Raw genomic sequence first — 56,437 nt, forward strand, 5'->3', positions numbered from 1 at the left:
AGCATGTGCAGGCCCCTACATCCCCGCTATATCAACGATCCCCGGCCGCGCTGTACACACATTTTGGCCTATAACCCAGGACCTCGTCCAGGACCTCATCCCCGCTGCTGGAGATCTGCCGCAGTCCGGCGGGCCAAGGAGTGCTCACTGGAGTGAGCGGACTCGTGCCCGTCCGTCGCTATCCACGCTGGCTGCGTGGCACGCTCGTCTGGGCCCCGACCCTGCTCGTCGCCGCCGCCGGATTCGCCCCCGATCGGGTCCAGCAGGCCGCCCGCGCCGCCGGCGTGGACCTGGATCAGGAGACCGGGGACTCCGCTGATGAACCCGCTGGTGACCCCATTGAAGACGGGGGTGACGAGGGTTCGGGCGAAGGCGCCGCGCCCCTGCCGGCTCGTCTGGGCCTCGGCCTCCTCTGTGGGGCCGCCACCTACGGTGTCATGCGGATCAGCCTGTGGTCCGACACGGCCCTCGAGTCGGCTCTGCGAAAGGCTCACGTCCCCGCTCCTCGCCTGGTCATGGCCGCAGCCGGCGGCGTGGCCGCCTGGGGTCTGGCGGAGCGGGAACGGCGTCAGGCAGGCGCCGCCTGAGGCGACCGGCGGTCCACTGCGGAGGGGCACACCGCCTCACGTCGGGCCCCTCGCCCTGGTGCTGAGCGGGCCGATTCCCTGAGACACGGGTCTGTCGCCTAACGTTTCCGTACAGGGAAGGAACGCGCCCCGTGATCCGGGGCGCCCTCACCACCACCGATCTGCGGCCGCCCACAAGGCGCGCCGCCCCTCACGGAAGGCGAACCCCATGCCCGACACCCGGTCCACCCCGAACGTCCCCACACCGCCCGGCTACACGATCGGGGACTACCTGCTCGACCGTCTCGCCGAACTGGGCCTCACCGAGCTCTTCGGCGTCCCCGGCGACTTCAACCTCAGGTTCCTCGACCACGTGGTCGCCCACGAGACCATCCGCTGGGTGGGCTCCGCCAATGAGCTCAACGCCGGCTACACCGCCGACGGCTACGCCCGCATCCGCGGCATCGGCGCCTTCCTGACCACCTACGGGGTCGGCGAGCTCTCCGCCATCAACGCCCTGGCCGGGTCCTACGCGGAGTCCGTGCCGGTGGTCCAGATCGTCGGCGCCCCGCCCAAGGAGACCCAGGCCTCGGGCCGGAAGATCCACCACTCGCTGGGTGACGGCGACTTCAAGCACTTCCTCCGCATGGCCGAGGAGGTGACCTGCGCGCACGCGGACCTCGACGCCGCCACCGCCACCTGGGAGATCGACCGGGTGCTGCGCGACGTCGTCTTCCGCCGCCGCCCCGGCTACCTCATGCTGGCCGCCGACGTCGCCGAGGTCCCTGCCTTTCCGCCCACCGAACCGCTGACCACCGACCTGCCGGTGACCACGCCCGGGGCGGAGGCTGCCTTCGAGGAGGCCCTGCGTCGGTTCCTGCCCGGTCGCCGCACCGCCGTGCTCGCTGACCTGCTGGTCCACCGCCTCGGCGCCACCGAGGAGCTCGCCAGCTTCCTGGGGGACACCGACCTGCCCTTCGCCACGCTGGCCTGGGGCAAGACCCTGGTGGACGAGTCGGATGAGAACTTCGTGGGCATCTACGCCGGCGCTGCCTCCCAGGACCGTGTCCGCGACGTCATCGAAGGTGCCGAAGCGCTGATCACCCTCGGCGTGGAGTACACCGACAACACCACTGCCGGGTTCTCCATGGACCTGGACCCCGCCCGGATGGTCGACGTCACCCGCTTCGGCGCCCGCGTCGGTGACGAGCTGTTCACCCCCATCTCCCTGGAGCGGGCGCTCGCCGTGGTGCACCGGGTGGTGGTCGACCTCGACGACGTCGTCCCCATGCCCGCCGCGCAGGCGCCCGAGCCGGAGGCCCCGCGCCACCCGGCCGAGGGCCCGCTCACCCAGAACGGAATGTGGGAGATCCTGGCCTCCCAGCTGGAGTCGGAGAACATCGTGGCCGCCGACCAGGGCACCAGCTACTTCGGCATGGCCACCCACCGGTTCCCGGCGAAGTCCACCTTCATCGGCCAGCCCATGTGGGGCTCCATCGGGTACACCCTGCCTGCCATCCTCGGGGCAGGCCTGGCCGACCGCAGCCGCCGGCCCATGCTCCTGATCGGCGACGGCTCCGCCCAGCTGACCATCCAGGAGATGGGCGTGATCATCCGGGAGAAGCTGCCGGCTGTGATCGTGCTGGTCAACAACGACGGCTACACCGTGGAGCGCGCCATCCACGGCCCCGATGAGGTCTACAACGACATCGCCCCCTGGCGGTGGGAGCTGGTGCCGCAGCTCTTCGGCGCCGCGGAGGAGGACCACCTCTTCCGCAGGGCCACCACCGAGGCCGAGCTGCTGCAGGCCTGCCAGGACGCCATGGAGAACCGCGACAAGCTGGTGTTCATCGAGGCCGTGACGCACCGTGACGACATCCCGCAGCTGCTGGAGGACGTGGCCAACGCCCTGAAGCGCTGACTCTGGCCCGCCATGATGCCCGGTCCGGGTGCAGTTTTCTGCACCAGGACCGGGCAGCTGCCCGGCTCGCCGTCCCCGCCCAGGCCGCTTAGGCTCGAAGATGATGACGACGACACCGCAGCCCCAGGCCAGCGCGGCGCCCGACGACGGCGTCCGGCTCAGCCTGCGGGCTCGGCTGGAGCGGATGGTCACGGAGCTGATCTCCCTGACCACCGGGTGGCTGGTCTGGATGCTGCCGATGACGGTGTTCCTGCTGCTGTGGCGGTCCCTGGCCTCCAGCCCCGGAGCGGCCGACCCCGGCCTCCTGGGCGGCATCGACTGGCGGCCCCTGGCGGCTCGCGTAGTGGCCACCGTCACGGTCATGGTCGTGGCCCTCCCGGCGGCGGCGCGCATCGCGGATCAGCTCCAGGTCTCTCGAGCCACCCACCTGCTGGGGGAGACGCTGAATCCGCCGCCGACCCCAGACGGTCTGCCCTGGTGGCGCTGCCTGATCATCCGGAAGAACGACCGGACCAAGCCGGGCATGCTCGGCCGGTCCCTGGGCGGTGCCGTCGTCTCCAGCCTGCTGGCCGTCGTCGCGGTGCTCTCCACGGTGACGGCGACGGTGCTCCTGCTTCTGGCCCTCACCGGGGACCGGCTGCTCTCGCGCTCCACCCTCTTCGGCGATATGGCCGGCCTGCTGCTCGGACTGCTGGCCGCGGCCACGCTGATCGCCTCCCCGTGGATCATCCATGGCCTGAGCGAGCTGGATCGGCGCCTGCTGCGCACCTTCTACGGCACCGACGAGGCCGCCCAGCTGCAGGCCCGCATCCGACGTGCCGATCAGGCACGCTCCGACGCAGTGGACGCCGCCGATGCCGAACGACGCCGGATCGAACGCAACCTCCACGACGGCGCCCAGCAGCGGCTGACCGCGCTCGCCGTGGACCTGGGCCTCTCTCGCCGCATCCATGCCGAAGACCCCGAGGAGCTGCGCGAGACGCTCGTCCGCGCCCAGGGCGAGGTGACCTCGGCCCTGCAGGAGATCCGGGATCTGGTGCGCGGGCTGCACCCGGCGGTGCTGGAGGACCGCGGGCTCGACGCCGCCGTCTCCGGGCTGGCCGATCGCGCGCCCTTCCCCGTCGCGGTGGAGGTCGACGTCGCTCCGCGCCCGGCCGTGAGCGTCGAGGCCGTGGCGTACTTCGTCGTGGCCGAGGCCCTGAACAACGCGATGCGCCACGCCGCAGCGGGCCGGGGGCAGATCACCATCCTCCGTGAGGTGGACGAGCTGCGGGTCGCAGTCGAAGACGACGGCGCCGGGGGTGCGGATCCGGAGTCCGGCACAGGGCTGACCGGGCTGCGCCGCCGCGTCAATGCGGTCAACGGACGACTGGAGATCCGCAGTCCTCAGGGCGGCGGAACCACGGTGACGGCGGTGCTGCCATGCGGGTGATCATCGCGGAGGACTCGGTGCTGCTGCGGGAAGGGCTGGTGCGCCTGCTGACCCACGACGGCATCGACGTCGCGGCCGCCGTCGGGGACGCCCACGCCCTGCTGGAAGCCGTGGCCGCGCACCGGCCCGATCTGGTGATCGTGGATGTGCGCATGCCGCCCACCCACACCGATGAAGGCATCCGGGCCGCTCTGCAGCTGCGCCGGGAGGACCCCGCTCTGGCGGTGGTGGTGCTGTCCCAGTACGTGGAGGAGCGCTATGCGGTGGATCTGCTCACCGGGGAGACCCGCGGCGTCGCCTACCTGCTGAAGGACCGGGTGGCCGACGTCGACGAGTTCCTGCGGACGGTGCACACCGTGGCCGACGGCGGCACGATCCTGGACCCGGAGGTGGTCTCCCAGCTGCTGACCCGCCGGGCCGGGCGCGACGGCATCGACCTGCTGACCCGCCGTGAACGGGAGGTGCTCGGACTCATGGCCGAGGGGCGCTCCAACGCCGGGATCGCCGCCACGCTGCACCTGAGCGACTCGGCGGTGTCCAAGCACATCAACGCCATCTTCTCCACGCTGGACATCCCGCCGGCGAGCACTGACAACCGACGGGTCCTGGCCGTGCTGACGTACCTGTCCTCCGGCGCGGAGAGCGGACCCTCATGAGCTCGACGACCGACCGGCCATGGCCGCGCAGGCTGTGGGGCGGGATCGGCGCGGTCCTCACCGCGGTGGTGCTGGCCGCCTGTGTGAACCCGTCTCTGGCGGCGATCCTCCAGATGACCTGGCTGGCCGGCGGCCGCGAGCCGGAGCAGATCCAACGCACTCTCGGTGATCCGCAGGATGCGATCTGGTACACCGGCGAGGCGCTGCAGATGACGTTCTCCGGGCAGGACCGTGACGGCATGGAGCTGACAGAGAACCTCCACCGGGTGCCCGGAGACCCTTTCACCGAGGTCACCCAGCTCGACGGCGCCACCGCCGTGACCACCCGGTGCGCCCCGGACTGCGGGACCCTGGTCGATCAGGAGCTGCTGATCCCGCGCGAACCGGACCTGAGTGTGGTCTCCGCCGAGGGCAGGTACTACACCGTCCAGCACCTGGAAGGCGACCTCGACCTGTGGCTGACCGGAGGAGACCTCGCCGAGGTCACCGTGGTGGGGGAGCCCGACTACGTGGCCGGCCAGGTCATGCTGTTCGGGATCCAGGGTGACGTCGATGTCCGGACTCTCCAGTCCGAGGTGTACGCCGAAGAGCTGAGCGGCCAGGTCGTCGCTGTGCAGACGGGGGTCGGATCATTGGACCTGACCCACACCGCGCTGCCGGCGTCCCTGGAGGTCAGCACCGGCCGGGGGGACATCAGCATCACCCTGCCGGCCCAGGAGGATCCGTGGCGGTGCACGGTGGAGACCGAGGCGTCGGGGGAGGTCGACGTCGACCTCGGAGAGGAGACTGCCGACAGGGAGGATGACGACGAGGTGCCCTGCCGGATCGCCCTGCGTACCGGAGACGGCGACGTCACCCTCACCAGCGCGCCGCCGAAGCCGTGGGAGCGGGACTGACCGCGGCTCGGAGCCCCGGAGCCTGCGCACGACGACGACGGCGGGCCGGTGTCCGCAGAGCCGAGCTCCGCGGACACCGGCCCGCCGCCGTCGTGATCCTGACCTCACCGCCGGGGCGTCATACCCCCGCCGGGACCCGGGCCAGCTCGGCGCGCACCACCGCGGTGGCGTTGACCAGGTGGCGCAGCGAGGCCTCCGTCTCCTCCCAGCCGCGGGTCTTCAGGCCGCAGTCCGGGTTGGACCACACGATCTGCGGGTCCAGCACCTCAGCGGCCAGCCGCAGCCGTTCGATGAGCTCGTCCACGCTGGGCACCCGCGGGGAGTGGATGTCCCACACGCCCGGGCCGATGCCGCGGGAGAAGCCGTGCTCCGCCAGGGCGGTGACCACCTCGAAGCCGGACCGGGAGGCCTCCAGGGTGGTGACGTCGGCGTCGAGGGCGTCGATCGCGTCGATGACGGTCTCGAACTCCGAGTAGCACAGGTGGGTGTGCAACTGGGTGTCCGGCTTCGCCGCGGAGGTCGCCAGTCGGAAGGACTCCACCGACCAGCGCAGATATTCGGGTCGCTGGGCGATCTGCAGCGGCAGCAGCTCCCGCAGTGCCGGCTCATCCACCTGGATGATCCGGGTCCCGGCGGCCTGCAGGTCCTCCACCTCGTCCCGCAGGGCCAGGGCGATCTGGTCGGCGGTGGCGGCCAGCGGCTGGTCATCCCGCACGAAGGACCAGGCCAGGATCGTGACCGGGCCGGTCAGCATGCCCTTGACGGGCCGACGGGTCAGCGAGGCGGCGTAGCGGGTCCACTCCACGGTGATCGGGGCGGGACGGTGCACGTCGCCGAAGAGGATCGGCGGTCGCAGGCAGCGGGAGCCGTAGGACTGCACCCAGCCGTGGGCGGTGGTGATGAACCCCTCCAGGTTCTCCGCGAAGTACTGGACCATGTCGTTGCGCTCCGCCTCGCCATGCACCAGCACGTCCAGACCCAGGTCCTCCTGGCGGCGGATGCAGTCGGCGATCTGCCCGCGGATGGCCTGCTCGTATCCCTGCTGGTCGAGGGCGCCGCGTCGGTGGGCGGCCCGCACTCGGCGGATCTCGGCGGTCTGCGGGAACGAGCCGATCGTGGTGGTCGGCAGCGGTGGCAGATCCAGAGCCGCCTGTTGGGCGGCCCGCCGGTGTTCGGCGGCGGCCCGCCGACGATCCTGGGGCAGCACCTCGTCCAGACGACGGCGCACCGCCTCCACCCGGACCTGCGGGTGCTGCTCTCGGAGCCTGCGACGCGAGGCGTCGTCGGCACGCAGGCCCTCCAGAGCGTCTGGGCCTTCGGAGAGGTGACCGGTCAGCGCCAGCACCTCACCGACCTTCTGGTCCGCGAAGGCGAGCCACCCGGCCACCTGCGGGTCCAGCTGCGCCTCTCGGGCGGCGTCGTGGGGGACATGCAGCAACGACGTGGAGCTGCTCACCGTCAGCGGACCCTCGTGCCGCGTCCGCAGCTGGTCCAGCAGCCCGGCGGCTCGGGCCACATCGGTGCGCCACACGTTCAGTCCGCCGACGACGCCGGCGGCCACAGTCCGTCCGGTCAGCGGCTCCAGGGCCTGCTCCGGGGGGAGCACGCCACGTTCGAGGTCGAGGCCCACCGCCTCGACGCCGGCTGCGCCGAGGGCTGCCAGGGCGTCGTCGCCGGCGGTGCCGTAGCTCACCGGCACGAACAGGGCCGGGCGTTCCGTGAGCCCCGCGAACGCGGTGTAGGCGGTGCGCAGGCCGGTGACGATCTGCTCCCGCGGGAGGTCCCAGCCGTCGGAGGCCAGCGCGGGCTCCTCCAGCTGCACCCAGGCCGCGCCGGCGTCATGGAGGGCGCGGAGCAGGGTGGAGTAGGCGGTCACCAGCTCGTCGAGCCGGTCGAACCGCGATGCCTGCGGGACGGTTCCGCCGTCGCCCGCTGTGCCGTCCGGGGCCTGGCTCTCCGCGCCGACGGCCTTGGCCAGCAGCAGGAAGCTCACCGGGCCCAGCAGGGTGGGCCGGGGGAGGGATCCGCCGGCGGTCTCTGCGGCCAGATCGCGGAAGGTGCGGTAGCGCTCGGCGACGGCGTCCGGCTGAGGGGAGAAGGCGACGTCTGGCTCGATCTCCGGCACGTAGTAGTGATAGTTGGTGTCGAACCACTTGGTCAGCTCCAGCGGCTCCACCGTGGAGGTGCCGCGGGCCAGCGCGGAGACCAGGGCCAGGCCCTCGCCGGAATCCGGGGAGGCGGCGGAGAACCCGGCCTCGCGGAAGCGCCGCGGCACCAGGCCGAGCAGCATCGAGGCGTCCAGGACCTGATCGATCACGGCGCCGTCGGCCGGGATCGCCGAGTCCGCCTCCAGGCCCAGGCCTGCCAGATGGCCCAGGGTACGGGAGCGGTGAGCCCGGATCGCCTCCTGCAGGGCGTCGACGTCTCCGCCGCGCCAATGGGCCTCCAGCGCCTTCTTGATCTCCCGGTTCGGTCCGATGCGCGGGTAGCCGAGCACGGTCGCCGGAAGGGCGGGAACCTGAGCGGGCGGCTGGTCCTCGGGGCGGGCAGGGGTGGTGGTCATGATGTCTCCTCTGTCATGTGTGTCAGATGTGTCTGGGGTCAGATGCAGGTGATGGACGGATCGCAGGGGCCCGGGCGGTTCGTTCCGGGCGAGGCCGCAGGGCGCACCAGGACAGCCGACCGCGACGCGGTCCGCAGGAATGACGGGTCCCTGTCAGGCAGGGAGCAGTGTGCTCCGGCGTCAGGGCAGCTCGGGTAGGACCCGCTGCTGACGTGCGGCGTCTCGGATCCTCAGGTGATCGAGGATCGCCAGGGCGGCCGGGTGCTGGTTGAAGGTGAACAGGTGCAGGCCGGGACATCCGAGCTCGAGGACCGCGTCGATCAGGTTCAGCGTGGCGGCCACCCCGCGGCGCCGTCGCTCGGCGGGGTCGGCGACGTCGAGGTAGTCGAGCAGGTGCTGCGGCACCGGAACTCCCGAGATCTCCTCCAGGCGTCGCAGCCGCTTGGGGCTGGTCAGCGGGGCCAGCCCGGCGACCACCGGCAGGTGGATGCCCTGGGATCGGGCGTCGTCCACCAGGCGGGCGTAGTCCTCGGGGTCATAGAACACCTGGGTGATGGCGTAGTCGGCGCCGGCCTCCTGCTTCTCCCACAGTGCGCACAGGTCCGCCTCGTGGTCCCGGTCCGTGCCGGAGGGCGGATAGGCGGCCACTGAGATGGACACCGGGCGGGCGCCGGGCCCCTCGGGTGGGTCGAGGCGCTCCTGCTCCACCTCCCTGACCAGACGCACCACCTCGGCGGCGCGGTTCAGGCCTGCGGGCTGGTGGATCCACTCCCGGCCACCGCCCGGTGGGTCCCCACGCAGGGCCAGGACGTCCCGGACGCCGAGGTCCAGCAGCTGCTCCACTGCCCGGCGCACCTGGGCAGGAGATCTTCCGGCGCTGATGAGGTGCGCCATCACGGGGGAGGGAGTGCTCCGGAGCAGGTGCCGGATGACCTCCAGATTGGCCCCCTCGGGCTGGTTGTGGCCATGGGTGACGGAGAAGTAGTCCGGACCGGCCTCGGCCAGCAGCTCGATGCTGCGCCAGGGGTCGCGGCCGGCGGTGGCGGGACGCGGCGGGAAGACCTCGAAAGAGATCAGCGACCGGCGTCGGGTGCGCTGCACCAGGTAGGAGGTGTGCGGCGTGTGGTCGTCAGAATCCAGGGCGTGCTGAGGCAGAGTGCCGGCGGACGGCACAGATGGTGTCATGGAGGGTCCTCCGTGTGGGGCGTTCATCATCGTTCATGAGGCGCCACAGGGAGGCTTCCCCTGCGCCGTGCTTGCCGCTGAAGATAAATCCATCTCAGTGAATACGAGCTTCGCGGCCGGATCGTCATCTGGGGCACCCCGTCACGCGGGAAAGGGTTGCCGACCGGCCAAGCCAGAGCCTGTGTGACCGGTTCTCGTGATCCTTCGGTGTTCTTCTCTGCCACGACGCTAACACGGCCGGGCATGCGAGAGAAGGGCCGACGTCATGGATGACGCTATATGAACATAATGAACACGCGGCGCCGACGTGGGGTGTGCCGCAGGGTGTGAGGCGTGTCCACGCGCCTCGTGGGGCGGTGCATCGACCGTGTCATGCAGGAGGGTCGCCGAGCGTGGCGAGGAGCTCTCCGATGCTGTGGTGGCGCTCGAGGGGGTGTCGAAGGGGCCGGTCGCGATGGATTCGATATCGATTGCGGCGACCTTCGCGCTCCTTGTCGACGTATCCGTCGGCGATCAGATCCGCCAGGATCCGCTGGGCGGCGCGCTCGGTGATCCCGACCTTCCGGGCGATCTCCCGGACGAGCATGCCGGGCTCTCTGGCGACGCAGAGGATGACATGGGCGTGGTTGGTGAGGAAGGTCCACTCTGAATCCGGCACGGGGTCAGTATAGATCCAGGGTGACAGAACAAGCACGAAACAAAAGTCGTGTATTGTGTGTCAGCAATGCGGTCGCCGCCTGGTGGCCCCGTCGTGCAGGACCCTCCCGGAAGGACCCGCCGCATGCTCGACCCGGTCATCCTCTTCTTCGTCCTCGGCATCGCGGCCGGACTGCTGCGTTCCGAGCTGCGGCTGCCTGCCGCCGTCTATGAGCTGGTGACCATCGTGCTGCTGCTGGCCATCGGGCTCAAAGGGGGCGTGGAGCTGGCGAAGCAGCCCCTGGGTGAGCTGCTGCCGCAGATGGTCGGAGTGGTGGCCATGGGGTTCCTCCTCGCCCTCGCCGCGTTCCCTGTGCTCCGCCTCCTGGGACGGCTGGCTCGCGTGGATGCTGCGTCGATCGCCGCGCACTATGGCTCAGTGAGCGTCGGCACCTACGCTGTGGCCGTTGCCTATCTCGGCAGTCGCGGTGTGCCTTTCGAAGAACATATGCCGTTGCTGCTGGTCCTTCTGGAGGTGCCGGCGATCCTCGTCGGGATCGTGCTCGCCAGGGGTGTCAGCCGGTCCACACGCTGGGGCTCGGTGATGCACGAGGTGTTCCTGGGCAAGGGCATCGTGCTCCTGCTAGGGGGTCTGCTCATCGGCTGGGCCGCCGGGCCTGAGGGCGTCGTTCCGCTCGAGCCTCTGTTCATGGACCTCTTCAAGGGGGTTCTGGCATTGTTCCTCCTGGAGATGGGGCTCATCACAGCAGGCCAGGTAGGAGGGCTCCGGAGACATGGGGTGTTTCTGGGCGCATTCGCCATCGGTATGCCGCTGTTCTCCGCAGTGGTGGGCACGGGAACAGCCATGCTGCTGGGCCTCTCCCTCGGGGGCACGGTGGTGCTGGCGACGCTGGCTGCCAGCGCGTCCTACATCGCGGTCCCGGCCGCCATGCGCATCTCCGTGCCGGAGGCGAATCCGACGCTGTCCTTGGCCGCCGCCCTGGGCATCACTTTTCCGTTCAACGTCCTGATCGGCATACCCATCTACCACGCCATGGCCACCTGGGTGCATGGCTAGGAGCAGGCTCATGGAACCGCACGCGCGCAAACTGCTGACCATCGTCACCGAGGCGGCCCTGGAGGGAAAGATCCTGCGTGATCTGGAGCAGCTCGGCACTCGTGGGCATACGATCACCGACGCCCGGGGAAAGGGCCGCCGAGGAGTGCGCGATGCAGGCTGGGAGGCCAGCGCGAACATCCGCGTGGAGGTCGTCTGTGACGCGGGCACCGCTCAGGCGGTCTCTGCGTATCTGCGGGAGCACTACTACCGGGATTACGCGATGACCGTGTGGGTCATCGATGTCGAGGTGCTGCGTCCCGAGAAGTTCTGACCTCGGTTCCGCCTAGGCTGATATGCATGCCTGACCAGTACCTGAAGAACGAGATGCGCCGGAATGTGCGGAAATCGATGCGCCGGTCGCTGCACACTGCTTCCAGGAGCGCCGGAGGCGGCAGGTCGCTCAGACGCCGTCGCAGCGGCAGTCAGGGACTGCTGTGGTGGTTGCTCGGGCTCGTGCTGGTGGTCCTCCTCGGCGCGCTGATCAGCTGGATCCAGAGCCCGGGAGAAGGTGCCGCCCCGTCGCCGTCGGAGGACGGTGAAGACGCCACCCTCGTGCGCGTGGTCGACGGCGATACGCTCGTCGTGGAGCTGGACGGAGAGGAGGAGCGGGTTCGGCTCCTGAACATCGACACCCCGGAGTCGGTGCACCCTCACCAGCCGGTCGAATGTCTGGGTCCGGAGTCCTCGGCGCATATGGAGTCACTGGTCGCCCCGGGGGATCCCGTCATCCTGGAGTTCGACCAGGAGCGCACCGACCGGTATGACCGCCTGCTCGCCGGAGTATGGGCCGACGACGTGCTGCTGAACGTCCAGATGGCCCGGGACGGCTTCGGGGTTCCGGTCCACTATCCTCCCAACGACCGCTTCCTCGGCCCCGTGGAAGAGGCCTGGGCTCAGGCGGAGGAGGACGGCGTCGGGCTCTTCGCCGAGGATCTGGACTGCGAGCCAGCGCTGCCCTGAGGCCTTCGGCCGCTCGGCGGAAATAGGATGGAGGCATGAGCAGCTCCCCGACGTCGGCGACCCGGCGGCAGAAGATCGTCGTGGCGACCGGCACCATCGGCGTCCTGGGTGCCGTCACCGCTGGCAGCTGGCTCATGATCGACGGCACCATCGACGTCGCGATCGTCGGTGGGGGCGCCATTCCGGCCGGGGAGGACTGCCCCAGCCGCACCTTGTCGCCCGTGGTTCCCGAACGGGTGCCGGTGGAGGTGCTCAACTCCACCAACGAGCCAGGGCTCGCCGGTGACGTCGCCGACGAGCTGGCAGACCGGGACTTCCGAGTGGAATCCGTGGACAACGACTATTTCGCCGACACCGGCTTCGATGTGATCATCCGCGCCGGTGAGCGAGGGCTGCGCCAGGCCTATACCGTGCAGCGTCACATCCCCGGGGCTCTGGTGGACGTCGATGGCCGTGACGACTTCACGGTGGATGTGGTCCTCGGTTCGGAGTTCGCCGGCCTCCTGGACGTCGAGGAGATCGAGATGGAGCCCGGTCAGTTGGACTGCACCGGCTCCGGAGGGTGACCTGGGATCGACCGGATCAGACGGTGATCGACGGCATGAGACGACGATGGGCCGCCCCGAGGCGTTCGGGGCGGCCCATCGGCTGTCCGCACGGCGACGGTGCGGGGAGGCTCAGGCCTCGGCGTCCTTCCAGCGGCGTGCGCGGATGAACGAACGCACACCGGCGATGATGTAGACGATCAGCAGCACGAAGGTGATGGTGCTGACGATGACGGCGGCGGGGCGCTCGGCCTCGCCGGCGAACAGCTCGCCCAGCTGCATCACGTTCATCGAGGTGCCGATGACGCCGAGCAGCGCCACCACCAGGGCGATGTGGATGCCGATCTTCGCGTTCTTGAAGCCGATGAGACCGCTGATCAGCAGCACGACGCCGAGGATCGCGGGGATCAAGGCGGTCCAGCTGGCGAATGAGGTGGCGATGTAGGCGATGATGCCGAGCAGGATCAGGATCCCGCCCAGGCCGACGGTGATGCGGGGCATGGCGCTCCTTGGGGTCGGTGGAGATGGATTCTTCTACGCAGTGTAGTAGAACTGAGGGCTCAGTGAGGAGGGCAGAGGCCCTGAGGCCCAGCTCGCCGCGTGTCAGCTCACCTTCGTCCAGGTGCCGCAGGCCTCCGAGTTGACCACGAGCTGTTCGTGGTCGACGAGGGTGATCCGCAGCGGCTCGCCGAACTCGGGATCATCGCGGGGGACGAAACCTGAGTCCAGGGTGTGACCGTCCCCGCGCAGGTCCCGGAAGACGTCCCACCAGCACAGCATCGTGTCCTCATCCCACTCCAGCTCATAGGTTCCGGGCTCCACATGCTCGCCGACGACGTGCATGCCGGTGCCGAACTCGTCGGCAGGCCGCTCCGGGAAGGTGTCCTCCAGCGGGAGCCAGTCGCCGCAGTCCACCGAGTCGAGGATCTCCCCCTCCTCCAGGACCGCGATCCCGCGGTCGTCGGCCCCGGTGCGCCGCACGGTGGATTCGCCGACGTCGGCGTAGATGACATAGAAGCAGACCGCGTCCTCCGGGCCCGATCCGGGGTCCTGGCGGTAGGTGCCGGGCAGGATGTCCTCTCCGACGACGAGGCCCTCACCATCGGAGAAGGCCTCGCCGCCGGCGGGAAGGAGATCCTCATGGCCGCTCTTCTCCGGGCGTGCCTCGCCGCCGAGCGGGCCGGTCGCCCGGTCCTCACCGGCGGTGCCGCGGCCATCGCCCTCGTCGGTCGGGGTTCCCCCGTGGGGGTTCGCGGTCAGGATCAGCCCGAGGACGAGCAGGAGCAGCAGCAGGCCCAGCCCGCCGATGACGCCGAGGCCCCAGCGGTACTCCGCGAGGAATCCGCGCGCCGAGGATGCTCGGGCGGCCTCGACCTCGGCGCCGGGCATGGGTGAGGCGGCGGATCCCGGGGAAGCGGGGGAGGCAGCGGAAGCGGAGGAGGCAGGGGAATCTGCAGACTCGGTCGCGTCAGGCGGCACGGGCTCGTCCGGACGCGCTGTGCTCATCGATCGGTGGTCTCCATCCGCTGGATGTGTCGCTGCTGGTGTGCCGCCTGACGTGGGCGTGTCGTCTCGGCGGAGGTCGTCGTCCCGGGTGGTGCGGGGCCCATTCAACACCAGAGTCGTGGCCCGCGCAGTCCGCCACGCACGCGCGTCAGCAGATGAGACGGAACGGCGATCCGGCTCCCGTCACCGAGGCTCCAGCCGCACTGCGCCGTCGAGCCTGATCACCTCACCGTTGAGCATGGGATTCTCGATGATCTGGCGCACCAGCAGGGCGTAGTCGGCAGGCCGGCCCAGCCGTGCGGGATGGGGCGTCTTCGAGGCCAGCGACTCGCGGGCATCCTCAGGCAGCCCCGCCATCATCGGCGTCTCGAACAGGCCAGGGGCGATGGTCACAGTGCGGATCTGGGAGGAGGCCAGTTCGCGGGCGACCGGCAGCGTCATCGAGGCCACGGCGCCCTTGGAGGCCGCGTAGGCGACCTGGCCGATCTGTCCCTCATAGGCGGCCACGGAAGCGGTGTTGATGAGCACGCCGCGGTCCTCGCCGTCGAGTTCGTTCTCGCGCATCGCCGCGGCGGCCTGCGCCATCATGTTGACCGTGCCGCCCGCGTTGATGGACAGCACCTTCATGAAGTCCTCCATCGGCAGCGTCCCGCCGCGGCCCACCAGTCGGCCCGGAGTCGCGATGCCCGCACAGCTGACCAGCACCCGCAGCGGCCCCAGCTCCTGGGCCTGGGCGACTGCCCGCACAGCGGTCTCGGGGTCGGTGACGTCGCCGGGGCAGAATCGGGCGCGGTCTCCGAGACGTGCCACCGCCTCGGCACGCGTGACGCCGTCGGGGCTCGCCTCGCCGCCGTCGGGAAGGTCCACGACGACGACACCGGCTCCGGCGTCGTGCAGCATCTGGGCCGTCTCTCGCCCGAGCCCGGAGGCCCCGCCGGTGACGATCGCGCTGGCCTGGGTCAGATCCATCGATGTGTCCTCTCCGAGTCGGATGTCGTCTGTGTCACAAGACTACGGCGGAGCGGTGACGGCGCCCAGCGAGGGGCCCTCTCGTCGATCTTCGCGAGACTTAAGCGCTTTTTCCCTGATCAGGACCGCCATCGTGGGTGATCCACCATGAGTTCCCGCGCTTCTTGTCGCAGCGCGAAGAAGTGAAGATCTTTTCTTATATTTCTGTGGTCAGGGGGTTCAAGAGGGCCGAAAACTGGAGAAGTACCAACCACTGGTCGACGATCCATTGGTCACCGATTCGAAGGAGAACACTGTGACTGCCACCGTCAACGCAAGCACTGACATCCGCGGAGACTTCGAGGAGCGCGTGGAGCGCATCCAGCAGGACTGGGACACCAACCCGCGGTGGAAGAACGTGCGGCGCGACTACGGCGCCGACGAGGTGGCCAAGCTGCAGGGCTCGGTGCAGGAGGAGCACACGCTGGCCAAGCGGGGCTCGCAGAAGCTCTGGGAGCAGCTGACCGCCGAGCACGCCGAGGGGACCTACACCAACTCCCTGGGTGCGCTGACCGGCAACATGGCCGTCCAGCAGGTCAAGGCCGGGCTGCGGGCCATCTACCTCTCCGGATGGCAGGTCGCCGGTGACGCCAACCTCTCCGGCAACACCTATCCCGACCAGTCGCTCTACCCGGCCAACTCGGTGCCGAACGTGGTGCGCCGCATCAACAACGCCCTGCAGCGCGCCGACCAGATCGAGTACCTCGAGGGAATCCGCACGGTGGAGGACTGGCTGGTGCCGATCATCGCCGACGCCGAGGCCGGCTTCGGCGGTCCCCTCAATGCCTACGAGCTGATGCGGTCGATGATCGGCGCCGGCGCCTCCGGCGTCCACTGGGAGGACCAGCTGGCCTCCGAGAAGAAGTGCGGCCACCTGGGCGGCAAGGTGCTGATCCCCACCGGGCAGCACATCCGCACCCTGCAGGCGGCCCGCCTGGCGGCCGACGTCGCGAACACCCCCTCGGTGATCATCGCTCGCACCGACGCAGAGGCGGCCACCCTGATCACCTCCGATGTGGACGAGCGCGACGCCGAGTTCCTCACTGGGGAGCGCACCGCAGAGGGCTTCTACAAGGTCCGCAACGGCATCGAGCCCTGCATCGCCCGGGCCAAGGCCTACGCGCCCTACTCCGATCTGATCTGGATGGAGACCGGCACCCCGGACCTGGAGTACGCCAAGCAGTTCGCCGAGGCGGTGAAGTCCGAGCACCCGGACCAGATGCTGGCCTACAACTGCTCCCCGTCCTTCAACTGGAGGAAGCACCTCGACGACGACACGATCGCCAAGTTCCAGCGCGAGCTGGGCGCGATGGGCTTCACCTTCCAGTTCATCACCCTGGCCGGGTTCCACGCCCTGAACTACTCGATGTTCGAGCTGGCCAAGGGCTACAAGTCGGAGCAGATGAAGGCCTACGTGGAGCTGCAGGAGAAGGAGTTCGCCGCCGAGGACCAGGGCTACACCGCCACCCGCCACCAGCGGGAGGTCGGCACCGGCTACTTCGACGCCATCTCCACCACGCTCAACCCCGAGTCCTCCACCGTCGCGCTGAAGGGCTCCACCGAAGAAGGACAGTTCCACTGAACCGAGCCGGAGCTGGGCGACGGCCTCGATGAGGAGGCCGTCGCCGCTCCTGCCGCTGAGACTCCCGAGGAGAAAGCCATGAACACCCCCGAACTCTCGATCACGATCAACGGCATCGCCCTGTCGGCACCCCGGGTGCCGCGACAGAAGGAGGTCCTCACCGCCGAGGCCCTCAGCTTCCTGGCCGCGCTCCACGAGGAGTTCGGTGCACGGGCCGCAGCCCTGGGCGTGCGGGAGGACGGCTCAGGTGCCGACCCCGTCATCGAGGCCTCCTGGCGCGCGCTGATCACCAAACAGCTGGCTGAGCCGCCGAGCTCCATCGTCCGGCCCCGCTGCCTGGGCCGTCGTGAGGGGCGCATGTTCCACCGGGGTGAGGCCCTCTCCGCCGGGCTCGTGGACTTCGGCATCCACGTCCACCACAACGCGCGGCGCCTGCTGGCCGAGGGGCGCGCTCCCTACGTGGAGCTGCCGCCCTTCGACCGGGAGGAGGAGGTCACGCTGTGGCAGGAGATCTTCAGCCGCACCGAGCAGCTGCTGGAGCTCTCGGAAGGCACGATCCGTGCCATCCACCTGAATAAGCGGGCCGCCGCCGAGACGCGGTCCGCCCGGACGGCCGGCTCCTCTGATGGGCGCCGGCGGCTCGCCGAGGCGGCAGCGTAGGGACCTGCCCCACGCGTCGGCGAGCCCGAAGGCCGGGATCCGCGCCTCTCGAGGTCGGGCGCGGACGCCCTGGCCGGCACGACGGACCGCCTCCTGCCGCACTGATGTCCAGGCAGGAGGCGGTCCGCGGTGCCAGATGTGAAGAGGGCGCCGCCGGAGCCGATGACGCCTGGTCAGCGTCGTCGGCCCCGGCGGCGCCGTGGCCTGGGCGAGTCCCGCAGTCCGGGCTCAACACGCAGCGGGGCTCAACACGCAGCGGGACTCAGCGCTCAGTGGAAGCTGAAGAGCCCCAGGGTCAGGGCGGCGAGCATCACCAGGAGGGAGAAGCCCCAGATGATGAAGAAGGAGTACCGCAGGTGCTGACCCAGATTCGCTCCGGACAGGCCCAGCGCCAGCCACAGGGCGGGAGAGAACGGGCTGACGAAGGTGCCGATCACATTGCCGGCCATCATCGCGTGGGCGACCTCCATGGAACCGATCCCGAACTGCGCCGACGTGGCGTCCACCAACGGCAGCACCGAGAAGTAGTAGGCGTCGGTGGAGGTCAGCAGATCCATGGGCACGCCCAGCACACCCATGATGATGTGCAGGTTCGCCCCGGCGGCATCCGGAATCACCGCCAGGGTGGACAGCGCCACCGACTCCAGCATCTCGGACTCGTTGAGCACGCCGAGGAACACCGAGGCGCCCAGGATCACCGCACCCATCATCAGCGCATTCGGCGCATGCGCCCGGATGCGCTCCATCTGCAGGTTCGAGCCCTTGAAGTTCAGCGGCAGCGCGATGGCCACGCCCAGCATGAACGCCAGCGGCGGGGGCAGGATGTCGGCGAGCATCAGGCCGATGACGCCCAGCGCCAGCACCGCGTTGGCCCAGAAGATCACCGGATGGGAGTTCATCCGCTCCACGATCTCGGCACGCGCGTAGTGCTGGCGTTCGGTGAACTCGTCGGCGATCTGCCGCACGTCCACGGCTTCGGGGGCATCGGCGTCGCCCGCCACCACGCGGCGTCGGATGCGCCGGACCTCGCGCATCCCCAGCAGCCAGGCGATCCCCAGCACCAGCACCACCGCGACCACCTGCACCGGGATCAGGGGACGGTAGAGCTCCACCGGGTCGATGCCCGTCACGGAGGCCGCGCGGCCCAGCGGGCCGCCCCACGGGATCATGTTGATGATGCCCGCCGAGAGGGCCAGCAGGAGCAGCAGCAGGTACCGGCTCATGTGCAGCGCCTGATAGAGCGGCAGCAGGGCCGGGACGGTGAGCAGGAAGGTGGTCGCGCCGGCGCCGTCGATATGCGCCACGATGCCGATCAGCGCGGTGCCGACCGCCACCAGGACCACCCGGCCGCGGGTGAGCAGGATCAGCGACCGGACGATCGGGTCGAAGAGTCCGGCGTCGGAGAGGATGCCGAAGAACAGGATCGCGAAGATGAACATCACCACGACGCTCATCACCTGGTCGACGCCGGAGTCGAAGAACTCCACGATGTCGCCCACCCCGAAGCCGACCAGCAGCGCCCCGACGATGGGGGTCACCACCATGGCCACCACCGGGGAGACCTTGTTCCACATCAGCAGGCCGACGGTCACGGCGATGATGCCGAGCCCGCCGACGGTCAGAAGAGTTGAAGGCTCGTCCATGAGCTGCTCCAGTCTGTGGGAGGTTCCGTCAGGATCAGTGGTCGGGCTCGCACCAGGGCCACAGGGCCTGGGAGCCGCATCACACCCTAACCCGGTCCTCACAGATGTGCACGCTGGATCTGTAGAATGAGCGGCATGCGGCCCGTGCCAGAGCAGGCGCGCCCAGCGCGGACGACGACGTCGCCGGCCGGCACCGGGGCGGCCCGCCCCACCGGCCGGACGCACCTGCGCGCCGTCGACGCCGACGCCTCCGCCCCCGACGGAGGCTCGGAGCTGGACCTCATCGCCCTGGGCCGCCGCGTGCGCCACCTGCGCAAGCAGGCCGGCATGACGCTGGACGACCTCGCCTCTCAGCTGGGCACCGCGCCCAGCCAGCTCTCCCTGCTGGAGAACGGCAAGCGGGAGCCGAAGATCTCCCAGCTCAACCAGGTGGCGCGAGTGTTCGGCGTCGGGCTCGACGACCTCTTCGGCGCGGAGCCTCCCTCCCGGCGGGCGGCGCTGGAGATCGAACTGGAGAAGGCCCAGCGCGGCCCCCTCTACGCGTCGCTGAACCTGCCCACGGTGCGCATCAGCAGCCGCCTGCCGATGGACGTGCTCGAATCCTTGGTGGGGCTGCAGCGGGAGCTGCGGCGCCGGCTGGAGGAGCAGGCCGCCACGCCGGAGGAGGCCCGGCGGGCCAACACCGAGCTGCGCGAGGAGATGCGGGCGAAGAACAACTACTACCCGGAGATCGAGGCCGCCGCGCAGGAGCTGCTCGACGCCGTCGGGCACGGCTCCGGGCCGCTGTCCCACCACGTGGCCGCCGACATCGCCGAACATCTCGGGTTCTCCCTGCGGTTCGTGCCCAACCTGCCCAACTCCACCCGCTCGGTGACCGACCAGCGCAACCGGATCATCTACATGACCCAGGGGCGCTCCCGCGACTGGGACGCGCGCTCCGTGCTGCTCCAGGCGCTGGGGCACCACGTGCTGGGGCACACCGAGCCGGAGGACTACTCGGACTTCCTGCGCCAGCGGGTCTACACCAACTACTTCGCCGCCTCGCTGCTGATGCCGGAACGGACCACCGTGGAGTTCCTGCAGGGGGCCAAGTCCCGCAAGGAGCTGGCGATCGAGGACCTTCGGGACGCCTTCGCGGTCTCCTACGAGTCCGCCGCCCACCGGTTCACCAACCTGGCCACCGAACACCTGGGCATCACGTGCCACTTCCAGAAGGTCCACGAGTCGGGCATCATCCACAAGGCCTATGAGAACGACGGCGTGAACTTCCCCGCCGACCATTCCGGGGCCATCGAAGGGCAGACGGTCTGTCGGTACTGGACCTCCCGGATGGTCTTCGACGTCGAGGACAAGTTCCGGTCGTTCAACCAGTACACCGACACCTCCGTCGGCACCTTCTGGTGCACCGCCCGCACAGAGGGCCATTCCTCAGGCATGTACTCATTGAGCATCGGAGTGCCCTTCGAGCACGTGAAGTGGTTCCGCGGCCGGGACACCGCGGAACGGTGCACCTCCCGGTGTCCTGAGGATCCCACGTGCTGCCGGCGGCCCCCGCAGGAGCTCGCCGACGTGTGGGAGGGGAAGGCCTGGCCGGCCGCCCGTGCCAACACGCATCTGCTGGCCGCCATGCCTCAGGGGGCGTTCCCCGGGGTGGACACCACGGAGGTCTACGAGTTCCTCGCCCGGCATCAGGACCGCGGCTGAGGCTTCTGCGGACCAGCTCGCTGCGGTGAGGCGGGCGGCTCAGGGGCGGCGCGGCCTGCGGCTCACACCCTGCTTGACGCTGAACCGGCCGTGCAGCAGCCAGTAGAGGATCAGGGTGGAGGCCACCAGGACTGCGCAGGCGGCGAACATGATCCGGTAGCTGCCGAACTCCACCAGCGGGCCCAGCACGAGCGGGGAGAGCCCGAAGCCGGTGTCGAGCAGGATGAAGAACGTGGAGATGCCGATGCTGGTGCGTGTGGTGGGCAGCATGGAGGCGATCGTGGCCTGGAAGGCCGGCAGCAGGGCGCCGAAGCCGAGGCCGGCGAGCACCCCCGCGACCATGATCACCGTCTGGTTCGGCGACCAGGCCAGCAGACCCAGGGCGACCGCGTAGAGCACGATGGTCGGGTAGACCACCACGTTGTCCCCGTACCGGTCCTGGATCCTGCCGGCGAAGAGTCGGGTGACCAGCACGGCGGCCGCGTAGATGACGAAGAACAGGGACGCGGCGGTGACCATGCCCTCGCTACGGGCGAAGCCGTTGAGGAAGGTCATGATGGAAGCGAAGCCGAAGCCCAGCAGCATGGCGATCGCGGCCAGCGCGAAGGCGCGGGGCTCGATGATGTCCGCCGGGCGCAGGCGCAGCCGGTCCCGCCAGCGGTCGGGCACGTGCTCGGCCTCCGGCATGCGGATCAGCAGCGCGGCGATCAGGCCGATCACCGAGACCACGGAGGTGCTGACGAACATGGCCCAGAACCCCAGGTGCTGGGTCAGCTGCAGGGTCAGCATGGGGCCGATCGCCGGCGGGAGAGCCACCGCCAGCATGTAGTAGCCGGCGCCCTCGCCTCGGCGTGAGGCGGGGATCAGGGAGAACACCGCGGCGTTGAGGGCCGTCTGCCCGAAGCCGAAGGCGACGCCGTGGACCACGCGCAGGGCGATGAGCACCTCATAGCTGTCCACCCACAGATAGGCGAGCCCGGCGAGCACATAGATGGCCAGGCAGGCGATCATGGTGCGCCGGCGGCCCAGGAACTCCACATACTTGCCCGCCGCGAACCGGGAGACCAGTGCGCCGATGACGAACGCGGAGGCGGCGAACCCGGCGGCGGTCTGGCCGCTGCGGAACTCCTCCACCGCGTAGACGGCCATGCCGGTGACCAGCATGTAGAACACCAGGGCGAAGACGACGTTGATCACGATCGCCAGCAGGAAGTCCTTGGTGAACAGGCGCGGCCGTTCCATGTTCGGCGGCGGCGCGTTGTCGGTCTGGTCGCCGGAGACGGCGGCGTCGTCGCCCTCGGCGCTCGCATCCGGCTGGGTCGCATCCGGCTGGGTCTCGTCGATCTGGTGGTCGTCGGCCTGGGGCTCCTCGGCGGGGTCAGGCTGCTGGGGTGTCCTGCGCTCCGTGGTGTCTCCTCGTGATCGTCTCGGGACGTCGTGTGGGGCCGCCGTGTGGACCCGTTGCGTCCGGCGGTCATGCGGTACGGAATGCATTATTCCATGACGCAACAAAGTGATCCTCGCGGTCGGCCCTGTCCGGGGTGCTCGGGAGGGGCGCGAGCCTCCGGATGACGCCCAGTTTCCTCTCAGCAGCGCAGGATTGTTGAACAATCTGAAGTTCTGCGGCATGCTGGAGATCACGCACGTGATCTCGGCGACATTCCCGACGGATCGGCCCGAGTGCTCACCAGCGGCACACCAGCAGGACACCATCAGCCCGCAGCAGACGGGCAGGGGAGGAGCACCCATGGCAGCCACCACCGGCGCACCGCGCATCGACCTGAACTCCGATGTCGGAGAGTCCTTCGGCAACTGGCACATCGGCGACGACGGGGCCATCCTGCAGACCGTCTCCAGCGCCAACATCGCCTGCGGCTTCCACGCCGGAGATCCCCTGACCATCCAGGCCACCGCCCGCATCGCCGCCGAGCACGACGTCGCCGTCGGCGCCCACATCGGCTACCGCGACCTCGCCGGCTTCGGGCGCAGGCACCTGGAATGCTCCTACGACGAGCTCGCCGCCGACGTGCGCTACCAGCTCGGTGCCCTGCAGGCCATGGCCGGGGCCGCAGGAGCCCGGATCCGCTACGTGAAGCCCCACGGAGCCCTCTACCATGCGATGATCGGCCACGAGACCCACTCGCGGGCCGTCATCGACACCATCGCCTCCTATGACCCGGAGCTTCCTGTGCTCCTGCTGCCGGGCTCGGTGGCCCTGCAGCACGCCGCCGACGCGGGACTGCGCGGCGTGGCCGAGGCCTTCGCGGACCGGAACTACAATCCCGACGGCACCCTCGTCTCGCGCCGCGAGCCCGACGCCGTCCTGCATGACACCAGCCAGGTGGTGGAGAACATGCTGCGCCTGGCCCAGGACCGGGAGATCATCGCCCGCGACGGCACCCGCATCCCCGCCGAGGCCGAGTCGATCTGCGTCCACGGCGACACCACCGGTGCCGTGGAGATGGCCCAGTCCGTCCGAGCCGCGCTGGAGGAAGCCGGCGTCGAGATTCGCAGCTTCGTGGCATGACGGCGCCGATCCTCGGCCTCCGCGACGCCGGGCCGCGAGCCCTGCTGCTGGAGTTCGACGGCCTCGACGACGTCCTGGCCCACCATCAGCATCTGAGCCGTCACCCGCTGCCCGGGCAACGAGAGGCCGTCGCCGCCGCCCGGACTCTGCTGCTGCGCTTCGACGCGCCCGGGGCCACGCGCGAGGCCCGGCACGCGCTGGGCGGCCTCACCGTCGCCGCCTTCTCCGCCGAGGACTCCCAGGTGGTGGAGCTCGAGGTCGTCTACGACGGCGAGGACCTCGCCGAGGTGGCCGGCCGGGTGGGCATGAGCGTGGACGCGCTCATCGCCTGGCACACCGGCACTGAGTTCACCGGCGCCTTCGGCGGATTCGCCCCCGGCTTCACCTACTGCGTGCCGGTGGATCCCACCAGTGCCCTGGAGGTGCCGCGCCGGGACACGCCCCGCACGGCCGTGCCCGCCGGATCGGTGGCGCTCGCGGGAGAGTTCTCCGCGGTCTACCCGCGGGTCTCGCCCGGCGGATGGCAGCTGATCGGCCGCACCCCGGCCCGCATGTGGGACCTGGACCGGGAGCAGCAGGGCGAATCCCCGGCGCTGGTGCGCCCCGGCGACGTCGTGCGGCACCGAGCCGTTCGGGACGCCGCCCGGGTGAGCACCCCCGCCCCGGCGGCTGGACCAGCCCCCGCCGAGGTTCCGGAGGTTGCCCTCGAGGTCCTCGACCCGGGCCTGCAGACATTGATCCAGGACCTGGGTCGTGAAGGGCTGAGCGACCTCGGGGTCTCCCGTGCCGGAGCGGCCGACGAGTCCGCCATGCGACAGGCGAACCGGCTGGTCGGCACCGCCGCCGAGGCACCGGTGCTGGAGGTGCTGCACGGCGGGCTGCGGCTGCGCGCCGCACAGAGCCTGGTGCTCGCCGTGGCCGGGGCTGAGGTGCCGGTGAGCGTCACCGATGCCGACGGCGGCACCCGCACCCCCGGGATGCGGGAGCCCTTTCTGCTCACCACCGGTGACACCGTCCACCTGGACACCCCGCGCCGGGGGCTGCGCACCGTGGTCGCCGTCCGCGGCGGGTTCGCCGCCGAACGCGTGCTAGGCAGCGCCTCGGCGGACACGATGTCCGGCTTGGGCCCCGCGCCCCTGCAGGCCGGGGATCGGTTGGGGGTCGCCGACGCCGTCGTCGCCCCGGTGGGAGAGCCCGAGCCCACCACGCTGCCGGAGGCTGAGCCTGACGGCGCGATCCCCCTGCGCTTCACCCGCGGGCCTCGGGATGACTGGTTCGCCGAGGAGGAGATCCATCGGCTGCAGTCCCAACGCTGGAGGGTCACTCCGGAGTCCAACCGCATCGGCATCCGGCTCGGCCTGCCCGCCGCCACGGAGGGCGGCGGGGAGGACAGCGGAGAGGAGGGCGTGAAGCCCCGACCGCTGGAGCGAGTGCGCGACGGCGAGCTGCCCAGCGAAGGCGTGCCGCGCGGCTCTCTGCAGATGCCTCCGGCCGGGCTGCCCGTGCTCTTCCTCAACGACCACCCGGTGACCGGCGGCTACCCGGTGATCGGCGTCGTCATCGACGAGGACCTGCCGGTCGCGGCGCAGCTGGCCCCGGGCGACGTCGTCGCCCTGCGCGCCGTCGACCCCCTGAGCCTCGAACCTGCTGATGCCGCACTCACCGCCACCGCACTCACCGCCACCGTGCCCGCTGACACCAGACCTGCCCACCGGACACCCTTCACCTGCGAGGATCCCGCATGACCACCCTGCTCATCGCCAACCGCGGAGAGATCGCCGTCCGCATCATCCGGGCCGCCGCCGAGCTCGGCCACCGCACCGTGGCCGTCTATGCCGACCAGGACGCCGCAGCTCTGCACGTGGAGCTGGCCGACGTCGCCGTCGCCCTCCAGGGCACCACGGCCGCCGAGACCTATCTGGATCAGGACAAGATCCTCGCCGCCGCGGCCGAGACCGGAGCTCAGGCGGTGCACCCCGGGTACGGGTTCCTCTCCGAGAACGCCGACTTCGCCCGCGCGGTGGAGCAGGCCGGCATGATCTGGGTCGGGCCTGCTCCGGAGACCATCGAGCAGCTCGGTGACAAAGTCGCGGCCCGGGAGCTCGCGGTGTCCGTGGGGGCGCCGCTGGCCCCCGGCACCGACGGCCCCGTCGGGGGTGCTGCCGAGGTGCGCGCCTTCGCCGCCGAGCACGGCCTGCCCGTGGTCATCAAGGCCGCCCACGGCGGCGGCGGGCGCGGCATGCGCGTGGTGCGGGAGACCGACGAGATCGACGACGCCTACGCCTCCGCGGTCCGCGAGGCTGAAGGGGCCTTCGGCCGCGGGGAGTGCTTCGTGGAGCGGTTCCTGGACCGCCCCCGCCATGTGGAGGCCCAAGTGGTGGCCGATGCGCAGGGTGAGGTCGCCGTCGTCGGGATCCGCGACTGCTCCCTGCAGCGCCGGAACCAGAAGCTGGTGGAGGAGGCCCCCGCCCCGTTCCTGTCCGCCGAGCATCGACTCGCGGTGATCGACTCCGCCGGAGCGATCTGCGCGGCCGCCGGCTATATGGGCGCCGGCACCGTGGAGTACCTGCTCAGTCCGGACGGGGTGCTCAGCTTCCTGGAGGTCAACACCCGCCTGCAGGTGGAGCACCCGGTCACCGAGGAGACCTCCGGAGTGGACCTGGTGGCCGAGCAGCTCCGCATCGCCGCCGGGGAGCCGCTGAGCGCCGCGGCCCGCGACGCCGCCACGGCGCTGCACGAGACCGGGGTGCCCTCCGGGGGCCACGCGATCGAGTTCCGCCTCAACGCCGAAGAGCCTGCCCACGGCTTCCTGCCCACCCCCGGGCCCGTGGATCTGCTGCAGCCGCCCACCGGGCCGGGCATCCGCCTGGACACCGGGGTCCGCAGCGGTGACGAGGTCTCCGGGGCCTTCGACTCCCTGATCGCCAAGCTCATCGTGACTGGGCCGGACCGTGCGACCGCGCTGCGTCGGGCCCGCACTGCGCTGGCCGAGATGCGGATCGAGGGCCTGCCCACTGTGCTGCCGTTCCACCGGGCAGTGCTGGAGGCGGATGACTTCCTCGCCGCCGACGGCGCCGAGAGCTTCCGGGTGCACACCCGGTGGATCGAGACCGAGTTCGAGGCCGAGCTGGCCGAATCCGAGCACCTGGCAGCCGCCGTGCGGCACCGGGAGCAGGGCATGCGCCGGGCCACCGTGGAGATCGACGGCCGTGCGGTCAGCCTGGGGCTTCCCGCCGCCCTGCTGGGCCTGTTCGGCTCCGCCGGCGGCACCGCGTCGGGATCCGCGGATTCGGACAGCTCCTCGGGTGGGAATGCCGACGACGGCGTGATCACCTCCCCGGTGGCCGGCACCCTGGTCAGCTGGGCGGCCGAGGACGGGGCGGACGTGGAGGAGGGTGCCGCCGTCGCCGTCGTGGAGGCCATGAAGATGGAGTCCACGGTGCGCGCCCCGCGGGCCGGCACGCTGCGCCGTGAGGAGCTGGTCGCCGGCGCCTCCCTGACGGCGGGGCAGGTGCTGGCGCGGCTGGGCTGACGGCCGGGGCACTGGGTCCACCTGAGCTGTGTTCACCTGGACGGGGCTCATGCCCGGCAGCGCTTACACCGCGCAGCAGGACAGCGTGGTGACGTCCGTGCTGAACGCCTGACAGGTGAGCTTCAGGCCCTCCGCCATGGTCAAGTACGGCGCCCAGGCGCCGGCCACCTGCTCCACGGTGCGCTCCGCGTCGAGGAGGTGCACCGCGGAGGCGGCCAGTTCGCCCGCATCCCGAGCGACGGCGGACACGCCCAGGATGCGGCCGGACTGCCGCTGCGCCACCACGGTGATCAGCCCCCGGGTGTCGCGCTGCACGCGCGCGCGGGGGACCTGGGACATCGGCACCGTCCGGGACTCATGGTCGATGTCGGCCGCCTCAGCCATGGCCCGGGTCATCCCGGCCCGGGCGATGGCCGGGCTCGTGAAGGTGACCGAGGGCAGGTGAACATCGTCCAGGGCACGGCCCGCGGAGTGGAAGGCATTGGCGACCATGAGCGCCCCCTGGGCGGCGGCCACATAGACGAACTCCCGCCCGCCGGTGACGTCGCCGGCGGCCCATATCCGAGGATTGCTGGAGACCAGCTGCTCGGTGACCAGCACCTCACCACGCTGTCCCGTCCGGACGCCCACCTGCTCCAGCCCCAGGTCCTCGGTGTTCGGGGTGCGGCCCACCGCCACCAGCAGCCTCTCTGCCGAGACGACCTGACCGCCGTCGGGAGTCCGGACCTCCGCTGTCACCGACGAGGTGACCGGGTCCGCGCGGAGCCGGTCGACGGCGGCCTGAAGGACCACGCGGATGCCGTCCTCCCGGAGCGCCTCGGTGAGGGCGTGTGAGGCCTCGGGCTCCTCCCGGGAGACCAGCCGCGAGCGGACCAGCAGCGTCACCTGAGAACCGAGTCGGGCGAAGAGCTGCGCCTGCTCCAGGGCGACCGGGCCGCCGCCGAGGACCAGCAGAGAGCCAGGGAGAGTCTCCTGCTGCATCGCCGAGGTCGAGGTCAGCGGTGTGACGTCCTCGAGGCCGGGGACCGGGGGCAACGTGGGGCGGGAGCCGGTGGCGATCAGGTGATGCTGCGCCTCGACGGCGGTGACGGTGCCGTCCTGGGCGGTCACTGTGAGCACAGGATCCTCCGGAGCCCCGGCGAAGCGGGCATGCCCGGGGAGGATCTCCCACCCGTGAGCAGCGGCGATGTCCTGGTACTTCTCGGCCCGGAGCTGGGCGACGAGACGCTGGGTGCCCTCCACCAGGGCGGGCATGTCCACCGGGCTGACCGTCGCAGAGATCCCCGCGAAGCGCCCGACGCCGTCACCGGCGGTGTGGCGAGCCTCCGCTGCGGCCAGCAGAGCCTTCGACGGGACACAGCCGGTGTTCACACAGGTGCCGCCCAGGACTCCCCGCTCGACCATCACCACCCGGAGTCCGTCCTCCCGCGCCCTGATGGCGGCGGCGAATGCGGCGCCGCCGGAACCGATGATCGCCAGGTCCGCGGTCGTCCCCGGCGATAGGTGGTGGTCCATGGTGTTCTCCCTGCCGATGTGCGCGTGAACGGCGGTCTGCCCCTTGAGCGGTGAGGCGCATAGACCCAGAATGAAGGTTCCAGTGCAGGGGAAGGTCAAGTCCCGGCGGAGCCGGGCCGTGGAAAGGATGCCCGGCACAGCTGGGCTGTGAGGAGGGTGCCATGCGCATCGGAGAGCTGGCGGAGATCACCGGCACCACCCCCAAGACCCTGCGGTTCTATGAGGAGCAGGGACTGCTGCCAGCGGCGGCACGGACTGCCGCCGGGTATCGGGACTATCCCCGCCGGACGGCGGAGCGGATCGGCTTCATACACCGGGGCAAGGCCGCCGGGCTGACCCTGGCACAGATCAGGACCATCCTGGAGGTCCGCGACCGCGGTGAGGCCCCCTGTGGGCACGTGCGGGGCCTGCTCTCCGCGGAGCGTGCAGAGCTGGACCGCCGGATCGCCGAGCTGCAGGACCTGAGGCAGGCCGTGGCGGCGCTGGAGGAGCGGGCGGCCGATGTCGACCCCGCCGCGTGCCGGGCTGACCAGGTCTGTCAGTACCTGTGAGCGCACTCCGGAAGCAGGCGCTGACCGATAGGTTGGTGTCATGCACGGCGCACAGCAGGACGTCCGGGATGTCAGCATAGTCAGGAGGCGGCCCATGAGTGACGCGGCCTTGGAGGAGCTGCTCGCCGACGAGGCGGTGCGCCGGGGCTTGGGCGATCACGCCCATGTGCCGGACCGGGTGGCGGACATCCTGCGTCGGCTGATCGCCTCCGGCGGGATTCTTCCCGGCACGAAGGTGCCTGAGGTCCGCACCACCGAGCTGCTCGGCGTCTCCCGGCACACCCTGCGCACCGCCTTCCAGACGCTCGCCGCCGAAGGGTTGGTGGAGCGGCGGCCCAATCGCGGAGTCTTCGTCCACTCGCCCACGGTGGAGGACATCCGGGAGACCTATCGAGTCCGACGCGTGGTCGAGATCGGCGCGGTGCGGCAGGGGGTCTTCGATCCGCACGCGGTGGAAGCGCTGGAGTCGATCATCGCCGCGGCCCGGACCGCCGTCGCCGCCGACGACCTGCCCGCCGTCGCGCAGGCCAACCAGCAGTTCCACCGGCTGATCATCGCGCAATTGGGCAGCGACCAGCTGAGCACCTTCATGGAGCAGATCCTGGCCCGCATGCGCCTGGTCTTCCACACGATGCGCGACGAGCCGACCTTCCACACGTTCTACGTGGAGCGCAACGCCCGGCTCACGGAGCTGCTGCGCCACGGAGACCGGCCTGCCGCCGAAACCTACCTGGCCGACTACTTCGACGCCGCCGAGCAGCAGCTGCTGGAGACCATGGGCTGACTCCGGAGTGGAGCAGCCCAGGAGCATACGATCGCCACAGGAGGCCTCATGCCCGCCCCAGAGGAGCCGTCACCACGCGTCTACACCCGTGACGCCGCCTACAGGTCCCCGCCCGGTGGCGTGCTCGACGTCGACCGGGCTCTCTACGACCGGATCGCCGTGGCCGAGCGGCGCCTGGTCCAGGAGTTCGAGATCCCCGTGCGCTCCGGAGTCGCCTGGGAGGTCCCGGCGGGGCATGTGGTGCGGCTCCATCAGGTGGACGGGCCGCAGGTGGGGGACCTGAACCTATGGAACCGGCATGACCCGAGGGAACGGTTCTGGGCCGCTCGCACGCGGCAGCTGCAACGATCCTCGATGACCACCTATGACCGGTTCTGGTCGACGCTGCCGCATCTTCGGCCGTTGGCGACCGTCGTCACCGACACGCTGGCCGACCACCCGGATGCCGCGGTGATCCATGACCTGCTGGGCACCCGCTGCGACCCGTATGTGAACCGGATGCTCACCGGGGAGGACTTCGACCGCCACTGCCACTCCAACCTCACCCGGGCAGTGCTGCCCTACGGGCTCACGGAGCACGACGTCCACGATGTGCTCAACGTCTTCCAGCTGGCCGGGCTGAACCACGAGCACCGCTACTTCATGGACGCCTGCCCGGCCCGACCGGGAGACGTCTTCGAGTTCTTCGCCGAGGTGGATCTGCTCTGCGCACTGTCCACCTGCCCGGGCGGAGACCTCTCCGTGCACATGTGGGGCCCGGAGGCGGCGTCCACGCAGGAGCAGCTGGAGCACTGCCATCCGCTGGGTGTGCAGGTCTTCGCCGTCGACGACGACGCGCTCGCCGGTTGGGAGCCCCCGGCCCGTGCCTCCTACCGCGGTGCGGACGGGCTCCACGGGCTCCACGGGCTGCGCTGACGTCACGGTTGACTCCGGAGCGGTGGTCGCTGAACCTCGCTTCAGCGCGTGCTTTCCGACCACAGCCCCGGGGCCAACGCAGGGGTGTCCGCTCAGGGCACCTGGAGCTCGGCGTCGGGCAGGTCGGTGATGAGCATGTATCCCGGAGCGTGGCTGATGGCCAGCTCGGGCTTCGACTCCATGACGGCGGCCTGCGGGGTCACTCCGCAGGCCCAGAACACCGGGATCCACCCGTCCGGGACGTCGACGGCGTCGCCGAAGTCCGGCTCCGCCAGGTTCGCGATCCCCAGGGCGGAGGGATCACCCACGTGCACCGGGGCGCCGTGGACTCCCGGATAGCGGGAGGTGATGCGCACCGCGTCGGCCACCCGCTCGGCCGGCACGGGGCGCATGGAGACCACCAGTGGCCCGGACAGCGCCCCGGCGGGCTCGCAGCGCCGAGAGGTGCGGAACATGGGCACGTTCACCCCGAGGTCCATGTGGCGGACCGGGATCCCCGCGGCGCGCAGCGGGGCCTCGAAGGTGAAGCTGCAGCCCAGCAGGAAGGTCACCAGGTCCTCGCGCCAGTGCTCGACGGCGTCGTCAGGATCCGCCACCAGCTCGCCCTCGCGGTAGACCCGGTAGGCCGGCACATCGGTGCGGATGTCCCCTCCTGCCAGCAGGGCAGAGGACACCTGCCCGGGCTCCAGCACGCCCAGCACGGGGCAGGACTTCGGGTTCCGCTGGGCGAAGAGCAGCATGTCGAAGGCCAGCTCACGCGGCAGCGCGAGCACATTGGCCTGTGCGAAGCCGGGCGAGAATCCGCTGGTGGGCACGCGCAGCCCGCCGCGGAAGGCCTGACGGGCCTGGGCGGGGGTCAGGGTCTCGGGTGCGGCGGTCATGGGGATCCTTCGTTCAGGGCAGAGGTCGTGCAGGGGCGTTCGGTCACCGTCAGGTTCAGCCGGTCATCCACAGCTCTGCCAGGCCGGTCAGGGAGTTCGCCCCCATGTAGAGGGTCAGCAGCCAGGCCAGCACGCCGATGATCAGCAGCCACCGGGGGTAGCGGTAGCCCTGCAGCAGGTCCCGACGGCGCCACGCCGCGTAGAGCACCACGGTGAAGCCCAGCGGGAGCACGACGCCGTTGAACGCGCCGGCCATGATCAGCAGGGTCTGCGGGGCCTGGCCGAGGGTGAGGAACACCGAGCAGGTCAGCACCAGGAAGCCGGAGAAGTACAGGTTCTTGGTCCGCTCCGAAGTCTTCGGCGTCGTCAGGAAGGAGACCGTGGTGAAGGTGGCGCCGAGGATCGAGGTGATCGCGGCGACCCAGAACACCAGGCCGAAGACCCGCAGTCCGATCTCTCCCAGCGCGGCGCCGAAGGCCTCGGCGGCCACATTGTCCTCGGCCAGGCTCACTCCGGTGGTGACGACGCCGAGGATGGCCAGGAACAGCAGGAAGCGGATGATGCTGGCCACCACGATGCCCATCACGGAGGTGCGGGTGATCGCGCGGACGTTCTCCGGGCCGGTGTTTCCCGAGGCGATGAGCCGATGGGCCCCCGCATAGGTGATGTACCCGCCGACGGTCCCGCCCACCAGGGTGGTGATGACGAAGAAGTCCACCTGTTCAGGCAGGACGGTCTGCTTCAGCGCCTCGCCCACCGGGGGAGCGGTGGTGATGGACATGTAGATCATCAGCAGGATCAGCAGCGCCCCGCAGGCGACGACGACGCGGTCCAGGGCGATGCCGGCGCGCTTGGAGAGGAAGATCAGCAGGGCTATGGCCACCGAGAGGGCGCCGCCGATGCGGGCGTCCAGCCCGGCCAGCGCGTTGAGCCCCATGCCGGCCCCGGCGATGTTGCCGATGTTGAACACCACGCCGCCGAAGAAGATCAGCACGGCAAGCGCCCAACCCACTCCGGGGAGGATCCTGTTGCCCAGGTGCTGGGCGTAGAGCCCGGAGACGCCGATGACGCGCCACACGTTGAGCTGCACGGCGATGTCGATCAGCACCGAGACCAGGATGGCGAAGGCGAAGGCGGCGCCCAGCTGGTGGGTGAAGGTCGCCGTCTGGGTGATGAATCCGGGGCCGACGGCACTGGTGGCCATGAGGAACATGGCGCCCAGCAGGGCTGTGCGTCGGGTGCGCCGACGCTTGGCGGCGGCTGCCGAGGTCTCGGCGGTGGTCTCAGCCATGGGCTCGCTCTCCGGGTGGTGGCAGGGGGTGGTCGGCACGGCCCGAGCGTGGGCTGCTGCGGGATCGGGCTCCGATGTGACGTGGGTCTGTGACGCGCGTCTCCCAGAGTAGTGGTTGTTCAACAATCCGGCAAGAGATTGTCCAACAATATTGACCGGACCGGATTGCTCCTCCTACTGTCGGCAGTCCCTTCCCGGCCCGGCAACCCTTGCCGTCGCATACGGTTCCGTTGAGGATGGCCGCATGTCAGAGCCGCGCAGCTGTGTCATCGCCGGAGGCGGACCGGCCGGAATGATCGCCGGACTGCTGCTCGCCCGCGCCGGAGTCGACGTCGTCGTGCTGGAGAAGCACGAGGACTTCCTGCGCGACTTCCGGGGGGACACCATCCACCCCAGCACTCTGCTGCTCCTGGACGTGCTGGGGCTCATGCCCCGCTTCCAGGCGAGCGTGCCGCACCAGCGCGTCCAGGCGGCCCGCCTCCCTGTCGCCGACGGCGGCCGCGTCACCATGGTGGACTTCTCCCGCCTGCGCCATCCCTATCCCTATATCGCGATGGCCCCGCAGTGGGACTTCCTGGACCTGCTGGCCGAGGCCGCCGCCGAGGAGCCGAGCTTCGAGCTGCGCCTGGGCGCCGAGGTCACGGGGCTGCTCTGGGACGGCGCGGCGGCTGAGGGATCACAGCACGACGACGACGGCGCCTCCAGCGCCGCCCAGGTCACCGGCGTGACGGTGCGCGGCCCGGACGGCGAGGAGCAGATTCCGGCCCTGCTGACGCTGGCCGCAGACGGCAGGACCTCGCGGGTGCGTGAACAGGCCGGACTCCCGGCGGTCACCTTCCCGGTGCCCCTGGACGTCTGGTGGTTCCGGCTGGAGTCGAGCAGCCGTCTCGGCATGGCCGAGACCGTCCTGCCCAGATTCACCGGCGCGTATCCCATCCTGCCCATCCCGCGCGGGGACTATGTCCAGGCCGCCATGCTCATCCCGAAGGGCGCAGACGCCCGGCTGCGCGCCCGCGGCATCGAGGTGCTGCGCGAGGAGGTCTGCGCCGCCGTGTCCGAATGTGAGGAGGCTGCAGCGCGGCTCGAGCTGGAGGACGTGAAGCTTCTCGACGTGCGCATGGACCGGCTCACCCGGTGGTGGCGGCGCGGCATGCTGTGCCTCGGAGACGCCGCCCATGCGATGTCCCCGGCCGGGGGAGTGGGGGTCAACCTCGCCGTGCAGGACGGGGTGGCGGCCGCGACACTGCTGGCCGCGCCGCTGCGCCGCGGGGTCATCACCGATGCGGACGTCGCAGCCGTACAGCGCCGCCGCATGCCGCCGACGCGTCTCACCCAGGCGCTGCAGTCCCAGATCCACCGGCAGCTGGAGGCGATGTTCAGCGCCGGAGCCCCGCCGGAGGTGCCCGCCTCCGTGGAACGACTCATGCGCCGGGTTCCCCAGCTCAGCGGGCTGATGCCCTGGGTGATCGGCGTCGGTGTGCGCCCCGAGCACGCACCGGCGTGGGCGCGGCGCTGAGGCTGTCCGTCGTGTGAGCTCGGTGGCCGGGGTATCAGTCCACCGTCGGCCCGTAGCGCCGGGCGCTGAAGTCCCGGAGCCGGGCAACCAGCCCTTCCAGCGCCTCGGCCGCATGATGGCCCCGCCGCCACGAGGCGTGCAGCCGGATGTGCAACGGGCGGCGGCCCTCTCCGCCGTCGGTGAGTATGCGCAGCGGTACCAGGGAGAAATGGGGGTCGTCGGTGACGACGGCGGCGCCGCGTCCGGCCGCGGCCAGCGCCTGGGCGACGCGGCCGTGACGGACCTCCAGCAGGCTGCGTGGGGTGAGGTCGGCCAGGTCCAGGGCGGCGTCGAGCAGGCGGCGGGCCTTGAAGTCGGCGGCGGTGACCACCAGCTGCTCCTCCACCAGCTCCTCCAGCGGGATCTCCTCGCGGTCCGCCCAGCGGTGGTCGGTCGGCACGTAGGCCCACACCGGGAGCTGGGCGATGAGCCGGGAGGCGACGTCGTCGCCGGGGGACTGGGGGGCGATGACCAGATCATGGTCGGCCACCAGGCGGTGGGGGCGCTCGTCGCCGCCGATCTCCACCACTGAGGGCACAGGGTCCTGGTGGGTGAAGGTCGCCACGAAGGGCGCGACGACGTCGATGAGCGTGGTCCGCGGAGAGGCCAGAGAGACCTTGCGCAGCTCCCCGGAGGCCAGCCGGTCCGCGAAGTCCCGGGCATGGGCGTGGGCCTGCAGCACCGTGCGGGCGGTCTCGAGGAACTCACGGCCTTCGGGGGTCAGCCGCAGGCGTCCTTCGCCGCGGTCGAAGAGGGTGAGACCCAGGTCAGCCTCCAGACCGCGGATCTGCCGGGAAAGGGCGGGCTGGGTGATGTGCAGGGCGTCGGCGGCCGCGGAGACGCCGCCTTCTTCGGCGACGGCCACGAAATAGCGGAGCAGACGGGAGTCCATGCCTGAAAAGCATACCCTGCATCAATAGCAGGCATTAGACGGCATGAGCTGGATGGGGGACGATCACTTCAGGAGAACCATCGCCCCCGGCCGCGCCGACATCGGAGCCGGCCCGTCCCTCAAGGAGGACCCATGACCGCACTGCCCCAGTCCCGCCACCTGGCCACAGAGATCCCCGGCCCCCGGGCCAGCGAGCTGCTGGAGCGTCAGCGCGCCGCCGTGCCGGCGGGCGTGGCCTCCGTGATGCCCACCTTCGCCGTGCGCGCCGACGGCGGCATCATCGAGGATGTGGACGGCAACCGGCTGATCGACCTCGGCTCCGGCATCGCGGTGACCAACGTCGGCGCCTCCGCCGAGCGCGTGGTCGCCGGCGTCCAGGAGCAGGTCGCCCAGTTCACCCACACCTGCTTCATGGTCACCCCCTACGAAGGGTACGTGCGCGTGGCCGAGAAGCTCGCCGAGCTGACCCCCGTCGACGGCGAGGTCCGCACGGCCCTCTTCAACTCAGGTGCCGAGGCCGTGGAGAACGCGGTCAAGGTCGCCCGCGCCTACACCGGCCGCCAGGCTGTGGCCGCCTTCGACCACGCCTACCACGGCCGCACCACCCTGACCATGGCCCTCACGGCCAAGAACATGCCCTATAAGCACAGTTTCGGGCCCTTCGCCCCGGAGGTCTACCGGGCGGCCGGCTCCTACCCGCTGCGCGACGGGCTCGACGGCGCGGCCGCCGCCGAGCGGGCCATCGACCAGCTGGAGAAGCAGGTGGGCGCGGAGAACCTCGCCGCTGTCATCATCGAGCCCATCCAGGGCGAAGGCGGTTTCATCGCTCCGGCCCCGGGCTTCCTGCCGGCGATCGTGGACTGGTGCCGCGCGAACGGCATCGTGTTCATCGCTGATGAGATCCAGACCGGCTTCGCCCGCACCGGCCAGTGGTTCGCCTGCGAGGACGAGGGCATCTCCCCGGACATCATCACCACCGCCAAGGGCATCGCCGGCGGCCTGCCGCTGTCCGCAGTCACCGGCCGCGCCGAGATCATGGACGCCGCACACCCCGGAGGGCTGGGCGGCACCTACGGCGGCAACCCGGTGGCCTGCGCGGCCGCCCTGGGCGCCATCGAGACCATCGAGGCCGAAGACCTGACGGCCAAGGCCCGGCGCATCGAGGAGATCGCCGCAGGCCGACTGCGTGAGGCCCAGCAGAAGGACCCGCGCATCGGCGAGGTCCGCGGCCGCGGGGCGATGCTCGCCGTCGAGCTGGTGGACCCGGAGACCGGAGCCCCCGACGCCGCCCTGACCGGCGCCGTGGCGGCCGCCGCCCGCGCGGCCGGCGTCATCACCCTGACCTGCGGCACCTACGGCAACGTCATCCGCCTGCTGCCCCCGCTGACCATCGGCGAGGACCTGCTCACCGAGGGCCTGGACATCATCCTCGACGCGCTGGCCGCCGCCTGAGCTGACCGTCGGCCCCACCCGCTTCACACCACCCCTGGAGGACACCATGACCGAGTTCGAGGTCCGCAATCCCGCCACCGCCGCGGTGATCGACACCGTCCATGACCACACCGCCGAGGAGGCCGCCGCCCAGGTCGACGCCGCTCAGGCCGCCTTCGAGCAGTGGCGCACCGTCGCCCCGCGCAAGCGTGCGGAGATCCTGATGGCCGCCCATCGCGGCATGCTCGACGACGCCGAGCGGCTGCGCGACATCATCGTGGCCGAGAACGGCAAGTCTCAGGCCGACGCGGCCGCGGAGGTGGCCTACGCCGCCGAGTTCTTCCGCTGGTACGCCGAAGAGGCCGTCCGGGCCCCCGGCGAGTACGGCGTCGCCCCCGCCGGCGGCGTGCGCAACGTGGTGACCCGCCACCCGGTGGGCGTGGCGGTGCTCATCACCCCGTGGAACTTCCCGGCCGCCATGGCCACCCGGAAGATCGCCCCGGCGCTGGCCGCCGGCTGCACCGTGCTGCTCAAGCCCGCCAGCGAGACCCCGCTGACCGCCCTGGCGATCGCCGAGATCCTGCAGCAGGCCGGTGTTCCCGAGGGCGCAGTCCAGGTGGCCGCCTCCTCCAGCGCCTCGAAGGTGGTCTCCGCCTGGCTGGCGGACGACCGGGTCCGCAAGCTGTCCTTCACCGGCTCCACCGGTGTGGGACGCCGGCTGCTGGCCCAGTGCGCCGAGCGGGTGGTCAACACCTCCATGGAGCTGGGCGGCAACGCGCCGTTCATCGTGACCGCCGACGCCGACGTCGAGGCCGCCGTCGAGGGCGCGATGGTGGCGAAGTTCCGCAACTCCGGCCAGGCCTGCACTGCGGCCAACCGGTTCTACGTGCACGCTGACGTCGCCGAGGAGTTCGTAGCGGCCTTCGGTCGGCGCATCGAGCAGCTCCAGCTGGGCGACCCCGCCGCCGGGGCGGCCATCGGCCCGGTCATCCACGCCCGGGCGGCCGCGGAGATCCGCGAGCTGATCGACGGTGCGGTGGCGCAGGGTGCGCGGATCGCGCACCAGGCCGCGCTGCCCGAGGGCGAGGGCCTGGACCACGAGGCGTTCGTGGCTCCGACCCTGCTGGCCGACGTGCCGGCCGACGCCGACATCCTGGGCCAGGAGATCTTCGGTCCGGTGGCGCCCGTGGTGGTCTACACCGATGAGGAGGACATGCTCCGCCGCGCCAACGACGCCGAGGTGGGCCTGTCCTCCTACGTCTACGCCGGGAACCTTCAGCACGCGATGCAGATCGGTGAGAAGCTGGAGGCCGGGATGGTCGGCGTCAACCGCGGCATCGTCTCCGACCCGAGCGCACCCTTCGGCGGAGTCAAGCAGGCCGGCATCGGCCGTGAGGGCGGCAGCTTCGGGATCGAGGAGTTCACCGAGGTGCAGTACCTCAGCGTCGACTGGTCCGCCGTCTGATCCACGGCCCGACCCGCGGTCCGGTCATGGGTCTGGCCGCCGCCGTCCGTCCCGCCGTCTGTTCTGCCGTCGACCACGGCGGCACGGACGGCGGGACGATCACTGTCCAGCTGGATGAGCCGTCACCGAAGAGCCGTCACCGAACGGCCGTCACCGAGGAGCCGAGACGATGACTGAGACACACGCCGAGACGAGCACCGATACGAAGGCTGCGAGCGGGACCGGGCGTGGCCCCGCCTACCGGACCCGCGACCCGCGCACCAATGCGGTGCTGGAGACCTTCGACGTCGTCGACGACGACCACCTCGAAGAGGCGCTGGCGGCCGGGCACCTGGCCTACGGACCGTGGAGCGGTCTCGACATCGAGGACCGTGCCGTGTTCGCCCATCGGATCGCCGACCTCTTCGAGGAGCGGCGCACCGAGCTGGCGGTCATCGCCTCCACCGAGATGGGCAAGGCGCTGGACCAGGCCGACGGTGAGATCCAGGAGTGCATCGACATCTTCCGGTACTACGCCATCAACGGCCCGCACCTGGGCGCGGACGAGGTCATCAAGGAGGAGGCCGGGCGCCGCTCGGTGATCCAGAAGCGGCCGCTGGGTCTGCTGCTGGGCATCATGCCCTGGAACTTCCCCTACTACCAGATCGCCCGCTTCGCCGCCCCGAACCTGCTGCTGGGCAACACGATCCTGCTCAAGCACGCCGAGTCCTGCCCGAGGGCCGCCCTGGCGCTGCAGCGGCTCTTCGACGACGCCGGCCTGCCCGCCGGGGTGTATCAGAACCTGTTCGTCACGCACGAGCAGGTGGAGCGCATCATCGGCGATCCTCGGGTCCAGGGGGTGTCCCTGACCGGCTCGGAGCGTGCCGGCTCCGCGGTGGCCGCCATCGCCGGACGGCACCTGAAGAAGGTCGTGCTGGAGCTGGGCGGCTCGGATCCGCACATCTACCTCTCCGCCGACGACGTCGCCGCCGCGGCCCGTGAGGCGGTGGAGACGCGCCTGGACACCATGGGGCAGGCCTGCACCTCCAATAAGCGGCTGATCGTCGCCGACGACATCTACGACGAGTTCGTGGACACCCTGGTGGAGACCGTCGCCGGGCTGGAGCCGGGGGACCCGGTGGAGCCGCAGCCGGGACGCTACTATCCGCTGTCCTCGGAGGAGGCCGCCGTCGGGCTGCACGGCCAGCTGCGCCGCGCCGCCGAGCAGGGCGCGGTGATCCGCGCCGGCGGCGAGCGGCCGGACCAGCCCGGAGCCTGGCTGCAGCCCACCGTGCTCACCGACGTGACCGAGCAGATGGACGCCTTCCATGAGGAGCTCTTCGGTCCGGTGCTCACGGTCTACCGGGTGCGCGACGAGCAGGAGGCGGTGCGCCTGGCCAACGATTCACCCTACGGTCTCGGCGGCGCGGTGTTCTCCCAGGACCACGCGCAGGCGCTGCGCGTGGCCCAGCAGCTCGAGGTGGGCATGTCGAACGTCAATGTGGCCGGCTCCGAGGCCGCGGACATGCCGTTCGGCGGGGTCAAGCGCTCCGGCTTCGGCCGGGAGCTGGGGCCGCTGGGCATGGACGAGTTCGTCAACAAGCGGCTGCTGACCATCGTGGACCCGGAGATCGCGGGCGGCGAGGGCTGAGTCCCCTCCGCAAGATGATGTCACCGGCGCGAGGTGATGTCACCGGCGCGAGTTGGTCCGACGTAGTGGATACTCGAGTCGATCGAGTCGAGTATCCGCAACTCCGGACCACCTCACCTCGCGGGGGAGGTCCTCAACTCCGAGGAGGACAGGGCTGATGAGTTCGACGCCGACGTCGCCGGCGGGTGCTGGGCTGCTCGACCTGAGCCGGCCCGTCCATGACGCGATGATGGTCTACCCCGGGGACCCCTCCGTGGCGTTGGATCCCGCGCTCACGCTGGGCGACGACGGCGTCGCCGTCGCCCGGTTGTCCTGCGGCACCCACACCGGCACGCATCTGGACGCGCCGTCCCACACGGTGCCCGGCGGGCGGACGACCTCAGAGATCTCGCTCGAGGAGCTGGTGGGTCCCACCCTGGTGGTCCACGTCGAAGCCGACGCCGGCCAGCTGGTCACCGGGCAGCAGCTGGAGCCGCTGCTTCCGGGGCGAGTGCCGCCCCGGGTCTTTCTGAGCTTCGGCTGGGACACCTTCTTCGGCACGGACCGCGCGCTGGAGCATCCGGGGCTGAGTGCTGAGGCCGCTGCGCTGCTGTGGGCGCGGGGGATGCGGGTGCTGGGCACGGATGCGCTGAGCCCGGACCTGACGCAGGGAGCCGGCGACGCCGGTGATGACGTTCCAGACGGCGGCACCGAAGGCGACGACGCCGCGGCCGGCTTCCCGGTCCATGCGGTGGTGCTGGGGCAGGACGGGCTGGTCGTCGAGAACCTCACCGGGCTGCGCGAGCTGCCGGCCGGTGAGCACCACATCGGGATCTTCCCGATGCCGCTGGAGGAGTGCGACGGCGCCCCGGCCCGCGTGGTCGCCTGGAGGTGACGCGCTCCCGAGGCTCAGGCCTGCTGACCCACCTGCGCGGCCAGCAGTGTGAGCTGCTCCGGATCTTCGAGCGCTGAGCCCACGGCCACCACGCGGACGCCGGCGTCGAGGAACTCCTGGGCGTTGTGGGCGTTCATCCCGCCGGTGGCCACGAAGCTGACCTGCGGGAACGGGCCGCGCATCAGCGAGAACCACGAGGTCCCCAGCCAGGCCGCGGGGAAGGCCTTCACCCAGGTCAGTCCGAGCGTGGTGGCGGCCTGCAGCTCGGTGGGAGTGGTGACACCCGGCAGGAAGGGCATGGACTGCTGCGCGGCGGCCCGGATGAGCGATTCGTCGTAGCCGGGGGAGACCAGGTACTCCGCACCGGCTTCCTGGGCGGCGGAGATCTGCTCCTCCCGGACGATGGTGCCCGCGCCGACGGACGTGCCCCGCTCGGAGGCCAGGCGGGAGACCTCACGCAGGGCCGCATGGTCCTCGTCGGTCTGGAGGGGCAGCTCCACGGAGTCGATGCCGAGGTCCCAGGCCGTGGTGGCGAGCTCCACCGAGCGTTCCACTCCCATGCCGCGGAGGATGGCCATGACCGGAGCGGAGGCGAAGGCGTGATCGAACCAGGTGTTCTCCACCGGTGAGGATGTCGAGGTCATGCGGATGCTCCTTCGTCCAGGTAGTCAGTGGTGGTCTGCAGCGCCAGTGCGGCACGGCGGTGACCTGCCGTGAGACGCGCCGCGGAGGCTTCGCCGTCGAGCATCGCCGCGAGGTATCCGGCGGCGAAGGCGTCACCTGCTCCTACGACTTCGACGACGTCGGTCGGAATGGCAGGTTCGAACACGCGCTGTTCTCCGGTGAACTCCGTGGCGCCGACGTCGCCGTCCTTGATGACCAGGGTGGGGACGTCGTCCAGGAGGTCGCGCACGGCCTCGGCTGTGCTCGTTCCCCAGAGCAGCTCCGCCTCGTCACGGCCGACGAAGACGACGTCGGCCTGTCGGGACAGGCGCAGGAGGGCCGCAGCGGCGTCCTCGCGCAGCCAGAGCGGGGAGCGGTAGTTCACATCGAAGCTGACGGGGATGCCGGCTTCTGCGGTACGCACCACCAGCTGGTCGATGAATGCCGCTGCCGAGGTGGACAGCGCAGGGGTGATTCCCGAGAGGTGCACCAATCCGATGTCGCCCAGATCCAGCGCATCGGCGTCGGCCGCCGAAAGCCGGGAGGCGGCAGATCCCTTGCGGTAGTAGAGGACGCCGTGGCCGGGGTCTTTGAAGTAGACGCCGGTCGGAGCCTCCGGGTCGAAGATCACCGGGGCGAGGTCCACGCCGCGAGCGGTGAGCACATCCGAGACTCGCCGGCCGAGCTCGTCGTCGCCGAGTCGGCTGAACCAGATGCTGCGGCGTCCGAGCTGGGCGAGGTGAGCGGCCACATTGGACTCGGCCCCGCCGACGTCGAGGGCGAACGCACCGGCCGTGCGCAGCCGGTCCGTGCTGCTGGGGGTGACAAGAGCCATCGTCTCGCCCACGCACAGCACGGGTGAGGGTGTGATCGTCATGGGGTGCCTTCTTCCGGTCTGGGGCTTCCGCGGGCACGGTGTGCCCCACGGAGTCCGCCGGGTGGTTCAAGAGTTGCGGATGGTGTCAAGGTAGCTGTAGGCCGTGACCTTGGAGATGCCCAGGCGTTGGGAGACGCGGTCCACGGCGCGCTTGATATGGAACGCCCCGCGCGCTTCGAGCCTGCGCAGCACCGCGATGCGATCGTCTTTCACCATGACCGGCGGCGGCTTGCCGATCTCGGCGATGGCGGATTCCAGCATCCCGTCGAGGACGGCGTCGATGCTGGGGCCGACGATCTCCTCCGGCTCATCCTGCTGCTGGGTCGGCAGGAGGGAGGAGATGATCGAGCGGACGTTCTCCAGCGCCGTGAGGTCCACATTGATGCACAGCGCCCCGATGACAGAACCTGCGCGGTTCCGGTAGTACACCGAAGAACAGTGCAGCTCCCGGCCGTCGGCGGTGCGACCGCGGTAGCCGAAGGCGTCATGGTCGACTGACTCGTCCTTCAGCAGGGTCAGGCCACGGTCCGTCGAGGGCCCGCCGACGGACCTGCCGCTGACGTGGCCGTTCTCGATCGCGTGGATCGTCTGGTCCATGTCGCGTCGGCTCAGGTCATGGAGAACCACCTCGCAGTGCTCCCCGATGGTGACGGCGACGGCCTTCATCACCGGAGCCAGCACCGCATGGAGCTCCTCGATGCTCTCGAACCGCGGCGGATCTGCCGTCACATCGCTCACTGGATTCCTCTCGGCTGTGCGCTGATTCAGGGTTGTGTGGTCCATACGGTACCCCGTGGACAGAAGTTCCGTTCCCGCACTCTCATGTAAAAGTTACATCAAGTGTATAGATTATTGGTAAACCATGCGTTAGTCTCGATCCCGGCACAGTGTTGCCCACGACACATCGATGGACGACGACAGCACGGGAGGCGATGATGCACGACCGACAGCTCATCCGAGGCGGGGACCTGCTCGACGGCACCGGACGTCCCCGCCGTCGTGCCGATGTCCGGATCGCCGGCGGACGGGTGGTCGAGGTGGGCACCGACCTGTCCCTCACCGAGGGCGAGACGCTGCGGGACACCACGGGACGCCTCCTGCTTCCCGGGTTCATCGACGTCCACTCCCACGACGACGCCGCCCTCCTCCGCCCCCGTGCCCTTGATTCGAAGCTTTCCCAGGGGGTGACGGCCACCATCGTGGGCAACTGCGGCCACGGGTGTGCGCCCTCCGTCGCCGGTGGAGGCCTGGAGGACTACGCGAGGCCCGTGCTCGGCCCGTTCCCGGAGCAGGTGTTTCCCCGATTCACCGACTACCTCGACGTGGTGGAACGTTCCGCCACCGCACTCGACGTCATCGCCCTGGTCCCGCACGCGCCCCTGAGAGCCAGCGTGATGGGTATGGAGCAGAAGCCGGCCGATGCCGTCCAGATCCGTGAGATGGCCGCGCACCTGGACGAGGCGCTCAGCGCCGGAGCGGCGGGTCTCTCCCTGGGGCTCATGTACTCCCCGGGGAGCGCGGCCGGGCGCGACGAGCTGCTGGCGCTCGCCCGGGTGGTGGCTCGCCGGGGCAAGGTGCTGGTGGTGCACATCAGGAACGAAGGCGGCAGGTTGGAAGGCTCCCTGGAGGAGTTTCTGGCCCTGGGTCGCGACGCCGGATGCGCGCTGCACATCAGTCATCTCAAGGTCACCGGTGCCGCCAACTTCGGCACGATGCCTCGGATCATCGACCGCCTGGAGGCCGCCCGCGCAGAAGGGATCGACGTCACCGCCGACGTCTACCCCTACACCGCCGGCAGCACCACCGCCTCCACGCTGTTCCCCAGTTGGACCACCGACCGCGGAACAGACTCGCTGCTGGAGGTCCTCACCGATCCGGATGCCCGGTCCCGGGCTCTCGAAGAGATGCGCACCCCGTGGGACGGGCCCCTGGAGAACCAATTCACTTCGGTGGGGCCGGAAGCGATCCTGCTCGCCGGATTCAGCGATCCGCAGGCCCAGGCGTTCGACGGTCGAGCGCTGGCGGACATCGCCGCCGAACGAGGCGAGGATCCCGCCGAGGCGCTGGCTGATCTCCTGCTCGCGGAGGACGGAGTCCTCACCATCATCGTCCACCACTCGGACCCGCAGGGGATGCGGGAGGTGCTCAGCTGGCCCCACGCCTTCCTCGGCTCCGACGGCCTTCCCCGGGAGGAAGGGTATGTCCACCCGCGGCTGTTCGGCACGTTCCCCCGGGCTCTGAGCACGTATGCGTGGGCTGAGGGAGTGGTGCCCGCCGAGGAGGTCGTCCGGAGGATGACCTCGGCTCCGCGTGCGCGCTTCGGAGTCGCCGGCGGCTCCATCGTCCCGGGGGCACCAGCTGACCTGCAGATCATCGACCCTGACAGTTACACCGACCGGGCCGACTATCAGAACCCGCGGCGGGAGACACAGGGGCTCGACGCCGTGCTGCTCGGAGGCCGACCGGTCTGGCCGCAGCCTCCTGAGGCGCCAGGCGATGCCGGTTCCAGCTCGGGACAGCTGCACCGCACCGGTCCTGTGGGCAGGTCGCTGCCGTCAGGGCGCACCGGAGACGAGTAGGCCGACACACGTGAGGAGACAGATGATGACGCAGCACGACACCGACACGATCCGAACCGCCGTCCTGGCGGAGCACGAGGCCCCCGGCCCGCGCTCCAAGTCTTCCCTGGGGAGACTCGAGCCCGGGCAGACTCTCCGCATCAGGGACGAACTCCCGACGCCGATGCTGACCGTGGAGACCGAGGCGGTGGTCTCCAACATCGAACGCATGGCGTCCTGGATGGCCGAGCAGGGAGTCCAGCTGGCCCCTCACGGCAAGACGACGATGACCCCGGCTCTGTGGCGCGCCCAGCTGACCGCCGGTGCCGTGGGCATCACGGTGGCGAACTTCCCACAGGCCCGTGTGGCGGTGCAGGAGGGAGTTCCGCTGGTGGTGATCGCCAACGAGTTCCTCACGCCGCCCGGGCTGACCTGGCTGCGTGGCGTCCTGGAGGACGACGGGCCAGAGATCATGTGCTGGGTGGACTCCGTGCGTGCCGTCGAGCAGATGCAGGCAGCATTGGGCCGGACTCCACGTCCGGTGCAGGTGTGCATCGAACTGGGCATCCCGGGGAAACGGGCCGGAGTCCGGCAGGACGATGAGGTCGGCGAGATCGTGGAGGCGATCACGGCATCCGATGCCGTGGCCTTCGCCGGGTTCTCAGGTTTCGAAGGCGTGCTGCCCCCGGAGCGGATCGAGGAGGTCCGGGCGTTCCTTCGGCGCATGGCCCGGCTCTTCGAGCGCTATGCGGACCGGATGGAAGTGGATCATCCCGTACTCACCGCCGGCGGCGGGCTCTACTTCGACCTGGCGGCCGAGATTCTCAGGCCACCGGCAGAGACCGCCGTCGGCGGGCGCGTGGTCCTCCGCCCAGGCTCCTACCTGCTTCATGACCATGGTCATTACGGGCGGCTGACCCCCTACCAGCTGCGTGACTCTGGTCCGCAGCTGCGTGCGGCAGCCACGCTCTGGGCGCGGGTGCTCTCCACGCCAGAACAGGGACTCGCGATCCTCGACGCCGGCAAACGGGACCTGGCCTATGACATCTCCCTGCCCCGACCGCTGCGGATCCACCGGGCTGGCGGGCGCATCGAACCGTTCACCCAGGCGGAGCTGGTGGACACCAATGACCAGCACGGTTACCTGGAGCACGCCGACCAGGAGATCGAGATCGGCGACGTCATCGAATTCGGGCAGTCCCATCCCTGCACGATCGCCGACAAATGGCGGGACCTGCTGCTGGTCACGGCCGTCGAGCCGGGCCGGCTGCGCTGGGACGCCTCCGCCCGCACCTACTTCTGACGCCTGGCCTTCCCCGCCCGCCGTCAGTCCCACGATTCCTCTGAAAATCCCCAATCCGATCACTGAAAGGACCACACCATGACCAAGAAGCCGATCATGACCCCCGAGGCCTGCCGTCCCGGAGGACCGTACGCGCATGCCGTGCGCGCCGGCGATTTCGTCTTCCTCTCCGGGGCCACACCGCACCGGCCGGACGGCAGCCTGGTGGAGGGCGACTTCGCCACCCAGGCCAAGGTCACCTTCGACCATCTGGCCGCCATCGCCGCCTCCGCAGACGCGAGCCTCGATCAGGCCGTCCGCGTGGGTGTCTATCTGTTGGATCTGGGCAACTTCGCCGGCATGAACGAGCTCTTCCCGCAGTACTTCGGGGAGGGGCAGGTGGCTCGCACCACGCTGCAGGCGGATCTCCCCGGGTTCGAGATCGAGGTGGATGCCGTGCTGTACTCGCCCCTCTCAGGTTCCGAGGGGTGATCGCCAGTGGACATCACGCCGCACCCTGTCTACCTGGGTGTCTTCATCGGGTTCGTCGTCCTCATGCTGGTCGTCGGGATCCTGATCGCCCGGAGGACGAAGACCGGTGAGGACTTCCTGCTGGCCGGACGGAATCTGACTACGCCGCTGCTGCTGGCCACCACGTTGGCCACCCTGGTGGGCACCGGCTCCAGCCTGGGCGCCGTCGGCTTCGGCTATGAGAACGGGTGGGCCGGGGCGCTCTACGGCATCGGCGGGGCCACCGGCGTGCTGCTCCTGATGCTGCTCTTCGCCGGTGTCCGGAAGCATGGCTTCATGACCTACTCCGAGGAGGTCAGCTTCTACTACGGAGCGGACCGCAAGGTGAAGGGCCTCGTCGCCGTGGTCCTCCTGCTGGCCAGCGTGGGGTGGCTGGGCGCCCACATCATGGGCGGATCCATCTACCTGACCTACCTGACGGGAATCGACATCACCCTGTCCAAGGTCATCGTCGCCCTCGGCTTCGGCATCTACACCGTCGTCGGCGGCTACCTCGCTGTGGTGATCACCGACGCCATCCAGGGGACGCTGCTCTTCCTGGGCTTCACCGGCCTGGCAGTGCTGGCCGTCGTGACGCTGGGCGGGTTCTCCGGCCTGGATGCTGCCTCTGGCGAAGAGGCCATGGGCTTCCTCGGCCTGGAGGCCATGGGGCCGCTGCCGGCTGTGTCCTTCGCCGCCGTCATCGCCGTCGGAGTGCTGGCCACACCCTCGTTCCGGCAACGCATCTACTCGGCGCGGAACACCCAGGTGGTGCGACGCAGCTTCCTCTGGGTGGCGGGGCTGTTCGCCGCATTCGCGGTGATGCCCGCGCTCGTCGGTATGGCCGCCTACAGCCTCAACCCTGACCTGGCGTCACCGGACATGGCGTTCCCGTATCTCGCCACCGAGGTCTTCCCGATGGCTGTGGGTGCGTTCCTGCTGGTGGCGGGGCTCTCGGCGACCATGTCCTCCGGGGACTCCGACGCGGTGACGGCCGTGACGATCCTGCTGCGCGATGTCGTGCAGATGGTCACCGGGCGGATGCCGAAGAAGGAGAAGATGGTCCTGTACTCACGGATCTCCCTGGTCTGCGTGCTGACGCTGGCATTGGCCGGGGCGCTGATCGCGGACACTGTCATCGGGTACATCACCACGATGATCTCGACGATCCTCGCAGGGCTCTTCGTGGCCTCCGTGCTGGGGCGCTTCTGGTCGCGTGCCACCTGGCAGGGCGGGATGGCGGCGATCGTGGCGGGCTCCGCCACGTCCCTCACCGTGCAGGCCAACGACACCTGGATCGAGTTCTGGGGCGGTCCGGTGTTCCCCTCCCTGGCCGTGGCCACGGCGGCCTGCGTGCTCGTCAGTCTGATCACTCCCCGGTCCCAGGTCTCCGAACAGGAGGCCCTGGACCAGCTCGCGGCGGAGCGGGCGCAGATCGACGTCGGCACCACGGTGCGGGCGGACGCTTCCTGACCCTGTGGCAGGGCCTGAGATGACGGCCTGACAACCCGCTGAGTTGGTCTGGAGTTGTGGGTACTCGACTCGATCGACTCGAGTATGCACAACTCCAGACCAACTCAGCGCAGGGGCAGGGCCCCAGGGGTGCAGGGGCAGGGCCCCAGGTGCGCCGGGGTCAGCGCTGCAGGAACGCGGCGAACCGGTCGGCGTCGATGTTGCCGCCGGTGGCGACCGTCAGGACCTTCTTCCCGCGCAGATCCTCCAGCAGCCCCTGCTGGAAGGCGGCGACGCCGACCGCCCCGGAACCCTCGATCATCTGCCGGTGATGCCGGGCGAGCCAGGCGACGGCCTCAGCGATGCTGTCCTCGGAGACCGCCACGAAGTCGTCCACATGCTCCAGCACGACCTGCAGGTTCAGCTCTCCGATGTCTCCCGGCAGACCGTCCGCCCAGGAGGATCGGTAGGGGACGTCTACGCAGTGCCCGGCGGCGAAGCTGGCGCCGAACTTCGCCGAGACCTCGGGCTGGACCCCGATGATCCGGATCTGGGGGCTGATGGCCTTGGCCGCCACCGCGATCCCGGAGATGAGTCCGCCGCCGCCCACGGGCACCACGATCGCCTCCAGGTCGGGGTGCTCCAGCAGCGCCTCCAGTGCCACGGTGCCCTGTCCGGCGATGATGCGCGGATCGTCATAGGAGTGCACGTAGACCGCACCGCGCTCCTCGGCGAGCGTCCAGGCGTGCGCCTCGGCGTCGTCATAGGAGGAGCCGTGGACGATCAGCTCCGCCCCGAGCGTCCGCGCCCCCGCCTTCTTGGTCTCCGGAGTGGTCTCCGGCACCACGATCGTGGCCGGCACCCCCTGGGCCGCGGCCGCCCAGCTCAGCCCCTGGGCGTGATTGCCCGAGGAGGCGGTGACGACGCCGCGGGCGCGTTCCGCCTCCGAGAGCGAGTCCACGGTGTTCAGCGCTCCGCGCGCCTTGAACGAGCCGGTGACCTGCTGGTTCTCCCATTTGATGAGCACCTCGGCGCCGGACTCTGCGGAGAGCGGACCGGAGGCCTCCACGGCAGTGGTGCGCACCCGGCCGCGCAGGCGGCGGTGGGCGGTGACGACGTCGAGCAGGCGCGGAGCACGGTTCATGGGACCTCGTTCTCAGGGAGACGGTTCTCTAGCGGTGGGTACTCGGTGGGTACTCGGTGGGTACTCGGTGGGGGGTGCGGATCTGGGGGCGATCCGGCCGCCGACGCCCCAGCCGCGGGAGGCGGCCGGGGCGTCGGCGGGGCTCAGGCTTTTCAGCCGGAACGATCAGTAGAACAGGTGCGCCAGCCCGATGATGATCGGCAGGGTGATCAGGGTGCGCAGCAGGAAGATCGCCGCCAGGTGGTGGAAGCGGACCGGGATCTTCGAGGCGAGCAGCAGACCACCGACCTCGGACATGAAGATCAGCTGGGTGACCGACAGACACCCGATGATGAACCGGGTCATCTCCGCCTCGATGCCGGTTCCGATCAGGGCCGGCAGCAGCATGTCCGCGAAGCCGATGAACAGGGTCTCAGAGGCCGCCGCGGCCTCCGGGACGCCCATCAGCTCCAGGACCGGCACGAACGGTGCGCCCAGCCAGGAGAACAGCGGCGTGTGCTCGGCGATCAGCACCGCCACGGTGCCCACAGCCATGATGATCGGGATGATGCCGATCCACATCTCCAGCACGTTCGAGCCGCCGCGCCGGGAGATGTCGCTCAGCCGGGAGGACGCCGCCCGATCCAGGGCCGCGCCCCACGCACGCCGGATCATCGGGGGCTGGGAGGCGGCCGAGCCGGATGCGGAAGAGGGCTCGGACGCGGCCGGAGCCTCGGCGGCCGAGGCGGCCACGTCGGCCTGATGCCCAGCGGCCTGGTGCTCGGTGTCCCCGTGCTCGGTGTCCCCGTGCTGATCGGCCTGGTGCTCAGCGGCGACGGCGGCCTCGGTGCCGCCCTGGGGGATCCAGTCGGCGTAACTGTCGCTGAATCGGGAGAGCGGCGGGATGCGGGGCATGATGACCGCGGCGGCCAGGCCGGCCACCACGATGGTCGCGTAGAAGGGGGCGAACATGTGCTGCAGGCTCAGGTAACCCATGATGACGATGGTGAAGGTCAGGGAGACGACGTTGAACGTGGTGCCCAGCACGGCGGCCTCACGCTTGGTGTAGTAGCCCTGCACGTACTGCTGGTTGGTCATCAGCACACCGATGGTGGCGTCGCCCAGCCAGGAGGCGAGGCTGTCGATGGAGGAGCGCCCGGGCACGGTGAACAGCGGACGCATCACCTTGGTCAGCATCACCCCGGCGAATTCCAGCAGCCCGAAGTTCAGCAGCAGCGGCAGCAGGAAGCCGGCGAAGAAGAACACGGTCACCATGAAGGCGGCCAGCCCGAAGATCAGGCCGCCGGTGTCCTCGTGCCACAGCCACTCCGGCCCGACCTGCAGCACGGTCAGCAGCCCGAAGATCAGGCCCAGGATGCGCAGCCCGAACCACACGGGTGTGGTGGAGAACAGTGCGCGCACCAGCGGGCGCTCCCGCAGGTGCTCGGGGAGGGCGCGGAAGAGGGAGGTGCCGAGCACCGAGACCGCCATCACGCCCACGGTCAGCCAGGCCAGGGCGTCGCCCAGCCCGGCCTCGGTGGCGCCGGCCAGCCAGGCCACCGGGATGGTGATGGATCCCTCCCCATCCGGGATGGGCACCACGAAGATCATGATCCCCAGCAGGGATGGGATGAGGAACCAGGGGGCGGCTCGTCGAGTGGTTGTCTGTGTCATGGCAGGTGACCTCACCTTGTGGTGGACAGCTGGGCGGGGGAGTCAGGGTCGGAGGACGCCGAGGCGGCACGTCCCGGGGAACGAGTGTGCCACGACAGCGCCAGGTAGGCGGCGGCGCTGAGCAGGAACGCGGGGATGGAGGCGCCGACGGCCAGGGGCCAGACGTAGGTCCAGCAGTAGATGGACGCGGCTCCGGCGAACCACACCAGGAAGGCCCGCCAGTTCACACCCTGGCGGTACCAGTAGGCGCCTCCGGCGGAATTGAGGATGTCCCGGGTGTAGCGGCCGCGGCGCAGCAGGTAGTAGTCGATCAGCAGGATCGCGAACACCGGGATGAAGAAGGCGCTGATCATGACCAGGAAGTCGGTGAACTGGTCCAGCAGGGCCAGCCAGGTGGAGCCGAGCACGGAGACGCCGCCCAGCACCAGCGCGGTGGGCAGGAAGCGGAAGCGGCGCCCGGGCAGCAGGCCGACCGCCGACGTCGTCATGCCGTAGACGGCCATGGTGTTGGTGGCCATCACGGAGAAGAAGATCACCACGGCCACCGGGGTGTCGAAGCCCTCGACGAACGCCACCGGGTCGAAGGCCTCCGGGCTGGTGCCGGAGGCGATCAGGTAGGAGATTCCGGTCAGGCCCAGCAGCATGGCCAGCACCGTGGAGGTCGTGTAGCCCAGCCCGGAGCCGACGACGCCGGCCCGCGGGGTGCGGGCGAAGCGGTTGAAGTCCGCGGAGAGCACCGTCCAGGAGATCGCGGTGGCGATCACGATGTCCAGGGCGATGATCGAGGTCATTCCGGCCTCGGGGGCCTCAGGAAGGGCCTGGAAGTCCGTGACGGAGAACGCGGAGAGAGCCAGGTAGAACACGTAGCCCATCACCGCCAGGATGAAGACCGCCAGCCAAGGCTCGACCTTGGCGATCCCGGAGTGGCCGAAGATCGCCAGGGAGACCACGATGATCTCGCAGACCACCGACCACAGCACGGGGTTGGACCAACCGGTGAACCCGGCGATCAGGTGGTCCACGGTGATGCCTGCCAGCATGGCCTGCACCCAGCTCCACCCCATCAGGACCGTCACATTGGCGGCCACCGGCAGCATGGAGCCGCGCAGTCCGAAGGGCCCGCGGGTCAGCGCCATGGTGGCCAAACCCGTGCGGGTGCCGATCGCGCCCACCGCGGTGAGCACCGCCGCCCCGACCAGCGTCCCGATCAGGATCGCGGTGGCCGCAGCCCCGTAGCCGATCCCAGGGACGAACAGGGTCCCGGTGAGCATGGTGGTGACCACCAGGTTCGCGGCCAGCCAGATCATGAAGATCCGGCGGCCGGTGAGCTCACCGACGACCGGCTGCCCCGTCTCGGAGTGGGTCTCGAGGTGCTGGTCGAGACGGCGGTAGAGGTTCATGGGCTCAGGCTTCCTGGGTGTTCTCGACCTGGGTGTTCTCGACCGGGGCGTTCTTGGACTGGCCCATCGCGGAGATCAGCTCGTAGACCACGTGGCTGGCCGCCACGGCCGTCAGCTGGGCGTGGTCGTAGGCCGGGGCGACCTCGACGACGTCGGCACCCACCAGGTTCAGGTCCGAGAGTCCGCGGATGATGCGCAGCAGCTCCCGTGAGGTCAGGCCACCGGCCTCCGGGGTGCCGGTGCCCGGCGCGTGGGCCGGGTCCAGGACATCGATGTCCACCGAGATGTACACCGGGCGGTCGCCGAGGCGGGCGCGCAGCCGCTCGATCGCCGCCGGGACGCCGTGCTCCTCGATGAACTCGCTGGTGGTGATCTGGAAGCCCAGGCGGGCGTCGTCGTCGAGGTCGCCCTTGCCGTAGAGCGGACCGCGGATGCCCAGGTGAGCGCTGGCGGTCAGGTCGATGAACCCGTCCTCGGAGGCGCGGCGGAACGGCGTGCCGTGAGTGATGGGGGCGCCGAAGTAGGTGTCCCAGGTGTCCAGGTGGGCGTCGGCGTGCAGCACCGCCACCGGGCCGTGCTTCTCCGCCATGGTGCGCAGCAGCGGGTAGGCGATGGTGTGGTCGCCGCCGATGACCACCAGCTTCTCGGCCTGGGTGAGCAGGTCGCGGGCGCCGTCGGCCACCTGCTGGATGGCTTCGTCCAGGTTGAACGGGTTGGCCACCAGGTCACCGGCGTCGGCGACCTGCTGCACGGCGAAGGGGGAGATGTCCTGGGCCGGGTTGTAGGGGCGCAGCAGGCGCGAGGCCTCCCGGACGTGGGAGGGACCGAAGCGCGCCCCGGGGCGGTAGCTCACTCCGGTGTCGAAGGGGACCCCGGCCACGGCGATGTCGGCGCGGCCGACCTCGTGCAGCTCCGGGAGCAGGGCGTAGGTGGCCCGGCCGGCGTAGCGCGGGGTCTTGGAGCTGTCGCGGGGGCCGACCGGCGTCGTGGGGGTGTTCTCGGGGGAGGACTGGCTGGTCATGATGTCCTTTCGGGGCGGGGAAGGGCAGGGAAGGGAGGGGAAGGGCGGGAAGGGCAGGAAGCGGGGGTGCCTCAGTCCAGGGCGATGGGCTTGAGCTCGTCCCAGACGTCGCCGGGGCCGGGGTTGTCCGTGGCGGTGGAGCCGCCCAGGTGGTCCATGACGCCCCAGACGGCGTTGAGCGCGGTGGTGACGGCGCCGTCGGCCCAGCCGGCGGTGAAGGAGATGTCGTCGCCGGCCAGGAAGATGCCGCGCTGGTGCTGCGGCAGGTCCTTCTGCACGAAGTGGTTGAACAGCTTCTCCTGGTACCGGTAGTGGCCCGGCAGGTTGTTCTTGAAGGCGCCCATGAAGTTGGGGTCGGCCTCCCAGGAGACGGTGATCGGCTGGCCGATGATGTGGGAGCCGATGTCAAGGGTGGGGTAGATCTTGTGCAGCGAGTGCAGCATGAGCCGGGTGCGCTCGTCGGCGTCCAGCGGCAGCCACTTCAGGGCGTCGTCGTTCCAGGTGTAGGAGAGCAGGATCGCCGCCGGCTTGTCCGGGCCCTCGTCCAGCAGGTAGGTGGCCCGCGGGAGCCGGTCGGTCAGCGTCATGGACATCACCGGGCGGCCGGTCTCCGGGTCGATGTCCCGCCAGAACGGGCGGTCCACCATGACGAAGGTCTTCGAGGAGAGCATGTAGTGGCTCTTCTCGATGGCGTTCCACATCTCCGGGGTGAAGAGGTCTTCGTCGGTGTCGATTCGGGCTGAGAGCAGCCAGGACTGGCAGGTCACGACGGCGGCCGGGTACGTGGTGGTGCGGCCCCACTTCTCGGTGATGGTGACGCCGCCGTCGGGCAGCGAGCCGTCCTGGCCGCGGTGGATGCCGGTGACCGCACCTCGGGGTGCGCCGCCGTGCAGCGACTCCAGCGAGGTGCCGGCCGGCCAGTGGACGATGTCCTCGGGAGCGTGGCGCCACAGCGACTCGGGCAGACGCTGGGCGCCGCCGACGATGCCGCGGTGGTCGTCGTCGGCGTCGGTGAAGACGACTCGCAGGACTTCGAGCACGGAGTTCGGGAAGTCGGTGTCCCAGCCGCCGGAGCCGAAGCCCACCTGCCCGAAGGTCTCGATGTGCTTCCAGCTCAGGGCCTTGAAGGCCTCGGAGCCGGCGACGAAGCCGTAGAAGGACTCGTCGTCGAAGCGGGCCACCAGCTCGTTCCAGAGCCGCTTGAGGGTCTGCGCGTCGCGGTGACGGATGGCGTCCTGCACGGCGTCGAGTTCGGCCTCGTCACGCAGCGCCTGCTTCCATGCCTCGGCGACCTCCCGGTAGAGCGGGGGGAGCTGGTCCTCGGTCTCCGCGTAGGTGGGCTCGGGCTCGTGGGCGAGGTCGATCACGGTCGACGGGGTGACGGGCGAGAGCGGGTTGGGGAACGCACGGGTCTCCAGGCCCAGCTTGTCCACGTAGTGGTAGAAGGCGCGGCCCGTGGTGGGGAAGCGCATCCCGCCGAGGTCGACGACGACGTCGGGGGCGCCGTCGAAGGCCTGGGACTTCAGGCGCCCGCCGATTCCGGCCGCCTCGTAGACCACGGGCTTCAGGCCCATCTTCATCAGCTCATAGGCGGCCACGATGCCGGCCAGTCCGCCGCCGACGACGGCGACCTCGGTGCCGTGCGCCTGTTCGGGGACCTGACCCAGTCCGGTCGGGCTCGCCAGATAGTGGTCGTAGCTGAAGGGGAAGTCCGGGCTGAGCATGGTCAGGGGCGGGGTGTCGGCGGGCCGCTCGGCGGCGGGGGACTCATCGGGAAGCGGGGTCGAGAGCGTCATGGGCGGTCCTCACGAGACGGGGGTGGGCGTGTCGCCGGTGGCGTCGGCGGGCAGGGTGCACCGGTGCGCACGGCGGGGATCTGCTTCCGAATGTACTGAGAGGCGCGTCACATGGCAATAGGGAAAAGTTCAGGACGAGGGTGCTGATGATTCACTTCTGACGGTCGACCCGCCAGAATGTGACGCAGAAGGTGTTCCATGTGCTCTCCATGGTGATTATCTGCCCGAGATGGTGTCGCATGTGGGGAAATCGGTGGGTCGGCCTCTGGGGGCCGCCGATGGAAGGAGGAAGCCGATGGCGACGTCGATCGACGACGAGCTCATCGCCGCGCTGCAGGAGGACGGCAGAGCCAGCTTCAGCGCGTTGGCGGAACAGCTGGGGGTCCCGCGTTCCGTGGTGTCCGCGCGTGTGCGGGAGCTCATCGAATCCGGTGCAGTGCGCATCGTGGCGGCCGCGGCGCCGGCGTTCCTGGGGGAGAGCTGCCTGGCCCACGTGTCCATCACCGGGCGTGGTGAGCTCAGCGGGGTGGTCGAGGAGCTCAGCGGCCGCGATGACATCCCCCTGGTCTCGGCGATCTCCGGCTCCCAGGACCTCGTGGTGGAGGTCCGGGCGGCGGACCACGAGGCCCTGTTCGAGGTGCTGGCCCAGGTGCGCAGCTTCCCCGAGGTGGCGCGCATCCGCACAGCCATCTACACCGAGGTGCTGCGCGGATCCTTCGTCTCGGACTACGACGGCGGCGGCCGGGTGGACGAGATCGACAGCGAGCTGGTGGAGCTGCTGCGCCACGACGGACGCATCAGCTACCGGGACCTGGCCCGGCAGGTGCGGCTCTCGCCGACGGCGGTGCGCAGCCGGGTGCGGCGCATGCTCGACGACCGGATCCTGCGGATCAGTGCGGTGGTGACCCACTCCTCCCATGCCCGCCGCGTCAAAGTGGGGGTGGGGCTGCACCTGGGTGGGGAGGACGAGTCCGTGGCCCGGAGGCTCATGGGCTATCCGGAGACGGAGTTCGCGGCGATGAGCTTCGGGCCCTTCGACCTGATCGCCACTCTGGCCTCCTCTGTGCCCGGGGACGTCTTCGCCCGGCTCGACGATCTCAAAGGCCTGCCCGGGGTGACCGGGATGGAGACCTGGTTCCACCTCAAGACGCTCAAGGAGGACTACTCCCGCGCGATCTGAGTCGGTCCTTCTGCGTTGCCTCCGCTGCGTTGCCTCCGCTGCGTTGCCTCCGCGGCTTGGGCCCTTATGAGCTCGGATCCCGCGTCATAAGGGCCCACACCGCGGACTCAACGTGTTGGCCCCGGAGCCGTGGTCGCTACAAGCCGCGTCAGTGCACTCATAGCGACAATGCCTCCGGACTCAACCGGAGGGAGCGTACCGCTCAGTCGGCGTCCGTCTCCGGGCCGTGCGTCAGGCTCCAGACCCGCAGCGCGAGATGCACGTCCAGGCTGCGCGGCGCGTGGTCCCATCCTTCTCCGAGGATCCGGCGGATGGACTGCAGCCGCTGCTTGACGGTGCTGCGGTGCAGGAAGAGCGCTTCGGCGGTGCGGTCGATCCGCCGGTCGGTCTCGAAGAAGGTCGCAGCCGTCCGCACCAGCTCGGTGCCCCGTTCGGCATCGTGGGAGACCAGCGCGGCGATCGGCGCGGTCAGGTC

49 protein-coding genes and 1 riboswitch (1 of these 50 cut by a window edge) are annotated in these 56,437 nt (G+C 70.1%); of the genes, 28 read left to right on the forward strand and 21 right to left on the reverse strand.

The window, feature by feature from the left end:
• Positions 1-152: 152 nt before the first annotated feature.
• The 5 genes from SD455_RS11225 (at position 153) to SD455_RS11245 (ending at position 5,471) form a co-directional block, all read left to right on the forward strand.
• A complete protein-coding gene (locus SD455_RS11225) occupies positions 153-587 on the forward strand; it encodes a hypothetical protein (RefSeq protein WP_445508152.1) in 435 nt (144 codons plus the stop codon).
• A gap of 208 nt (positions 588-795) precedes the next feature.
• Positions 796-2,487: an alpha-keto acid decarboxylase family protein gene (locus tag SD455_RS11230; RefSeq protein ID WP_445508153.1), complete on the forward strand. Its 1,692-nt coding sequence runs from the start codon at positions 796-798 to the stop codon at positions 2,485-2,487.
• 103 nt (positions 2,488-2,590) lie between these two features.
• On the forward strand, positions 2,591-3,919 hold the full coding sequence (locus tag SD455_RS11235) for a sensor histidine kinase (protein WP_445508154.1): 1,329 nt from the start codon (positions 2,591-2,593) through the stop codon (positions 3,917-3,919).
• A complete protein-coding gene (locus tag SD455_RS11240) occupies positions 3,910-4,575 on the forward strand; it encodes a response regulator transcription factor (protein WP_070158972.1) in 666 nt (221 codons plus the stop codon). The genes SD455_RS11235 and SD455_RS11240 overlap by 10 nt, the downstream gene beginning before the upstream one ends.
• Positions 4,572-5,471 carry a hypothetical protein gene (locus SD455_RS11245; RefSeq protein ID WP_445508155.1) on the forward strand — a complete coding sequence of 300 codons (900 nt, stop codon included), beginning with the start codon at positions 4,572-4,574 and terminating at the stop codon, positions 5,469-5,471. Before SD455_RS11240 ends, SD455_RS11245 begins: the two co-directional genes overlap by 4 nt.
• Before the next feature lie 118 nt (positions 5,472-5,589).
• Here the strand turns inward: SD455_RS11245 and metE are convergent, their stop codons facing one another.
• The 3 genes from metE to SD455_RS11260 form a co-directional block, all read right to left on the reverse strand.
• Positions 5,590-8,034, reverse strand: coding sequence for a 5-methyltetrahydropteroyltriglutamate--homocysteine S-methyltransferase (gene metE, locus SD455_RS11250; RefSeq protein ID WP_445508156.1), 2,445 nt, complete (start codon positions 8,032-8,034; stop codon positions 5,590-5,592).
• Between the two features lie 180 nt (positions 8,035-8,214).
• Positions 8,215-9,219, reverse strand: a complete 1,005-nt coding sequence (locus SD455_RS11255; RefSeq protein ID WP_445508157.1) for a methylenetetrahydrofolate reductase — start codon at positions 9,217-9,219, stop codon at positions 8,215-8,217.
• A 62-nt stretch (positions 9,220-9,281) separates the two neighbouring features.
• Positions 9,282-9,421, reverse strand: a riboswitch (SAM riboswitch).
• 168 nt (positions 9,422-9,589) lie between these two features.
• The gene (locus SD455_RS11260; protein WP_070158390.1) at positions 9,590-9,877 is read right to left on the reverse strand and encodes a helix-turn-helix transcriptional regulator; all 288 of its coding nucleotides are present in this window, start codon (positions 9,875-9,877) and stop codon (positions 9,590-9,592) included.
• A 123-nt stretch (positions 9,878-10,000) separates the two neighbouring features.
• Here SD455_RS11260 and SD455_RS11265 point away from each other — a divergent pair, with 123 nt between their 5' ends.
• Genes SD455_RS11265 through SD455_RS11280 form a run of 4 tightly spaced genes read left to right on the forward strand, consistent with a single transcriptional unit; the run spans position 10,001 to position 12,501 of the window.
• Positions 10,001-10,933 (forward strand): sodium-dependent bicarbonate transport family permease, encoded by a 933-nt coding sequence (locus SD455_RS11265; RefSeq protein WP_070158391.1) that lies wholly within the window; start codon positions 10,001-10,003, stop codon positions 10,931-10,933.
• Between the two features lie 10 nt (positions 10,934-10,943).
• Positions 10,944-11,246, forward strand: a complete 303-nt coding sequence (locus SD455_RS11270) for a P-II family nitrogen regulator (protein ID WP_070158392.1) — start codon at positions 10,944-10,946, stop codon at positions 11,244-11,246.
• Positions 11,247-11,272: 26 nt separating this feature from the next.
• Positions 11,273-11,935 carry a thermonuclease family protein gene (locus tag SD455_RS11275; protein WP_445508158.1) on the forward strand — a complete coding sequence of 221 codons (663 nt, stop codon included), beginning with the start codon at positions 11,273-11,275 and terminating at the stop codon, positions 11,933-11,935.
• 35 nt (positions 11,936-11,970) lie between these two features.
• Positions 11,971-12,501, forward strand: a complete 531-nt coding sequence (locus tag SD455_RS11280; RefSeq protein ID WP_070158394.1) for a LytR C-terminal domain-containing protein — start codon at positions 11,971-11,973, stop codon at positions 12,499-12,501.
• Between the two features lie 111 nt (positions 12,502-12,612).
• Here the strand turns inward: SD455_RS11280 and SD455_RS11285 are convergent, their stop codons facing one another.
• The 3 genes from SD455_RS11285 to SD455_RS11295 all read right to left on the reverse strand — a co-directional run bounded on the left by SD455_RS11285 (position 12,613) and on the right by SD455_RS11295 (position 14,955).
• Positions 12,613-12,981: a hypothetical protein gene (locus tag SD455_RS11285; protein WP_070158395.1), complete on the reverse strand. Its 369-nt coding sequence runs from the start codon at positions 12,979-12,981 to the stop codon at positions 12,613-12,615.
• A 102-nt stretch (positions 12,982-13,083) separates the two neighbouring features.
• Positions 13,084-13,986: a hypothetical protein gene (locus SD455_RS11290; RefSeq protein ID WP_070158396.1), complete on the reverse strand. Its 903-nt coding sequence runs from the start codon at positions 13,984-13,986 to the stop codon at positions 13,084-13,086.
• 183 nt (positions 13,987-14,169) lie between these two features.
• On the reverse strand, positions 14,170-14,955 hold the full coding sequence (locus SD455_RS11295) for an SDR family NAD(P)-dependent oxidoreductase (RefSeq protein ID WP_070158397.1): 786 nt from the start codon (positions 14,953-14,955) through the stop codon (positions 14,170-14,172).
• 325 nt (positions 14,956-15,280) lie between these two features.
• Here SD455_RS11295 and aceA point away from each other — a divergent pair, with 325 nt between their 5' ends.
• Together aceA and SD455_RS11305 are read left to right on the forward strand one after the other, a co-directional pair.
• Positions 15,281-16,576, forward strand: a complete 1,296-nt coding sequence (aceA, locus tag SD455_RS11300; protein ID WP_139827842.1) for an isocitrate lyase — start codon at positions 15,281-15,283, stop codon at positions 16,574-16,576.
• A 78-nt stretch (positions 16,577-16,654) separates the two neighbouring features.
• Complete coding sequence (locus tag SD455_RS11305) at positions 16,655-17,236, forward strand: hypothetical protein (RefSeq protein ID WP_085437893.1); 582 nt, start codon at positions 16,655-16,657, stop codon at positions 17,234-17,236.
• 269 nt (positions 17,237-17,505) lie between these two features.
• Here the strand turns inward: SD455_RS11305 and SD455_RS11310 are convergent, their stop codons facing one another.
• Positions 17,506-18,879, reverse strand: coding sequence for a CitMHS family transporter (locus SD455_RS11310; protein WP_085437894.1), 1,374 nt, complete (start codon positions 18,877-18,879; stop codon positions 17,506-17,508).
• 135 nt (positions 18,880-19,014) lie between these two features.
• Here SD455_RS11310 and SD455_RS11315 point away from each other — a divergent pair, with 135 nt between their 5' ends.
• The gene (locus SD455_RS11315; protein WP_445508159.1) at positions 19,015-20,583 is read left to right on the forward strand and encodes a helix-turn-helix domain-containing protein; all 1,569 of its coding nucleotides are present in this window, start codon (positions 19,015-19,017) and stop codon (positions 20,581-20,583) included.
• A gap of 39 nt (positions 20,584-20,622) precedes the next feature.
• Here the strand turns inward: SD455_RS11315 and SD455_RS11320 are convergent, their stop codons facing one another.
• The gene (locus SD455_RS11320; RefSeq protein ID WP_445508160.1) at positions 20,623-22,077 is read right to left on the reverse strand and encodes an MFS transporter; all 1,455 of its coding nucleotides are present in this window, start codon (positions 22,075-22,077) and stop codon (positions 20,623-20,625) included.
• Positions 22,078-22,330: 253 nt separating this feature from the next.
• On the opposite strand from SD455_RS11320, the gene SD455_RS11325 reads away from it, so the two are divergent.
• Genes SD455_RS11325 through SD455_RS11335 form a run of 3 tightly spaced genes read left to right on the forward strand, consistent with a single transcriptional unit; the run spans position 22,331 to position 26,642 of the window.
• A complete protein-coding gene (locus SD455_RS11325; protein WP_445508161.1) occupies positions 22,331-23,110 on the forward strand; it encodes a LamB/YcsF family protein in 780 nt (259 codons plus the stop codon).
• Positions 23,107-24,855, forward strand: a complete 1,749-nt coding sequence (locus SD455_RS11330) for a 5-oxoprolinase subunit B/C family protein (RefSeq protein WP_445508162.1) — start codon at positions 23,107-23,109, stop codon at positions 24,853-24,855. Before SD455_RS11325 ends, SD455_RS11330 begins: the two co-directional genes overlap by 4 nt.
• The gene (locus SD455_RS11335) at positions 24,852-26,642 is read left to right on the forward strand and encodes an acetyl/propionyl/methylcrotonyl-CoA carboxylase subunit alpha (RefSeq protein ID WP_445508163.1); all 1,791 of its coding nucleotides are present in this window, start codon (positions 24,852-24,854) and stop codon (positions 26,640-26,642) included. The genes SD455_RS11330 and SD455_RS11335 overlap by 4 nt, the downstream gene beginning before the upstream one ends.
• A gap of 63 nt (positions 26,643-26,705) precedes the next feature.
• On the opposite strand, the gene merA is transcribed toward SD455_RS11335, so the two are convergent.
• Positions 26,706-28,157 carry a mercury(II) reductase gene (gene merA / locus SD455_RS11340; protein ID WP_445508164.1) on the reverse strand — a complete coding sequence of 484 codons (1,452 nt, stop codon included), beginning with the start codon at positions 28,155-28,157 and terminating at the stop codon, positions 26,706-26,708.
• Between the two features lie 161 nt (positions 28,158-28,318).
• Here merA and SD455_RS11345 point away from each other — a divergent pair, with 161 nt between their 5' ends.
• From SD455_RS11345 to SD455_RS11355, 3 genes are all read left to right on the forward strand, one after another.
• On the forward strand, positions 28,319-28,708 hold the full coding sequence (locus SD455_RS11345) for a heavy metal-responsive transcriptional regulator (RefSeq protein WP_070158654.1): 390 nt from the start codon (positions 28,319-28,321) through the stop codon (positions 28,706-28,708).
• Between the two features lie 94 nt (positions 28,709-28,802).
• Positions 28,803-29,492 carry a GntR family transcriptional regulator gene (locus SD455_RS11350; protein WP_445508165.1) on the forward strand — a complete coding sequence of 230 codons (690 nt, stop codon included), beginning with the start codon at positions 28,803-28,805 and terminating at the stop codon, positions 29,490-29,492.
• 48 nt (positions 29,493-29,540) lie between these two features.
• Positions 29,541-30,407, forward strand: coding sequence for an urea carboxylase-associated family protein (locus SD455_RS11355; RefSeq protein WP_070158652.1), 867 nt, complete (start codon positions 29,541-29,543; stop codon positions 30,405-30,407).
• A 92-nt stretch (positions 30,408-30,499) separates the two neighbouring features.
• Here SD455_RS11355 and SD455_RS11360 read toward each other — a convergent pair whose 3' ends face one another.
• Together SD455_RS11360 and SD455_RS11365 are read right to left on the reverse strand one after the other, a co-directional pair.
• Positions 30,500-31,288, reverse strand: coding sequence for a putative hydro-lyase (locus tag SD455_RS11360; RefSeq protein ID WP_070158651.1), 789 nt, complete (start codon positions 31,286-31,288; stop codon positions 30,500-30,502).
• A 55-nt stretch (positions 31,289-31,343) separates the two neighbouring features.
• Positions 31,344-32,579, reverse strand: a complete 1,236-nt coding sequence (locus SD455_RS11365; protein ID WP_070158650.1) for an NRAMP family divalent metal transporter — start codon at positions 32,577-32,579, stop codon at positions 31,344-31,346.
• Between the two features lie 244 nt (positions 32,580-32,823).
• On the opposite strand from SD455_RS11365, the gene SD455_RS11370 reads away from it, so the two are divergent.
• On the forward strand, positions 32,824-34,095 hold the full coding sequence (locus SD455_RS11370; protein WP_445508166.1) for an FAD-dependent oxidoreductase: 1,272 nt from the start codon (positions 32,824-32,826) through the stop codon (positions 34,093-34,095).
• Between the two features lie 34 nt (positions 34,096-34,129).
• On the opposite strand, the gene SD455_RS11375 is transcribed toward SD455_RS11370, so the two are convergent.
• A complete protein-coding gene (locus SD455_RS11375) occupies positions 34,130-35,026 on the reverse strand; it encodes a LysR family transcriptional regulator (protein ID WP_445508167.1) in 897 nt (298 codons plus the stop codon).
• 132 nt (positions 35,027-35,158) lie between these two features.
• Between SD455_RS11375 and gabT the strand changes: the two genes are divergently transcribed.
• The 4 genes from gabT (at position 35,159) to SD455_RS11395 (ending at position 40,426) form a co-directional block, all read left to right on the forward strand.
• A complete protein-coding gene (gabT, locus tag SD455_RS11380; protein WP_445508168.1) occupies positions 35,159-36,478 on the forward strand; it encodes a 4-aminobutyrate--2-oxoglutarate transaminase in 1,320 nt (439 codons plus the stop codon).
• A gap of 46 nt (positions 36,479-36,524) precedes the next feature.
• Positions 36,525-37,922, forward strand: coding sequence for an NAD-dependent succinate-semialdehyde dehydrogenase (locus tag SD455_RS11385; protein ID WP_344680804.1), 1,398 nt, complete (start codon positions 36,525-36,527; stop codon positions 37,920-37,922).
• Between the two features lie 169 nt (positions 37,923-38,091).
• Complete coding sequence (locus tag SD455_RS11390; protein WP_445508169.1) at positions 38,092-39,552, forward strand: NAD-dependent succinate-semialdehyde dehydrogenase; 1,461 nt, start codon at positions 38,092-38,094, stop codon at positions 39,550-39,552.
• A 157-nt stretch (positions 39,553-39,709) separates the two neighbouring features.
• On the forward strand, positions 39,710-40,426 hold the full coding sequence (locus SD455_RS11395) for a cyclase family protein (RefSeq protein WP_445508170.1): 717 nt from the start codon (positions 39,710-39,712) through the stop codon (positions 40,424-40,426).
• A gap of 14 nt (positions 40,427-40,440) precedes the next feature.
• Here SD455_RS11395 and SD455_RS11400 read toward each other — a convergent pair whose 3' ends face one another.
• The 3 genes from SD455_RS11400 to SD455_RS11410 form a co-directional block, all read right to left on the reverse strand.
• A complete protein-coding gene (locus SD455_RS11400) occupies positions 40,441-41,070 on the reverse strand; it encodes a bifunctional 4-hydroxy-2-oxoglutarate aldolase/2-dehydro-3-deoxy-phosphogluconate aldolase (protein ID WP_445508171.1) in 630 nt (209 codons plus the stop codon).
• Positions 41,067-41,966 (reverse strand): sugar kinase, encoded by a 900-nt coding sequence (locus tag SD455_RS11405; protein ID WP_445508172.1) that lies wholly within the window; start codon positions 41,964-41,966, stop codon positions 41,067-41,069. The genes SD455_RS11400 and SD455_RS11405 overlap by 4 nt, the downstream gene beginning before the upstream one ends.
• Before the next feature lie 66 nt (positions 41,967-42,032).
• Positions 42,033-42,704, reverse strand: coding sequence for a helix-turn-helix transcriptional regulator (locus SD455_RS11410; RefSeq protein WP_445508173.1), 672 nt, complete (start codon positions 42,702-42,704; stop codon positions 42,033-42,035).
• A gap of 194 nt (positions 42,705-42,898) precedes the next feature.
• Here SD455_RS11410 and SD455_RS11415 point away from each other — a divergent pair, with 194 nt between their 5' ends.
• The 4 genes from SD455_RS11415 to SD455_RS11430 all read left to right on the forward strand — a co-directional run bounded on the left by SD455_RS11415 (position 42,899) and on the right by SD455_RS11430 (position 47,789).
• Complete coding sequence (locus SD455_RS11415; protein WP_445508174.1) at positions 42,899-44,545, forward strand: N-acyl-D-amino-acid deacylase family protein; 1,647 nt, start codon at positions 42,899-42,901, stop codon at positions 44,543-44,545.
• A gap of 22 nt (positions 44,546-44,567) precedes the next feature.
• Positions 44,568-45,827 (forward strand): alanine racemase, encoded by a 1,260-nt coding sequence (locus SD455_RS11420; protein ID WP_445508175.1) that lies wholly within the window; start codon positions 44,568-44,570, stop codon positions 45,825-45,827.
• Between the two features lie 78 nt (positions 45,828-45,905).
• Complete coding sequence (locus SD455_RS11425; protein ID WP_070161474.1) at positions 45,906-46,298, forward strand: RidA family protein; 393 nt, start codon at positions 45,906-45,908, stop codon at positions 46,296-46,298.
• Between the two features lie 6 nt (positions 46,299-46,304).
• The gene (locus tag SD455_RS11430; protein WP_445508176.1) at positions 46,305-47,789 is read left to right on the forward strand and encodes a sodium:solute symporter family protein; all 1,485 of its coding nucleotides are present in this window, start codon (positions 46,305-46,307) and stop codon (positions 47,787-47,789) included.
• A 160-nt stretch (positions 47,790-47,949) separates the two neighbouring features.
• On the opposite strand, the gene SD455_RS11435 is transcribed toward SD455_RS11430, so the two are convergent.
• From SD455_RS11435 to SD455_RS11455, 5 genes are all read right to left on the reverse strand, one after another.
• Positions 47,950-48,912, reverse strand: coding sequence for a threonine ammonia-lyase (locus tag SD455_RS11435; protein ID WP_445508177.1), 963 nt, complete (start codon positions 48,910-48,912; stop codon positions 47,950-47,952).
• A gap of 165 nt (positions 48,913-49,077) precedes the next feature.
• Complete coding sequence (locus SD455_RS11440; RefSeq protein ID WP_445508178.1) at positions 49,078-50,565, reverse strand: YjiH family protein; 1,488 nt, start codon at positions 50,563-50,565, stop codon at positions 49,078-49,080.
• An 11-nt stretch (positions 50,566-50,576) separates the two neighbouring features.
• On the reverse strand, positions 50,577-51,965 hold the full coding sequence (locus SD455_RS11445; protein ID WP_070161468.1) for a purine-cytosine permease family protein: 1,389 nt from the start codon (positions 51,963-51,965) through the stop codon (positions 50,577-50,579).
• Positions 51,966-51,969: 4 nt separating this feature from the next.
• Positions 51,970-52,986: an agmatinase gene (gene speB, locus SD455_RS11450; protein ID WP_070161467.1), complete on the reverse strand. Its 1,017-nt coding sequence runs from the start codon at positions 52,984-52,986 to the stop codon at positions 51,970-51,972.
• A 71-nt stretch (positions 52,987-53,057) separates the two neighbouring features.
• Positions 53,058-54,782, reverse strand: coding sequence for a flavin monoamine oxidase family protein (locus tag SD455_RS11455; protein ID WP_311025316.1), 1,725 nt, complete (start codon positions 54,780-54,782; stop codon positions 53,058-53,060).
• Between the two features lie 295 nt (positions 54,783-55,077).
• On the opposite strand from SD455_RS11455, the gene SD455_RS11460 reads away from it, so the two are divergent.
• On the forward strand, positions 55,078-55,962 hold the full coding sequence (locus SD455_RS11460) for an Lrp/AsnC family transcriptional regulator (protein ID WP_070161465.1): 885 nt from the start codon (positions 55,078-55,080) through the stop codon (positions 55,960-55,962).
• Between the two features lie 202 nt (positions 55,963-56,164).
• Here the strand turns inward: SD455_RS11460 and SD455_RS11465 are convergent, their stop codons facing one another.
• On the reverse strand, positions 56,165-56,437 hold the 3' end of the coding sequence (locus tag SD455_RS11465) for a helix-turn-helix domain-containing protein (protein WP_445508179.1). It continues 1,518 nt past the right edge of the window; the window shows 273 of its 1,791 coding nt (coding positions 1,519-1,791); the start codon falls outside the window, past its right edge; its stop codon occupies positions 56,165-56,167.

The organism is Nesterenkonia sp. K-15-9-6 (genome assembly GCF_052656005.1).

Excerpts from the sequence above, each read along its gene's own strand:
- SD455_RS11230 (WP_445508153.1), top strand. The coding sequence starts at position 796 with ATGCCCGACACCCGGTCCACCCCGAACGTCCCCACACCGCCCGGCTAC.
- SD455_RS11235 (WP_445508154.1), top strand. The coding sequence starts at position 2,591 with ATGACGACGACACCGCAGCCCCAGGCCAGCGCGGCGCCCGACGACGGC.
- SD455_RS11240 (WP_070158972.1), top strand. The coding sequence starts at position 3,910 with ATGCGGGTGATCATCGCGGAGGACTCGGTGCTGCTGCGGGAAGGGCTG.
- SD455_RS11245 (WP_445508155.1), top strand. The coding sequence starts at position 4,572 with ATGAGCTCGACGACCGACCGGCCATGGCCGCGCAGGCTGTGGGGCGGG.
- metE (WP_445508156.1), bottom strand. The coding sequence starts at position 8,034 with ATGACCACCACCCCTGCCCGCCCCGAGGACCAGCCGCCCGCTCAGGTT.
- SD455_RS11255 (WP_445508157.1), bottom strand. The coding sequence starts at position 9,219 with ATGACACCATCTGTGCCGTCCGCCGGCACTCTGCCTCAGCACGCCCTG.
- SD455_RS11265 (WP_070158391.1), top strand. The coding sequence starts at position 10,001 with ATGCTCGACCCGGTCATCCTCTTCTTCGTCCTCGGCATCGCGGCCGGA.
- SD455_RS11270 (WP_070158392.1), top strand. The coding sequence starts at position 10,944 with ATGGAACCGCACGCGCGCAAACTGCTGACCATCGTCACCGAGGCGGCC.
- SD455_RS11275 (WP_445508158.1), top strand. The coding sequence starts at position 11,273 with ATGCCTGACCAGTACCTGAAGAACGAGATGCGCCGGAATGTGCGGAAA.
- SD455_RS11280 (WP_070158394.1), top strand. The coding sequence starts at position 11,971 with ATGAGCAGCTCCCCGACGTCGGCGACCCGGCGGCAGAAGATCGTCGTG.
- SD455_RS11285 (WP_070158395.1), bottom strand. The coding sequence starts at position 12,981 with ATGCCCCGCATCACCGTCGGCCTGGGCGGGATCCTGATCCTGCTCGGC.
- SD455_RS11290 (WP_070158396.1), bottom strand. The coding sequence starts at position 13,986 with ATGAGCACAGCGCGTCCGGACGAGCCCGTGCCGCCTGACGCGACCGAG.
- SD455_RS11295 (WP_070158397.1), bottom strand. The coding sequence starts at position 14,955 with ATGGATCTGACCCAGGCCAGCGCGATCGTCACCGGCGGGGCCTCCGGG.
- SD455_RS11305 (WP_085437893.1), top strand. The coding sequence starts at position 16,655 with ATGAACACCCCCGAACTCTCGATCACGATCAACGGCATCGCCCTGTCG.
- SD455_RS11310 (WP_085437894.1), bottom strand. The coding sequence starts at position 18,879 with ATGGACGAGCCTTCAACTCTTCTGACCGTCGGCGGGCTCGGCATCATC.
- SD455_RS11315 (WP_445508159.1), top strand. The coding sequence starts at position 19,015 with ATGCGGCCCGTGCCAGAGCAGGCGCGCCCAGCGCGGACGACGACGTCG.
- SD455_RS11320 (WP_445508160.1), bottom strand. The coding sequence starts at position 22,077 with ATGCATTCCGTACCGCATGACCGCCGGACGCAACGGGTCCACACGGCG.
- SD455_RS11325 (WP_445508161.1), top strand. The coding sequence starts at position 22,331 with ATGGCAGCCACCACCGGCGCACCGCGCATCGACCTGAACTCCGATGTC.
- SD455_RS11330 (WP_445508162.1), top strand. The coding sequence starts at position 23,107 with ATGACGGCGCCGATCCTCGGCCTCCGCGACGCCGGGCCGCGAGCCCTG.
- SD455_RS11335 (WP_445508163.1), top strand. The coding sequence starts at position 24,852 with ATGACCACCCTGCTCATCGCCAACCGCGGAGAGATCGCCGTCCGCATC.
- merA (WP_445508164.1), bottom strand. The coding sequence starts at position 28,157 with ATGGACCACCACCTATCGCCGGGGACGACCGCGGACCTGGCGATCATC.
- SD455_RS11345 (WP_070158654.1), top strand. The coding sequence starts at position 28,319 with ATGCGCATCGGAGAGCTGGCGGAGATCACCGGCACCACCCCCAAGACC.
- SD455_RS11350 (WP_445508165.1), top strand. The coding sequence starts at position 28,803 with ATGAGTGACGCGGCCTTGGAGGAGCTGCTCGCCGACGAGGCGGTGCGC.
- SD455_RS11355 (WP_070158652.1), top strand. The coding sequence starts at position 29,541 with ATGCCCGCCCCAGAGGAGCCGTCACCACGCGTCTACACCCGTGACGCC.
- SD455_RS11360 (WP_070158651.1), bottom strand. The coding sequence starts at position 31,288 with ATGACCGCCGCACCCGAGACCCTGACCCCCGCCCAGGCCCGTCAGGCC.
- SD455_RS11365 (WP_070158650.1), bottom strand. The coding sequence starts at position 32,579 with ATGGCTGAGACCACCGCCGAGACCTCGGCAGCCGCCGCCAAGCGTCGG.
- SD455_RS11370 (WP_445508166.1), top strand. The coding sequence starts at position 32,824 with ATGTCAGAGCCGCGCAGCTGTGTCATCGCCGGAGGCGGACCGGCCGGA.
- SD455_RS11375 (WP_445508167.1), bottom strand. The coding sequence starts at position 35,026 with ATGGACTCCCGTCTGCTCCGCTATTTCGTGGCCGTCGCCGAAGAAGGC.
- gabT (WP_445508168.1), top strand. The coding sequence starts at position 35,159 with ATGACCGCACTGCCCCAGTCCCGCCACCTGGCCACAGAGATCCCCGGC.
- SD455_RS11385 (WP_344680804.1), top strand. The coding sequence starts at position 36,525 with ATGACCGAGTTCGAGGTCCGCAATCCCGCCACCGCCGCGGTGATCGAC.
- SD455_RS11390 (WP_445508169.1), top strand. The coding sequence starts at position 38,092 with ATGACTGAGACACACGCCGAGACGAGCACCGATACGAAGGCTGCGAGC.
- SD455_RS11395 (WP_445508170.1), top strand. The coding sequence starts at position 39,710 with ATGAGTTCGACGCCGACGTCGCCGGCGGGTGCTGGGCTGCTCGACCTG.
- SD455_RS11400 (WP_445508171.1), bottom strand. The coding sequence starts at position 41,070 with ATGACCTCGACATCCTCACCGGTGGAGAACACCTGGTTCGATCACGCC.
- SD455_RS11405 (WP_445508172.1), bottom strand. The coding sequence starts at position 41,966 with ATGACGATCACACCCTCACCCGTGCTGTGCGTGGGCGAGACGATGGCT.
- SD455_RS11415 (WP_445508174.1), top strand. The coding sequence starts at position 42,899 with ATGATGCACGACCGACAGCTCATCCGAGGCGGGGACCTGCTCGACGGC.
- SD455_RS11420 (WP_445508175.1), top strand. The coding sequence starts at position 44,568 with ATGATGACGCAGCACGACACCGACACGATCCGAACCGCCGTCCTGGCG.
- SD455_RS11425 (WP_070161474.1), top strand. The coding sequence starts at position 45,906 with ATGACCAAGAAGCCGATCATGACCCCCGAGGCCTGCCGTCCCGGAGGA.
- SD455_RS11435 (WP_445508177.1), bottom strand. The coding sequence starts at position 48,912 with ATGAACCGTGCTCCGCGCCTGCTCGACGTCGTCACCGCCCACCGCCGC.
- SD455_RS11440 (WP_445508178.1), bottom strand. The coding sequence starts at position 50,565 with ATGACACAGACAACCACTCGACGAGCCGCCCCCTGGTTCCTCATCCCA.
- SD455_RS11445 (WP_070161468.1), bottom strand. The coding sequence starts at position 51,965 with ATGAACCTCTACCGCCGTCTCGACCAGCACCTCGAGACCCACTCCGAG.
- speB (WP_070161467.1), bottom strand. The coding sequence starts at position 52,986 with ATGACCAGCCAGTCCTCCCCCGAGAACACCCCCACGACGCCGGTCGGC.
- SD455_RS11455 (WP_311025316.1), bottom strand. The coding sequence starts at position 54,782 with ATGACGCTCTCGACCCCGCTTCCCGATGAGTCCCCCGCCGCCGAGCGG.
- SD455_RS11460 (WP_070161465.1), top strand. The coding sequence starts at position 55,078 with ATGGCGACGTCGATCGACGACGAGCTCATCGCCGCGCTGCAGGAGGAC.